Origin of the sequence: Streptomyces sp. NRRL F-4489, assembly GCF_001509485.1 — a bacterium.
In the GTDB taxonomy this organism is placed as follows: Bacteria; Actinomycetota; Actinomycetes; order Streptomycetales; family Streptomycetaceae; genus Streptomyces.
This window is the reverse complement of record NZ_LLZI01000235.1, coordinates 1-50,608: the sequence shown is the minus strand read 5'-3', so window position 1 is coordinate 50,608 and position 50,608 is coordinate 1. Positions and strand designations below refer to the sequence as shown.

At 72.7% G+C, this 50,608-nt stretch carries 41 protein-coding genes; 15 read left to right on the top strand and 26 right to left on the bottom strand.

Annotated elements, in window-relative coordinates:
• Nucleotides 1-214 precede the first annotated feature (214 nt).
• Together ADL22_RS21575 and dapE are read right to left on the bottom strand one after the other, a co-directional pair.
• Complete coding sequence (locus tag ADL22_RS21575; RefSeq protein WP_066982133.1) at nt 215-967, bottom strand: TIGR00730 family Rossman fold protein; 753 nt, start codon at nt 965-967, stop codon at nt 215-217.
• Nucleotides 968-1,104: 137 nt separating this feature from the next.
• Nucleotides 1,105-2,205 carry a succinyl-diaminopimelate desuccinylase gene (dapE, locus tag ADL22_RS21570; RefSeq protein ID WP_066982130.1) on the bottom strand — a complete coding sequence of 367 codons (1,101 nt, stop codon included), beginning with the start codon at nt 2,203-2,205 and terminating at the stop codon, nt 1,105-1,107.
• 41 nt (nt 2,206-2,246) lie between these two features.
• On the opposite strand from dapE, the gene ADL22_RS21565 reads away from it, so the two are divergent.
• Nucleotides 2,247-3,242 carry a heavy metal transporter gene (locus ADL22_RS21565; protein WP_079064318.1) on the top strand — a complete coding sequence of 332 codons (996 nt, stop codon included), beginning with the start codon at nt 2,247-2,249 and terminating at the stop codon, nt 3,240-3,242.
• Nucleotides 3,243-3,574: 332 nt separating this feature from the next.
• A complete protein-coding gene (locus ADL22_RS21560; protein ID WP_066982127.1) occupies nt 3,575-4,057 on the top strand; it encodes an ATP-binding protein in 483 nt (160 codons plus the stop codon).
• Between the two features lie 99 nt (nt 4,058-4,156).
• Here the strand turns inward: ADL22_RS21560 and dapC are convergent, their stop codons facing one another.
• Nucleotides 4,157-5,284: a succinyldiaminopimelate transaminase gene (dapC, locus tag ADL22_RS21555; protein WP_066982124.1), complete on the bottom strand. Its 1,128-nt coding sequence runs from the start codon at nt 5,282-5,284 to the stop codon at nt 4,157-4,159.
• A gap of 268 nt (nt 5,285-5,552) precedes the next feature.
• Nucleotides 5,553-5,879, bottom strand: a complete 327-nt coding sequence (fdxA, locus tag ADL22_RS21550) for a ferredoxin (protein WP_016573354.1) — start codon at nt 5,877-5,879, stop codon at nt 5,553-5,555.
• A gap of 142 nt (nt 5,880-6,021) precedes the next feature.
• Here fdxA and ADL22_RS21545 point away from each other — a divergent pair, with 142 nt between their 5' ends.
• Both ADL22_RS21545 and ADL22_RS21540 read left to right on the top strand, forming a co-directional pair.
• Entirely contained in the window at nt 6,022-7,038 is a 1,017-nt protein-coding gene (locus tag ADL22_RS21545; RefSeq protein ID WP_079064317.1) for a GNAT family N-acetyltransferase, read from the top strand.
• Between the two features lie 103 nt (nt 7,039-7,141).
• The gene (locus tag ADL22_RS21540; protein WP_066982122.1) at nt 7,142-8,020 is read left to right on the top strand and encodes a transglutaminase-like domain-containing protein; all 879 of its coding nucleotides are present in this window, start codon (nt 7,142-7,144) and stop codon (nt 8,018-8,020) included.
• A 105-nt stretch (nt 8,021-8,125) separates the two neighbouring features.
• Here ADL22_RS21540 and ADL22_RS21535 read toward each other — a convergent pair whose 3' ends face one another.
• From ADL22_RS21535 to ADL22_RS21495, 9 genes are all read right to left on the bottom strand, one after another.
• Nucleotides 8,126-9,325, bottom strand: coding sequence for a PP2C family protein-serine/threonine phosphatase (locus ADL22_RS21535; RefSeq protein WP_079064316.1), 1,200 nt, complete (start codon nt 9,323-9,325; stop codon nt 8,126-8,128).
• A 70-nt stretch (nt 9,326-9,395) separates the two neighbouring features.
• The gene (locus ADL22_RS21530; protein WP_066982119.1) at nt 9,396-10,001 is read right to left on the bottom strand and encodes a response regulator transcription factor; all 606 of its coding nucleotides are present in this window, start codon (nt 9,999-10,001) and stop codon (nt 9,396-9,398) included.
• A gap of 242 nt (nt 10,002-10,243) precedes the next feature.
• On the bottom strand, nt 10,244-11,494 hold the full coding sequence (locus ADL22_RS21525; protein WP_066982117.1) for a sensor histidine kinase: 1,251 nt from the start codon (nt 11,492-11,494) through the stop codon (nt 10,244-10,246).
• A 4-nt stretch (nt 11,495-11,498) separates the two neighbouring features.
• Nucleotides 11,499-12,236 carry an ABC transporter permease gene (locus tag ADL22_RS21520; protein ID WP_066982114.1) on the bottom strand — a complete coding sequence of 246 codons (738 nt, stop codon included), beginning with the start codon at nt 12,234-12,236 and terminating at the stop codon, nt 11,499-11,501.
• The gene (locus ADL22_RS21515) at nt 12,233-13,192 is read right to left on the bottom strand and encodes an ABC transporter ATP-binding protein (protein WP_066982111.1); all 960 of its coding nucleotides are present in this window, start codon (nt 13,190-13,192) and stop codon (nt 12,233-12,235) included. Before ADL22_RS21515 ends, ADL22_RS21520 begins: the two co-directional genes overlap by 4 nt.
• A gap of 176 nt (nt 13,193-13,368) precedes the next feature.
• Entirely contained in the window at nt 13,369-15,648 is a 2,280-nt protein-coding gene (locus ADL22_RS21510; RefSeq protein WP_079064315.1) for a hypothetical protein, read from the bottom strand.
• A gap of 218 nt (nt 15,649-15,866) precedes the next feature.
• The gene (locus ADL22_RS21505; RefSeq protein WP_066982105.1) at nt 15,867-16,505 is read right to left on the bottom strand and encodes a DUF6113 family protein; all 639 of its coding nucleotides are present in this window, start codon (nt 16,503-16,505) and stop codon (nt 15,867-15,869) included.
• Nucleotides 16,502-17,500 (bottom strand): N-acetyl-1-D-myo-inositol-2-amino-2-deoxy-alpha-D-glucopyranoside deacetylase, encoded by a 999-nt coding sequence (gene mshB, locus ADL22_RS21500; protein ID WP_079064314.1) that lies wholly within the window; start codon nt 17,498-17,500, stop codon nt 16,502-16,504. The genes ADL22_RS21505 and mshB overlap by 4 nt, the downstream gene beginning before the upstream one ends.
• A gap of 176 nt (nt 17,501-17,676) precedes the next feature.
• On the bottom strand, nt 17,677-17,871 hold the full coding sequence (locus ADL22_RS21495) for a hypothetical protein (RefSeq protein WP_066982103.1): 195 nt from the start codon (nt 17,869-17,871) through the stop codon (nt 17,677-17,679).
• A gap of 233 nt (nt 17,872-18,104) precedes the next feature.
• Here ADL22_RS21495 and ADL22_RS21490 point away from each other — a divergent pair, with 233 nt between their 5' ends.
• The 6 genes from ADL22_RS21490 to ADL22_RS21465 all read left to right on the top strand — a co-directional run bounded on the left by ADL22_RS21490 (nt 18,105) and on the right by ADL22_RS21465 (nt 27,078).
• A complete protein-coding gene (locus ADL22_RS21490) occupies nt 18,105-20,276 on the top strand; it encodes a S9 family peptidase (RefSeq protein WP_066982101.1) in 2,172 nt (723 codons plus the stop codon).
• Nucleotides 20,277-20,811: 535 nt separating this feature from the next.
• Nucleotides 20,812-21,846: an ABC transporter permease gene (locus tag ADL22_RS21485; RefSeq protein WP_066982098.1), complete on the top strand. Its 1,035-nt coding sequence runs from the start codon at nt 20,812-20,814 to the stop codon at nt 21,844-21,846.
• A 107-nt stretch (nt 21,847-21,953) separates the two neighbouring features.
• Complete coding sequence (locus tag ADL22_RS21480; RefSeq protein WP_066982095.1) at nt 21,954-23,753, top strand: ABC transporter substrate-binding protein; 1,800 nt, start codon at nt 21,954-21,956, stop codon at nt 23,751-23,753.
• 122 nt (nt 23,754-23,875) lie between these two features.
• On the top strand, nt 23,876-24,847 hold the full coding sequence (locus ADL22_RS21475) for an ABC transporter permease (protein WP_066982092.1): 972 nt from the start codon (nt 23,876-23,878) through the stop codon (nt 24,845-24,847).
• Between the two features lie 11 nt (nt 24,848-24,858).
• The gene (locus tag ADL22_RS21470; protein ID WP_066982090.1) at nt 24,859-25,926 is read left to right on the top strand and encodes an ABC transporter ATP-binding protein; all 1,068 of its coding nucleotides are present in this window, start codon (nt 24,859-24,861) and stop codon (nt 25,924-25,926) included.
• Nucleotides 25,927-25,938: 12 nt separating this feature from the next.
• Nucleotides 25,939-27,078: an ABC transporter ATP-binding protein gene (locus ADL22_RS21465; RefSeq protein ID WP_066982087.1), complete on the top strand. Its 1,140-nt coding sequence runs from the start codon at nt 25,939-25,941 to the stop codon at nt 27,076-27,078.
• 77 nt (nt 27,079-27,155) lie between these two features.
• Here ADL22_RS21465 and ADL22_RS21460 read toward each other — a convergent pair whose 3' ends face one another.
• The 7 genes from ADL22_RS21460 to ADL22_RS21430 all read right to left on the bottom strand — a co-directional run bounded on the left by ADL22_RS21460 (nt 27,156) and on the right by ADL22_RS21430 (nt 37,451).
• A complete protein-coding gene (locus ADL22_RS21460; RefSeq protein ID WP_066982084.1) occupies nt 27,156-28,193 on the bottom strand; it encodes an ABC transporter ATP-binding protein in 1,038 nt (345 codons plus the stop codon).
• A complete protein-coding gene (locus ADL22_RS21455; RefSeq protein WP_066982081.1) occupies nt 28,180-29,190 on the bottom strand; it encodes an ABC transporter ATP-binding protein in 1,011 nt (336 codons plus the stop codon). The genes ADL22_RS21460 and ADL22_RS21455 overlap by 14 nt, the downstream gene beginning before the upstream one ends.
• An 11-nt stretch (nt 29,191-29,201) precedes the next feature.
• The gene (locus ADL22_RS21450) at nt 29,202-30,185 is read right to left on the bottom strand and encodes an ABC transporter permease (protein WP_066982077.1); all 984 of its coding nucleotides are present in this window, start codon (nt 30,183-30,185) and stop codon (nt 29,202-29,204) included.
• Nucleotides 30,178-31,101, bottom strand: coding sequence for an ABC transporter permease (locus ADL22_RS21445; RefSeq protein WP_066982073.1), 924 nt, complete (start codon nt 31,099-31,101; stop codon nt 30,178-30,180). The genes ADL22_RS21450 and ADL22_RS21445 overlap by 8 nt, the downstream gene beginning before the upstream one ends.
• A gap of 20 nt (nt 31,102-31,121) precedes the next feature.
• A complete protein-coding gene (locus ADL22_RS21440; protein WP_066982070.1) occupies nt 31,122-32,747 on the bottom strand; it encodes a peptide ABC transporter substrate-binding protein in 1,626 nt (541 codons plus the stop codon).
• A 243-nt stretch (nt 32,748-32,990) separates the two neighbouring features.
• Entirely contained in the window at nt 32,991-34,907 is a 1,917-nt protein-coding gene (gene typA, locus ADL22_RS21435; protein ID WP_066982067.1) for a translational GTPase TypA, read from the bottom strand.
• Nucleotides 34,908-35,093: 186 nt separating this feature from the next.
• Complete coding sequence (locus tag ADL22_RS21430; protein WP_066982064.1) at nt 35,094-37,451, bottom strand: ABC transporter family substrate-binding protein; 2,358 nt, start codon at nt 37,449-37,451, stop codon at nt 35,094-35,096.
• 348 nt (nt 37,452-37,799) lie between these two features.
• Here ADL22_RS21430 and ADL22_RS21425 point away from each other — a divergent pair, with 348 nt between their 5' ends.
• The 5 genes from ADL22_RS21425 to ADL22_RS21405 all read left to right on the top strand — a co-directional run bounded on the left by ADL22_RS21425 (nt 37,800) and on the right by ADL22_RS21405 (nt 43,234).
• On the top strand, nt 37,800-38,099 hold the full coding sequence (locus ADL22_RS21425; protein WP_066982061.1) for a hypothetical protein: 300 nt from the start codon (nt 37,800-37,802) through the stop codon (nt 38,097-38,099).
• 17 nt (nt 38,100-38,116) lie between these two features.
• Nucleotides 38,117-38,944, top strand: a complete 828-nt coding sequence (locus ADL22_RS21420; RefSeq protein ID WP_066982059.1) for a hypothetical protein — start codon at nt 38,117-38,119, stop codon at nt 38,942-38,944.
• Nucleotides 38,945-38,996: 52 nt separating this feature from the next.
• A complete protein-coding gene (locus ADL22_RS21415) occupies nt 38,997-40,919 on the top strand; it encodes a fumarate reductase/succinate dehydrogenase flavoprotein subunit (protein WP_066982056.1) in 1,923 nt (640 codons plus the stop codon).
• The gene (locus tag ADL22_RS21410; RefSeq protein WP_066982053.1) at nt 40,916-41,716 is read left to right on the top strand and encodes a succinate dehydrogenase/fumarate reductase iron-sulfur subunit; all 801 of its coding nucleotides are present in this window, start codon (nt 40,916-40,918) and stop codon (nt 41,714-41,716) included. The genes ADL22_RS21415 and ADL22_RS21410 overlap by 4 nt, the downstream gene beginning before the upstream one ends.
• A gap of 120 nt (nt 41,717-41,836) precedes the next feature.
• Nucleotides 41,837-43,234, top strand: a complete 1,398-nt coding sequence (locus ADL22_RS21405; protein WP_234430793.1) for an amidohydrolase family protein — start codon at nt 41,837-41,839, stop codon at nt 43,232-43,234.
• A gap of 82 nt (nt 43,235-43,316) precedes the next feature.
• On the opposite strand, the gene ADL22_RS21400 is transcribed toward ADL22_RS21405, so the two are convergent.
• The 6 genes from ADL22_RS21400 to ADL22_RS21375 all read right to left on the bottom strand — a co-directional run bounded on the left by ADL22_RS21400 (nt 43,317) and on the right by ADL22_RS21375 (nt 50,453).
• Nucleotides 43,317-45,986, bottom strand: coding sequence for a SpoIIE family protein phosphatase (locus tag ADL22_RS21400; RefSeq protein ID WP_420711585.1), 2,670 nt, complete (start codon nt 45,984-45,986; stop codon nt 43,317-43,319).
• Between the two features lie 162 nt (nt 45,987-46,148).
• On the bottom strand, nt 46,149-46,613 hold the full coding sequence (locus ADL22_RS21395) for an ATP-binding protein (RefSeq protein ID WP_066982049.1): 465 nt from the start codon (nt 46,611-46,613) through the stop codon (nt 46,149-46,151).
• Nucleotides 46,614-46,857: 244 nt separating this feature from the next.
• On the bottom strand, nt 46,858-47,286 hold the full coding sequence (locus ADL22_RS21390; RefSeq protein WP_066982047.1) for a (deoxy)nucleoside triphosphate pyrophosphohydrolase: 429 nt from the start codon (nt 47,284-47,286) through the stop codon (nt 46,858-46,860).
• Between the two features lie 52 nt (nt 47,287-47,338).
• Entirely contained in the window at nt 47,339-47,518 is a 180-nt protein-coding gene (locus ADL22_RS21385; RefSeq protein ID WP_066982044.1) for an SPOR domain-containing protein, read from the bottom strand.
• A 247-nt stretch (nt 47,519-47,765) separates the two neighbouring features.
• Nucleotides 47,766-49,445, bottom strand: a complete 1,680-nt coding sequence (locus ADL22_RS21380; protein WP_066982042.1) for an APC family permease — start codon at nt 49,443-49,445, stop codon at nt 47,766-47,768.
• Nucleotides 49,446-49,703: 258 nt separating this feature from the next.
• Nucleotides 49,704-50,453, bottom strand: coding sequence for a GntR family transcriptional regulator (locus ADL22_RS21375; protein ID WP_066982039.1), 750 nt, complete (start codon nt 50,451-50,453; stop codon nt 49,704-49,706).
• Nucleotides 50,454-50,608 lie beyond the last annotated feature (155 nt).

The following is a 50,608-nucleotide window of genomic DNA, read 5'->3' as shown; positions in this document are numbered from 1 at the left end:
CTCGCCGGACAAGCGCGGACGGACGGCACCCGAACGGGACCGAGGCCGAGGGCGTTCCCGATCGGGCCTGGGCGGGATGGGCGGGACGGACGGGACCGCCCAGGAAGGACGGGACTGGACGGACGAGGCGGGACGGACAGGACTGGAAGGGGCCGGGGGCGCCCCCCGCCCCCGGCCCCCGGCCCCCGCGCCCCCGGTGGCCGACCGACGCCCCCTAGATCCCCACCTCCTTCGTCACCAGTGCGATGGCCTCGTCCACGTCGTCGCTGAGGTGGAAGAGTTCGAGGTCGTGGGGGGATGCCTTGCCCTCGGCGACGAGGGTTTCGCGCAGCCAGGAGACCAGGCCGCGCCAGTAGTCGGAGCCGAACAGCACGATCGGGAAGCGGGTGACCTTGCGGGTCTGGACGAGGGTCAGCGCCTCGAAGAGCTCGTCGAGGGTGCCGAGTCCGCCGGGGAGGACGACGAACCCGCGCGCGTACTTCACGAAACAGGTCTTCCGGACGAAGAAGTAGCGGAAGTCGACGCCGAGGTTGACGTACTCGTTCATGCCCTGTTCGAAGGGCAGCTCGATACCCAGGCCCACGGAGGTGCCGCCGGCCTCGAAGGCGCCCTTGTTGGCGGCCTCCATCGCCCCGGGGCCGCCGCCGGTGATCACCGAGAAGCCGGCCTTGACCAGCGCCGCCCCGATCCGCACCCCGGCGTCGTACTCCGCCGTGCCCCGGGGCGTGCGGGCCGAGCCGAAGACGCTGACCGCCGGGCCCAGCTCGGCCAGCGCGCCGAAGCCCTCGACGAACTCCGCCTGGATCCGCATCACGCGCCAGGGATCGGTGTGCACCCACTCGGAGGGGCCCTCGGAGTCCAGCAGCCGCTGGTCCGTCGTCGTACCGCCCTGCGCCTGGTCGTGGCGGCGCAGGACGGGACCCAGCCGCTTCTCCTCGGGACCGTACGCCCCCTCGGGGTTGGCCATGACGTGCTCCCTCCGCTGGCAGATCGTTTGCCACTTCAGCGTAGATCCGGCGGAGTGAAGCGGAGGGGAATTCGGCTGGTCCCCGGGCCGGCGGGGGGGGACGGGCGGGCGCCGCGCCCCCTGCCGGGGAGCGGCGGTCAGTCCTGGGGCGCGGCGGTCAGCCAGGCGCGCAGCCGCTCCTCGCAGTGCAGGATGCGGTCCACGGCGACCCGCTCGTCCGTCTTGTGGGCGAGCAGCGCCTCCCCGGGGCCGTAGTTGACGGCGGGCACCCCCAGGGCGCTGAAGCGGGAGACGTCGGTCCAGCCGAACTTGGGCTTGGCGGTGCCGCCGACCGCCGCCATGAACGCCTGGGCGGCCGGGTGCGACAGCCCGGGCAGCGCCCCCGGGGAGTGGTCGTCGACGACGAACTCGTCCACGGGGCAGTCCGCGAAGACCTCGCGGACGTGCGCCAGCGCCTCCTCGGGCGTGCGGTCGGGCGCGTAGCGGAAGTTGACGGTGACGGTGCACTCGTCGGGGATGACGTTGCCCGCCACGCCGCCCTCGATCCGGACGGCGTTGAGGCCCTCGCGGTATTCCAGGCCGTCGATGACCGGGCGGCGCGGCTCGTAGGCGGCGAGCTTCGCCAGGACGGTCGCTGCGGCGTGCACGGCGTTGGCGCCCATCCAGCTGCGCGCGGAGTGCGCCCGCTCGCCCCGGGTGCGCAGCAGCACCCGGAGGGTGCCCTGGCAGCCGCCCTCCACCTGGCCGTCGGACGGCTCCAGGAGGACGGCGAAATCGCCCGCCAGCCAGTCGGGGTGCGCCTCGGCGACCTTGCCCAGGCCGTTGAGGTGCGCGGCGACCTCTTCGTTGTCGTAGAAGACGAAGGTCAGGTCCCGGTTGGGCGCGGGGACGGTGGCGGCCACCCGGAGCTGGACGGCGACGCCGGACTTCATGTCGCAGGTGCCGCAGCCCCACAGGACGCCGTGCTCGTCCAGCCGGGACGGGACGTTGCCGGCGATCGGCACGGTGTCGAGGTGGCCGGCGAGCACCACCCGCTCGGCGCGGCCGAGGTCCGTGCGGGCCACGACGTTGTTGCCGAGCCGGTCGACGGTGAGGTGCGGCAGGGCGCGCAGGGCCTCCTCGACGGCGTCGGCGAGCGCTTTCTCGTCGCCGCTCTCGGACGGGAGGTCGACGAGCCGGGCGGTCAGCGCGGCGGCGTCCAGCGACAGGTCAAGGCGGGGATGAGTGGAGCGCTCCATGGGGCCGACCCTATCGGCAGCCCTCGGGTACGTTGTGCTGCGTGTCCGCCCAGCCCGTTCCCCCTGCCCGCCGCGCCCGCCTGTGGCGTACCGCCGCGGCCGTCGCCGTCCTGCTCGGGGTGGCCGCGTACCTGTTGGTGCAGTACGTCAACAGCGGCCCCGGGGCGCCGCGCTGCACGGTGCGTGTCCAGGGGGGCGGGGACCCGTACGAACTCACCCCGGAGCAGGCCGCGAACGCCGCGACGATCTCCGCGGTGGCGGCCTCCCGGGGGCTGCCGGAGCGGGCGGTGACGATCGCGCTGGCGACCGCGATGCAGGAGTCGGGGCTGCGCAACATCGATTTCGGCGACCGGGATTCGGTGGGGCTTTTCCAGCAGCGGCCATCGCAGGACTGGGGCACCGTGAAACAGATCATGGACCCGGTCTATTCGTCCGGGGAGTTCTACCGGCATCTGGTGAAAGTGCCGGGCTATTCGCGGCTGCCGCTGACGGTCGCCGCGCAGCGGGTGCAGCGCAGCGGCTATCCGCAGGCGTACGCCAAACACGAGGCGAATGCCGCGCTGCTGACCGGTGCGCTGACCGGCCGCAGCGGGGACGCGCTGAGCTGCACGGTCAGCCACCCGGTGGACGGCGCCGGGCCGGACGGCGCGGCGAAGGTGCGCGAGAAGCTGGTGCGGGAGTTCGGCGCCGCCGTGCTGCCGCGGACCGCGGCCACCGGCGGGACGGACGCGGCGGCGGACCGCAGTGTGACGGTGCCGGTGCGGCCGGACGGGGTGGCCGCGGCGGCGCCGGGCGAGGCCGGTCAGCGCGGCTGGCAGCTGGCGAACTGGGCGCTGGCGCACGCCGCCGACCTGCACATCGAGCGGATCTCGTACGCCGGGCGGACGTGGACGGCGGCGGATTCGGACGAGGGGTGGCAGCGCCCGGCGGCCGGGGACGCGGCCGGCGCGGGGCAGACGGCGGGCACCGGGGACGCCGCGGGAACCGGGGATTCCGGGGATTCCGGGGACGCCGTGCGGATCGTCACCGCGCGGTAGCAGCGCGCGGGCCACGCGGGATGGGCCGCGCCGGTAGGCGGGCCGGCCCGGGCGCTCGCAATACCCTTTCCCACCCCCGAATTTCACCTGGTTGCGGCCGTATCCTCACTCAATTCCCTTGCGTTTAAGGGTCTGTGACGTTTCCGCACGGCTCCGGCGCGCGCGCATATCGCCCTTCTTTATCGCGGGCCGATTATGTGACACGTTGCCAATTCTTTACCGGAGTTCACCGCAACCTTCGGGCATCTGGCGCGGTAGTCAGGGCGTCCGTCCGCCCGGCGGACATGGCACATCTGTCAGAAGTACGAGTCCTTCTCCGTAAAAGGAGCACCATGTCCCTCCCCGTTACGCGTCGGATCGCCCGAGCCGCCCTGCTGGTCGCAGCGGGCGCCGCTCCCGTGGTCGCTGCGGCCGGATCCGCGAGCGCCGTGGACCTGCCTCCCAAGGGCAACGAGCTGGGCGGACTGACCGCGCTGGACTCCGCGAACACCAGCAAGACCCTGGACCGCACCGCCCGGACCGGCGTCGGCCTGGTCAACGAGACCGGCACGCAGGCCGCGCACACCCTCGCGCCCGCGCTGGTCAAGACGCTCGGCCCGGTCGTGGAGAAGGCCCACCCGCTCACCCAGGAGACCGCGGACCGCGCCGAGGGCGTCGTCCGGCCGGTCGCCAAGCGGGGCATCTCCACCAACACGCTGGCCACCGACGCCCTCAAGGGCCTGGTCGGTTCGCCCGAGGGACTGCTCAAGCCCGCCACCGGGCTGCTGGGCCCCGCCACCGGCCTGCTCGGCGGTCTGCCGCTCGGCGGCAGCTGATCTTCCGTACGCGGTACGGCTGATCTTCCGTACGCGGTACGGCGCGGGGCCCGGGGAGACGTATCCCCGGGCCCCGCGCGTGTGCTCAGCGGCGGCGGCTCACCCGGCCAGGCGGCGCACCGCGGCCGCCACCCGCTCGTCGGTGGCGGTGAAGGCGATCCGGACGTGCCGCTCCCCCGCGGTGCCGTAGAAGTCGCCGGGCGCCACGAGGATGCCGCGCTTGGCCAGGTCGCCGACGGTGTCCCAGCAGGGCTCGTCGCGGGTCGCCCAGAGGTACAGCGACGCCTCGCTGTGCTCGATGCGGAACCCGGCGGCCTCGAAGGCGGTGCGCAGCGCGGTGCGGCGGCGGGCGTAGCGGTCGCGCTGCTCGGCGACGTGGGCGGTGTCGCCGAGCGCCGCGACGGTGGCGGCCTGGACCGGCGCGGCCAGCATCATCCCGCCGTGCTTGCGGATCTCCAGCAGTTCGCCGAGGACCGCGGCGTCGCCCAGCAGGAACGCGGAGCGGTAGCCGGCGAGGTTGGAGCGCTTGGAGAGCGAGTGGACGGCGACCAGGCCCTCGTGGGAGCCGCCGCAGACGTCGGGGTGGAGGACCGAGACCGGTTCGACCTCCCAGCCCAGTTCGAGGTAGCACTCGTCGCTGAAGACCAGGACGCCGTGCTCGCGGGCCCAGGCGACGGTGCGGCGCAGCTCGCCGGCGGTCAGCACCCGGCCGGTGGGGTTGGAGGGTGAGTTGAGCCAGAGCAGCTTCAGCCCGGCCGGGTCGAGGTCCCAGGGGTCGTCGTAGACGACGGGTTCGGCGCCGGCCAGGCGGGCGCCGACCTCGTAGGTGGGGTAGGCCAGCCGGGGGTAGGCGACCTTGTCCCCGGGGCCGAGGCCCAGCTGGGTGGGCAGCCAGGCGACGAGTTCCTTGGAGCCGACCACCGGGAGGACGTTGCGGTGGGTGAGCCCCGGGGCGCCGAGGCGGTCGGCGGCCCAGCCGGTGAGCGCGTCCCGCAGCGCCGGGGTGCCCCACACCGTGGGATAGCCGGGGCTGTCCGCCGCCGCGACGAGCGCTTCCCGGACCAGCGCGGGCACCGGGTCGACCGGGGTGCCGACGGAGAGGTCGACGATGCCGTCGGCGTGCCCGGCGGCGGTCGCCTTGTAGGGCTCCAGGCGGTCCCAGGGGAAGGCCGGGAGCCGGTCGCGGAGCGAGTCCCTGGCGGGGTGGCGGGTGGAGTCGGCGCCCACGGTGCTCTCTTTCTCGTACGGGGTGGCGCGGGGGGCGGCGGCGCGGGGAGGGCGGCGCGTGACGGCGGGTGCGCGCTTGCGGTGCGCGGTTACGCCTCGGTGTGCGCGGCGGCGCCTCCGGCGCGCGAAAACGCCTCGGTCCCGTACGGCGGGCTGGCCGTACGGGACCGGGCGGCGCCGTGCGGCCTTCCCCAGCTCAGGCCGGGGCTGCTCCCCAGCGGTCCGGGGGACGGGGAGCGGGCGGCTCCCGGACGTCCCTCCGGGGGTGTCAGTGGTCCTGGTTCTGCGGCGGCAGCGCGGCGATGAACGGGTGGTCGCGCTCGATCAGGCCGAGCTTGCTGGCACCACCCGGGGAACCGAGCTCGTCGAAGAACTCCACGTTCGCCTTGTAGTAGTCCTTCCACTCCTCCGGGGTGTCGTCCTCGTAGAAGATCGCCTCAACCGGGCAGACCGGCTCACAGGCACCACAGTCGACGCATTCGTCCGGGTGGATGTACAAGGACCGGGAGCCCTCGTAGATGCAGTCGACGGGGCACTCCTCGATGCATGCCTTGTCCTTGACGTCGACACAAGGCTGCGCGATGACGTAGGTCACGCTGTCGTTCCTCCTCGGTAGGGCCGGCGGACCGATCGGCGGTACCGCCGCTGGGCGCGCGGGAGCGCGGCGTCGTCGATGCCCGCCACCTAGTATCTCCGTTCCCGGGCACGAGACGAACAAGAGGGGCGGGTACAGAGCGATGGAATTCCTCGCCGGCGGTCGGGCGGAAGTCCGCATCACCCATGCTGACGTGGGCAAAAGGGTATCCGTCCGGCGTCTGACCGGGGGTGGTGCCGGGGAGCCCGCGTTCACGGACGCGGTCGGCGTTCTCACATCCTGGGACGAGGGTGTGCTGAGCATCACACGGCGCGGCGGGGAGTGCGTCCGGATCCCGGAGTCTTCGCTGGTCGCGGCCAAGGTCGTCCCGGCGGCACCGGCCCGCAGAAGGGGTCCGGCGGCCACGATGCGGGAGCTGGAGGAGGTCGCGGCCCGGGGATGGCCAGCACTTGAGACGGAACGTCTCGGAGAGTGGACGCTACGGGCCTCCGAGGGCTTCACCCGGCGGGCGAACTCGGCCCTGGCGCTCGGCGACCCCGGAATCCCGCTGCCCGAGGCGCTGGACCGCGTCGAAGGGTGGTATGCGGCGCGCGGGCTCCCGGTGCTGCTCACCGTCCCCACCGGGGACAGCGCCGGCGAGCGGCTGGCCGCGGAGCTGGCCGCCCGGGGCTGGCCGGCCGAGGCGCACACGACCGTGCGGACCGCGCCGCTGGCGCCGCTGGCCGACGCCGCCGGGGACCGCGCGCGGGTCCTGCTCTCCCGGGAGCCGGACGACGGCTGGCTGGGGCTGTACCACCGCGCCGGCGCGGACCGGCCGGCGGCGGCGCGGGCGGTGCTGACCGGCGGGCCCTCGGTGTGGTTCGCGCGGGTGCCGGCGCCGAACAACGGCACCGCGGCGATCGGACGGCTGGTGGTGGATGGCCGGTGGGCGGGCTTCTCGGCGATAGAGACCGATCCCGCGTGGCGGCGCGGCGGACTGGCGACACTGGTGATGGCGGCGCTCGCCGAGCGGGCCCTGGCGGAGGGCGCCTCGGCGGCGTACCTCCAGGTCGAGGCGGACAACGCGCCCGCCCTGGCGCTGTACGGGCGGCTCGGGTTCACGGAGCACCATGGGTACCACTACCGGCGGGGAGTGGCGTCTTCGGCGGGGGGCGCGTGAGCGGGGGCGCGCCGGGGTGTCCTTCGGCCGCTGTGTGAGCGTCGGCGCGGCCCGGGGCCCGGTCCGGCTGACGGGGTGACTGACTGAGGGGTATGCGTCGGGTATGGGTGAGCGAGCGGAGCGCGGCGGGGAGCCGTCGCCGGAGCGGGACGCGGCGCGGGCGGAGCGGCGGCGGCAGTTCGCCGCGGCGGCCCGCGAGGAGCGGCCGGACCTGGCGCTGCTCTGCCTGCTGATCGGCGCCGAGGCCGATCCGGAGCTGGACCAGGCGGGCATCGACGCGGCGCAGATCGAGCTCGACCGGCTGGCCGGCCTGCTGCCGTACGCCCCGGCCGGCGGCCCCGGCGCCTGGGCCCGCAACCTCGCCGAGCTGCTGGGCACCCGGCTCGGCTTCCGGGGTTCGCCGGGCGACTACCGGCGGCTGGAGTCGTCGCTGCTGCACCAGGTGCTGCGGCGGCGGCACGGGCTGCCGATCCTGCTGTCGGTGGTGTGGATGGAGGTCGCCCGGCGGGCCGGGGCGCCGGTGTACGGGGTGGCGCTGCCCGGTCACTTCGTCATCGGGCTGGGCGATCCGGGCGGGCGGCATGTACTGGCCGATCCGTTCGCGGGCGGGCGGCCGCTCACCGGCCAGGACGCGGCGACGCTGGTCGCCGGGGCGACCGGGGAGGCGCTGGCCCCGGAGATGCTGGCCCCGGCCGGCCCGCTGGAGATCGTCCAGCGGATCCTGAACAACATCCGGGCCTGGGCGCAGGCCCGCCCGGAGCACAGCGCGGTCCAGCTCTGGGCCCTGGACCTGTCGCTGCTGCTGCCCAGCCACCCCGCCCGGCTGCGCCACGAACGGGCCCAACTCCTCGTCCAGCGCGGCGAGTTCCTGGCCGGCGCGGCCGAGCTGGAGGAGTACGCGCGCGTCCTGGAGCCGATCCGGCCGACCGCCGCCACGGCCTTGCGCCAGGAGGCGGTGGCGGCCAGGGCGCGGCTGAACTGAGGGGGCGGGGCAGGGCCCGATCATGTCGCCGTCTTGATCATGGCGCCGTTCCGGTCATGGCGGCGTTCCGGTCGTGGCGCCGTTCCGGTCGTGGCGGCGTCCTGTTCATGTGGCCGCGGGGCGGTCCGGGTCCTGGTCGGAGCCAGGGGCGGCAGACCGGTCGGCGCCAGGGGCCGTGCCTGGGTGCGAGTGCGCGCCCGGGTGCGAGTTCGGGTCCGGCTCCGGGCCCGGGACGCGGCGGACGACGAGGAGCGTGGCGTCGTCGCGCAGGCGGCCGCCGGTGAAGTGCTCCAGGTCCGAGCGGAGGGCGTGGGCCAGGTCGGCCGGTTCGCGGCCGGTCCAGGCGGCCAGCCGCTCGGCCAGCGGGTAGAAGCGGCCGTCGCCGCCGCGGGCCTCGGTGACGCCGTCCGTGCACAGCACCGCCCAGTCGCCCGGGCGCGGCTGGACCGGAACGCCGTGCCGGGGCTCGCGGCTGAGCTGCCCCAGCCCCAGCGGCAGCCCGCCCTCACCGTCCGACCGCTCCTCCACCCGGCCGTCCCGGATCAGGTAGTACGGGATGTGGCCGCAGGACAGGACGCGGGCCCGGCCCGGCGCCCGGACCTCCAGCAGCAGCGCGGTCACGAACCGCTCGGCGGTGCCCTCCTCCACGGACCGGGCGTTGTAACGGGTCAGCGCCTGCTCCATCCGGTCGGCCACACCCTCCAGCGACTCCTGGTACTGCGCCGCCTCGCGGAACGACGCGAGCACCTCCAGGCCCGCGCCGATCGCCGGCATGCCCTTGCCCTGCACGTCGCCGATCATCAGCCGGAGTCCGTGCGGGGTGTCCACGGCCTCGTAGATGTCGCCGCCGACCCGGGCGCCCTCCTGGGCGGAGACGTAGAAGCCGTACGCCTCCAGGGGGCCGGCGCGCAGCGGCAGCTCGCGCAGCATGGCCCGCTGCACGGTGTCGGCGACGAGCGAGGTGCGGGCGTGCAGGGCCTCGCGTTCGAGCCGGGTGCGGCACAGCACGAGGGCGAAGACGCCCACCAGGAACGCCCCGAAGACGCCGACGACCCGGCTGGCCGGGGCCCAGTCGGGCACCGTCAGCAGATCGACGTAGGTCAGGCAGACGACGTAGACCAGGGCCACCAGCAGCGTGCGGTGGTACGAGCAGCGCAGCGCGGCGACCAGCGGGGCGATCCCGAGGAACGCGGAGATGTGCAGCTCGGGGCCGGTCGTGGCGTCCACCGCCGCGACGGCCACGATGGCGAGGATCAGCAGCGCGGGGGCGAGGACGCCGCCGTCGGCGGAACGAGGGGCAGGCATGACACTTCAAGCCTGCGGGACGTCGCCCGCGCCCGCACAGGGGCGGGGCGGCGGGCTCTCGGGCGGGTGGCTAGAGCCAGCCCTTGTCGCGGGCGGCGCGGAACGCCTCGGCGCGGTTGCGGGCGCCGGTCTTCTGGATGGCGAGGGAGAGGTAGTTGCGGACCGTGCCCTGGGAGAGGTGCAGCCGTCCGGCGATCTCGGCGTTGGTGGAACCGTCCGCGGCGGACCGCAGCACCTCCCGCTCGCGGTCGGTGAGCGGATTGGCGCCCTCGGCCAGCGCGGCGGCCGCCAGCACCGGGTCGATGACCCGTTCGCCGCGCAGCACCCGGCGCACCGCGTCCGCGAGCTGGGCCGCCGGGGCGTCCTTGACCAGGAACGCGTCCGCGCCCGCCTCCATCGCCCGGCGCAGATAGCCCGGGCGGCCGAAGGTGGTGAGGATGACGACCTTCACGCCGGGCAGCTCGGCCCGCAGCCGGGCCGCGGCGTCCAGTCCGCTCAGGCCGGGCATCTCGATGTCCAGCAGCGCGACATCGACCTGCTGCGCCCGCGCCGCGCCGACCACCTCGTCGCCGCGCGCCGCCTGCGCGACGACCTCCAGGTCGTCCTCCAGGGACAGCAGCGCCGCCAGCGCCTCCCGGACCATCGACTGATCCTCCGCCAGCAGCAGTCTGATCATGCGCCCAGCTTACGGTCTCCCGCGCCACCGCCCGGCCGGCCGAGCCCGCCCGGGAGGGCGGCGGGAGGGGGCGGGCGGCGGCCCCGGGCAACGGCCGCGCCGAGCGCCGGCCATGGCCGGGACGGGTACGGTCCCCGGGCCAGCCACAGGGGGTGCGATCAGGGCCGCAGGGGGTGCGGTCAGGGCCGCAGGGGTTGCGGTCAGATCGGACCCGCGATCGGCGCTGGGCGTGCGGCCCTCCCCTACCCCGCCTCGTTCGCGCCCTCCCGGGGGCAGTCCGGGAGGGATATGGGCTCGGGCGAGGCTGGGGTCGTTATGGGGACGTACGCACGGAGGGTGAAGCCGTGGGTGGGGGTGGCGGGGGCCGTTTCCAGGCGGCCGTTGGTGAGGGTGAGGCGTTCGCGGAGGCCGGTGAGGCCGTTGCCGTCGTAGCGGGAGCGGGGCGGGCCGTCGCCGTCGTCGGTCACGGTGAGGCAGAGGGAGCGGCGCTCGCCGGTCTCCCGCTCCTCGGTGAGGAGCAGCTCGCAGCGGCGGGCGCGGCTGTGCCGGACGACGTTGGTGACCGCCTCCCGCAGCGCCCAGGCCAGCGCGCCCTCGGTGTCGTCGGTCAGACCGGGGTGGCCGCTCTCGAAGGCCGGGTCGGCGGTGAGCGCGATCCCGGCGGTGCGCAGTGCGGCGCGGGCGCCGGCCAGCTCGACGGCGAGGCGGGGGCGGCGGTAGCCGGTGACCGCCTCGCGGACGTCGACCAGGGCCTGGCGGCTGACCCGCTCGATGTCGGCGACCTGCTTGGCGGCCTCCTCGGGGCTGCCCGGCAGCATCCGCCCGGCCAGCTCGCTCTTGAGCGTTATCAGCGAGAGGGAGTGGCCCAGCAGGTCGTGCAGATCGCGGGCGAGGCGGAGCCGTTCTTCGTTGGCGGCGAGGCGGGCGACCTCCTCCCGGGCGGCGCGGAGTTCCTTGGTGGTGCGGATGAGGTTCTGCACGCCGATCATGACGTAGCCGCTGCCGAGGGCGGGCAGGGCGTAGGCGAAGAGGTAGTAGGCGCGTATCTCGGGGAAGCGGGCGCCGACGGCGATCAGCACGGCGGTGGTCACCGGGATCGCCCAGCGGGAGCGCTGCCAGGGCAGGACCACCGCGGAGGCCACGCTGGTGAAGATGAAGAGCACCAGCCAGGTGGAGCCGAGCGTCCACGACAGGGCGATGGACAGCGCGAGCATCAGGACCAGCGGGGCGTACCGCAGCAGGACGGGCGGGCGCCACCAGACATGGCGGAAGATCAGCACCGTGTAGGCGAGGACGAAGAGCGCCAGGCCGACCGCGCCCCAGACCCGCTGCCCGATGGAGTACCGGGGGCCGGCCAGCTCACCCACCGGACCGGCGAGGTAGAGCAGCCAGACGCCGATCGACAGGGTCTTGGTCACGGCCTGGCGGCGGCTGCGCGGCCGCTGGCCGATCAGGACCGGGTTGCGGTCGTCGGATGCGCTCTTCGTCTTCACGGTCTCATGCCTTCCGGGTGTCCTTGCGGTAGAGCCAGGCGGCGCCACCCGCGAAGAGGAGGAGGTAGCCCAGCAGGATGGCCATGTCCTTGGCGTGCGGTGCGCCGCCGCCCTCGACGGCGGTGCCCAGGGCCGTGTAGGCGTGTGTGGGGAGCCATTCGGCGATGTTCTGCACCCACTGGGGCAGCAGGGTCATCGGCATCCACAGGCCGCCGAGGAAGGCCAGTCCGAAGTAGACCAGCATCGAGATCGGGCGGACCGCGTCGCCGGTGGCCAGATAGCCGATGGCGACGCCCAGGGCGGCGAAGACGAAGCTGCCGAGCCAGGTGCCGGCGGCGATGGCGCCCCACTGCCAGGGCTCCAGGCGGACGCCCTTGACCAGCGCGGCGGCGCCCAGGACGACCAGGATGGAGGGCAGGCTGACCGTCGCCGCGGCGGCTATCTTGGCGGCCACGTAGCCGCGGCCGGGCAGCGCGGTCAGCCGCAGCTGGCGCACCCAGCCGGCCTGGCGCTCCTTGGCGATGCGCTCGCTGTTGCCCAGCAGGACGGCGGTCATGGCGCCGAACGCGGCCATGGAGACCATGTAGTACAGGCCCGTGCTCAGGTGCGTGCCGGGGATCGGCTTGCCGTCCGCGGCGCCGGCGACGATGAGGTAGAGCGCCGGGGGGTAGATCACCGAGAAGAACATGAACTTCTTGTTCCGCAGCGTGCGGAGGATCTCCAGCTTGATCAGCGTGGTCATCGGGCCGCCTCCTCGGCGGTGGTCAGGGCGAGGAACGCCTGCTCCAGGCCGAGGCCGGAGACTTCCAGATTGCGCGGGTAGAGGCCGAGGCCGTAGACGGCGTGGACGGTGGCGTCGGCGTCGTGGGACCGGATGCGGACCGTGTGCCCGGAGCCGCTGCCGGAGACCGTCAGGGAGGTCAGGTGCGGCAGGGCCTCCAGCGCGGCGCGGTCGGCCGGGCCGTCGAGGTCGAAGGTGATCCGGCGGGCGCCGGCCCGGGCCTTGATCTCGGCGGCGGTGCCGTCGGCCAGCACCCGGCCGCGGTGCAGCACGATCACCCGGTCGGCGATCTCGTCGGCCTCCTCCAGATAGTGGGTGGCGAAGAGGACCGTGCGGCCCTCCTCGGCCTGGCGGCGCATCGCGCCCCAGAAGGTCTGCCGGGACGAGACGTCCATGCCGGTGGTGGGCTCGTCCAGCACGATCAGATCGCTTGCGCCGGCGGTGGCGAGGGCGAAGCGGACGCGCTGCTCCTGGCCGCCGGAGAGCTTGCCGACCATCCGGTCGGCGATGTCCGTGATCCCGGCGGCGGCGAGGATGTGCTCGACGGTGTGGCCGCGCGGGTGCAGATCGCGGGCCAGCCTGACCAGCTCCCGGACCTTGACGCCCTCCATCAGGCCGCCGCTCTGGAGCATCGCGCCGACCCTGCCCTGCGCTATCGCGCGCTGCGGGGTGGTGCCGAAGAGGGACACCGTGCCGGTGTCGGGGGCGCGCAGGCCGAGGAGGAGGTCGAGGGTGGAGGACTTGCCCGCGCCGTTGGGGCCGAGGAGGGCCACGGTCTCGCCGGGGTGCAGCTCCAGGCGCAGATCGGCCACCGCGCGCACCGCGCCGTAGCTCTTGCTGACCCCCTGGAAGCTGACCACGGGGACCGCCGCCGCGTCCCGCGCGGTGGGGGCCGGAGTGGTCGCTGTCGTCGTCATGGCATCAAGCTTCGGTGATCCGCGCGGCGCCCGGCAGTGTCAGGTGTCCGCAGACCGGCATGACAGATGTCATGGGGGAGGCCCCCTAGGGGGAATCCCGGAGGATCCGCCCCAGAGGGCCTCTGACCTGCTACTTCGCTAGGCGGCGGCGCGCCGCGGGTGAGCGGGTGCGGCCGTCAGCTGCCGTCCGTGGCGATGGTCTGCACGCGCTCGGCGGGGGTCTTGCCGACCAGCGCCCGGCCCACCGCGCCGGCCACCTCCTCGACGCTGACCGGGTGCTTGCTGCCGTCGCCCTTGGTCACCATGACGCCGTCGAAGGTGTTGCCGTAGAGCTCCTTGAGCGCCGGCCGGTCGTAGTACGGCACCAGCTGGCCGTCCACGATCTTGAACGACAGGAACTTCGGGATGGACTTCTGCGGGCTGAAGGAGACCCGGTGCAGCGCGTCCGTGCGGACGGTGATCATCCCGGACATGGCCGGCTCGGCGAACTCCTTGAGCGCCTTGTCCACCGCGGCCTTGCTGACCCGGGGCTGCTGGGTGGTGGCGGCGAGCACCACGGGGGCGTCGCTGCCGGTGGTGACGCGGTTGAGGTACGCCTCAGTGATCTTGCTCTCGGAGGCCGCGGGGTCGATGGCCTTGTGCGGCGCCCCGTAGTGCGGCACCGCCTTGCCGTCCTCGAAGGTGATCCCGCCGTCCGCGTCGGCGCCCCCGGGCCCGGCGACGTTCCGCAGCGCGACCGCCAGCTTCTCCTTGTCGGTGATCACCGCGGGCTGGGCGGTGCGCTTGACGCCGAAGAGGGAGCCGATGACGGAGACCGGGTTGTAGTCCCGGCCGGCGGCGTTGCGGACGGTCGCCTGGAGGTCGATGTCCAGCCCGGCCCGGGACGGCAGCAGGGTCTCGGCCTTGCCGTCGACGGTGAGCTTCAGCGGCGCGGTGCGGCGGTCCTTCAGGGCCGCCTCCAGCTTCTTGACCGCCTCGTCCTTGGACGTGCCGCCGATCTCCACGCCGAGCGCGGTGGTGTTGTTGGGCACGTCGGCGTGGTCGAGCAGCAGCCCGGCGCCGTACGCGACGCCCGCCAGCACCACGACCGCGACACCGGCCAGGACCAGCTTGCTGCGGCCCTTCTTGGGCGGGTTGATCGGCTCGGGGATCTTGGGGCGCGGCTTGGGGGCGGCGCTCTCGGTGCCGCCGCCGGACGCGCCGGCGAACGGGTCGACCGCCGCCGGGCCGTCCTTACCGGGCACCTTGGGGATGCCGCTGACCAGGGTGTCGCCGGAGACCCCGGCACCGGGACGGCCGCTCTTCGGGCCGCCCTTGGGGCCGGACCCGCCGGACCCGAAGGGCGAGCCGGCCTTCCCGGCCTTGCCCTGACGGGCGCCCGTACCGCCGGTGATCCCGCCGGTGACGCCGGGGCCGGCCGGCGGCGCCGGGGGCTGCGGAGTCAGTTCGGCGGTGTCGTCGCTGAGCCGCGCGGTGCTCTTGCCCGCGCCGGGGTCGCTGAAGCCGGGCGGGAGGTCGAGCGCCGAGTCGCCGCGCGCCGGACCGGCCGTGGGGCCGCTGGGCGCCGCGCCGCCGCCCGCCGGGGCGTCGAACGGGCTGTGGTCGCGGGCGGGCCGCGCCGGGCCGTCGAACGGCGAGCCGCCGTGCGGACCGCCGTCGAAGGGCGACCCGGCGCCCCGCGCCCCGCCGTCGAACGGGGACGGGCCGGAGAGCGGGTCACCGGACAGCGGGTCGCCGCCCAGGGGAGCGCCGCCCAAGGGGTCGCCGCCGAGCGGGTCGCTGCCGGAGGGCGCGCCGTGGCCCCGGGGGCCGTCGAACGGTGTGGCGGCCCCGGAGGAGGACGCCGGGGCGTCCGAGAAATACGGGAGGTCCGGGCGGCTCCCCGAGGTGCCGCCGACCGGTCCGGACGCACCGGACGCCGGGCGGGTCGCCGAGGCGCCACCGGTCACCCCGGCCGCCCCCGCCGCACCGGTTGCCGGACGGCTCCCGGCGGCCGGGGTCTTCCCGCCCGCCTGGCCCTGCGGCTTGCGCGGGGCGAACCAGTCGCTGGTCGTCTTCTCCTTGGGTGCGGCGGGCTCGTCCGCCGCCTGCGGCCGCGGCGTGTCCGCCGTCCGCTCGGCGGCCCGCTCACCGCCCGCCGGGCCGGAGGACGCCCCCCGGGAACCGGACGGGCCGGCCGAACCGCCGGATGCAGCCGATGCGTTCATGCCGGACTCCTCACCGACGGGCTTGCGCACGACGACCGGCGGGATGGGGCGGGACCCCGGAATGTTGATCTTGATCCGCGTCGTCAGCGTGGTCTCGGTTCTGGGCTCCTCGGGCCGCTCCCCGGCTCCGGGCGCCGACGTCTCGCCGGCGTCTCCCCTGGGCGAGCCGTAGGGCGGTGTCCCCGAGGGGTACACGGCTCCGCCACGGCCCCCAGGGCCGGAGGACGAACTGTCAGATTCACGACTCAAAGCAGGTTCTCCCGGTTGGCTCCGCCGCTCGTCAGAGATGATCCCCGGCCTCGTCAGGCCGGGAGGTGCCCCCAGGGCGGCGCGGCGGCGCGCACCACCATACTGTCCGCCGCCGGGCGGTACCCCGGGTGCGCGGGAACCCCGCCCGCCCGGCCGGCGGTCCGGAAAACCCGCCGGTCACCCGGAACGGCGCGGCATCCGTCCCTGTATGGGCCACGTCATCCGCCGACTCGGCCCGGGGGCGGGGCGACGGCGCGCAGCCTGGTCCCGGTGGCGCAGATCACAGCGATCACCATGCCGCCCAGCAGGAAGGCGTACGACCCGAGCCCCGGCCCGAAGAGGAAGTCGCCCTCCGGCCGGACGTCGCTGATCAGCAGGAAGACCGTCACCAGCCAGGCGGCGCCGGGGACGAGGACCCCGCCGGCGGTGCCGGTGGCCCGCCCGCCGCCGTGGAAGAGACCGGCCAGGCCGGCCAGCGCCAGCAGCAACCCGCCCGGGGACCAGGCCCCTTGCAGCAGCGAGCCGGCGATCGCCAGCAGCACGCCCGCGACCAGCAGCAGGACGTAGAGGCCCACCCGGCCCGGAGTGAGCGGCGCACCGGCCGCCGGGCGGCCCGCGGGCGCCGCGGCGCCGCCACCGCGCCCGGCCACCGGGCCACCACCGCGCGCCGCGGCCGGCCCGCTGCCGGACGCCCGCGTCCGCTGCCCCTTGGAGGCACCGCCCTTGGGAGCACCGCCCGGGGAAGCCCCCTTGGAGGCACCGCCCTTCGAGGCGCCCCCCTGGGAAGCGCCGCTCCGGTCCGCGCCCTTGGGAGCACCGCCCCGGTCCGCGTCCCCGCCGTCCTTGCCCGTGCTCATTCCGCCGCCTCCTCACCCCGGGCACTGTTCCGCATACCCGTCGAATCGGTCGATTCCCCAATTCCCGCGAAGAGATCGTCCTCGCGCTCCCCGGCGGCCGCGCCGTGCGTGCCGTGCACCAGCCGGTAGTGCTCGGTGGTGACGAGCGGCTGGCCCAGGTCGTTCGAGAGCGCGAAGTACCCGCCCTCGACCACGATCTGCGTGGCGTGCGCCCGCATCGCCGCGGCCTTCGCGTCCGCACAGCGGCCGGCGCCCGCCACCGACGCGGTGACCGCCTCGTCCGGGACCACCCCGGGGATGTCGTCCACCGCCGCGACCCCGGAGAAGCCGTGCCGGGTGGCGCGCAGTGCGGCCAGGCCCGCCTCGACCTCCGAGCGGGGGTTGCAGTTCCAGTAAATCTTTTCGATCGCATACGCGCTGCCGAGGTCCGGGCGGAAATCGGCCCGCGCGGCCAGCTCGGCGCCCCGCATGGCGACGCGGTGGGCCTGGATGTGGTCGGGGTGGCCGTATCCGCCGTTCGGGTCATAGGTGACCAGCACCTGGGGGCGGACCTCGCGGATCACGGCGACGAGATGGGCGGCCGCCTCGTCCACCGGCGCGCGCCAGAAGGAGCCGGGCCGGTCGTTCTGCGGCGCCCCGTACATCCCGGAGTCGCGGTAGCGGCCGGGCCCGCCGAGGAAGCGGTGGTCGGCGACCCCGAGGGCGGCCATCGCCTCGGCCAGCTCGCGGACGCGGTACGGGCCCAGGGTGTCGTCGCGGTCGGGCGCCAGGTGGGCGAGCGCGGGCGGGATGACCTCGCCCTCCTCGCCGCGGGTGCAGGTCACCAGGGTGACGTGCGCGCCGTCGGCGGCGTACCGGGCCATGGTGGCGCCGTTGTTGATCGACTCGTCGTCCGGGTGCGCGTGCACCAGGAGGAGGCGGCGGGCGGGGGCGGGCGCGCCGCGGTGCGCGGCGTCCGCTCCGGGGGCGGCGGTGGGCGACGGGTGGGACGTCATGCGGACAGCCTACGAGGCGCCCGCCGGCCCACCCGAGGCCGACCGGGGCACCCCCTGGCCCGCCCACCCGCGGCCACCGGGACGGCCGCCCGGCCACCGCGCGCGGACACGGGACGTCGCGCGCGGCACAGGCCGGGACCGGCCCGCCGGGGCCGACCGGGACCGCCCCGCCCCGCTCAGAACCTGATGCCGCCCAGCATCCCCGCGACGTTGGTCGTCAGGCTCTTGATCGTCGGGGCGATGGAGGAGCTGGCCAGATAGAAGCCGAGCAGCATGCAGACAAAGGCATGCACCGCCTTCAGTCCGGACTTCTTGATCAACAAGAAGACGACGATCGCCAGCAGCACCACCGCCGAAATCGAGAGTGCCACGGCGGCCCACCTCCAAGTACACACGGTCCGGACAGAGTTGACGGTACGTGAGCGACCGGGGCGGCGCCACGCACCCGGGTGCGCCAAGGGCTCCTTACCCCGCACCCGCTACGCGCATGGGATCATAACTTTCCGTCCGCGCGCATAAGTCGGTGCACCGGAGCACGGCGGGGGCGCACGCCGATTCCGCGGGTACGGCCCCTCCGGACGGCCTCCGCCGTAGGCTCGGCGCCATGACCGGACAGCTGCCCTTCCCCCGGCACGCGGCGCGCACCCAGCGCTTCACGCTCGGCGCGCCGCGCGACATCTCCCTGGCCCCCGACGGCACCCGCGTGGTCTTCCTGCGCTCCCCCTCCGGCACCGACCGCTCCCACTGCCTCCAGGTCCTCGACCCCGGCAGCGGCAAGGAGTTCACCGCGGCCGATCCGCGGGCCCTGCTGGCCGGCGCGGAGGAGGAACTGCCCCCGGAGGAGCGGGCGCGCCGCGAGCGCACCCGCGAGGGGTCCGGGGGCATCGTCGGCTACGCGGTCGACGCCGCCGTGGAGTTGGCCGCGTTCACGCTCTCGGGCCGGCTCTTCGTCTCGGAGCTGCGCGCCGGCACCACCCGCGAACTCCCCGCCACCGGGCCGGTGGTGGACCCGCGCCCCTCCCCGGACGGCCGCCACATCGCCTACGTGGCGGGCGGCGCCCTACGGGTCATCGCAGCGGACGGCGCCCCGGCTGACGGCGCCAACGCCCCCGCCCCCCAGGACCGCCCCCTGGCCGAGCCCGACGCGCCCCACGTCACCTGGGGCCTGGCCGAGTTCATCGCCGCCGAGGAGATGAGCCGCTACCGCGGCTTCTGGTGGTCCCCGGAGAGCGACCGGCTGCTGGCCGCCAGGGTGGACGACAGCCCCGTGGCCCGGTGGTGGATCGCCGACCCCGCGCACCCGGACCGGGAGCCCGCGCGGGTCGCGTACCCGGCGGCCGGGACCGCCAACGCCGAGGTCACCCTGGCGCTGTTCGGCCTGGACGGCTCCCGGACGGACGTCATCTGGGACACCGCCCGCTATCCGTATCTGGCCCGCGTCCACTGGTCGGCGGCCGGCCCGCCGCTGCTGCTGGTGCAGACCCGCGACCAGCGCGCCCAGCGCTATCTGGCGGTCGACACCGCCACCGGTGCCACCACCCTGGTGCACGAGGACGAGGACCCGGTCTGGGTCGAGCCGTATCCGGGGGTGCCGGCCTGGACGCCGGACGGGCGGCTGGTGCGGATCGCCGACGAGGGCGGGGTGCGGAAGCTGTTCGCCGGCGACCGGCCGCTGACCGGCGCGCCGCTGCACGTCCGGGCGGTGCTGGACATCGGCGAGGAGGACATCCTCTTCTCGGCCAGCGGGCCGGAGACCCACGACATCGGGGTCTACCGGGCCTGGTTCCGCGGCAGCGGCGACCAGGGCGGCTGGCAGCGGGTCGGCGGGCGGCCGTCTCCGACCGTGACCTCGGCGGTGCGCTCCGGCGGGCTGGCGGTGCTGACGCAGGCGTCGCTGGAGTGGCCGGGCACCCGCACGGAGGTGGTGCGGCCGGGCCCGGACGGCGAGGCGGAGGTGGTCGCCGTCCTCGGCTCGTATGCCGAGACACCGGGTCTCACCCCCCGGCCGCGGCTGGTGCGCGCCGGCGAGCGGGAGATCCCGTGCGCGGTGCTGCTGCCGGCCGGCTACACCGAGGGCGACGGCCCGCTGCCGGTGCTGATGGACCCGTACGGCGGTCCGCACGGCCAGCGGGTGGTGGCCGCCCGCAACGCCCATCTGACCTCGCAGTGGTTCGCCGACCAGGGCTTCGCGGTGGTGGTGGCGGACGGCCGGGGCACCCCGGGCCGCTCCCCCGGCTGGGAGAAGGCGGTCTCCCGGCGGCTGGGGCCGGTGGCTCTGGAGGACCAGGTGGCCGCGCTCCACGCGCTGGCCGAATCCTTCCCGCTGGACCTGAGCCGGGTGGCGATCCGCGGCTGGTCGTTCGGCGGCTATCTGGCGGCGCTGGCCGCGCTGCGCCGCCCGGACGTCTTCCACGCGGCGGTGGTCGGCGCCCCGGTGACGGACCTGCGGCTGTACGACACCCACTACCAGGAGCGCTATCTCGGCCACCCGGAGGAGGAGCCGGCGGTCTACGCCCTGAACTCCCTGGTCACCGACGAGGGGTTGTCCGGGGCCGCGGAGCCGCACCGGCCGATGCTGATCGTGCACGGGCTGGCGGACGACAACGTGGTGGTGGCGCACTCCCTGCGGCTCTCCTCGGCGCTGCTGGCGGCGGGCCGGCCGCACGAGGTGCTGCCGCTGTCGGGCGTGACGCATATGGCGTCGCAGGAGCAGGTGGCCGAAAACCTCCTGCTGCTCCAAGCGGACTTCCTCAAGCGGTCCTTGGGCCTGGCCTGAAACGGCCCGGCCGGTGCCGGCGCCGGCCGGGCTGCCCGCAGTGTGGACACTCCGCGCCGGGCGCCCGGCGGCGTTCCCGCACGTCCACGCCATCGACGCAATCGTGAAGACACCACCACAGGTCTACACCAATCTCGGTCCGCGGACAACGGACACGGCGGGACCAGTAGGCGGAACGGGCACAAAAGGAGAGCCGGCCGGGGCGCCGATGGCGTCCCGGCCGGTCTACGGCACCCGCACGGCCGTACGGTGTTCATCATGGCGCGTCCGTATATCGGTGATGCGACGGGCAAGTTGCCGCTGTGTTAAAGCGTTTGGTGCCGATATGTCCGTCATGCCGTACATGGCGGCCACGTGTCAAGCACGCCCGGGCGTCGATCTGCGCAATGTTCGCTCAAGAAGCGAACGACCTGTGCACAAGCACACCTCATACCCTTGACTCCGCCGTAAATCACTTGCGAAAGTCGCGCTCATCCAGCGGTGCGACCGGTGCCGCTTCACGTTCCAAGAGAACTCGGCGCGGGGGCACTTCGCGATGACCAGTCCATCCCAGACCGCGGTAAGCACGTCCGAAACCCCGGGGCGCGCGTCCAAAGGTCTGAAGAAGGAAAAGAAAGGCCCGGGCGGTGAACTGGTAGGCCGTTCCCCCGGGCAGTTGATGTGGACGCGTTTCAAACGCGACCGCACCGGCGTGATCTGCGGGATCGTCGTGCTGGCGTTCTTCGTCGTCTCGGCGCTGGCACCGGTGATCGCTTCGCTCTACGGCAAGAATCCGTACACGCTCTACGGGAGCGAAGACCCGACCCTGCTGGACGAGTTCAGTTATCCGGCCGCCCCCAACGGCGGAATCTCGGGCGATTTCTGGTTCGGTATCGAACCCGGACTCGGCCGCGACCTGTTCACCAACCTGCTGTACGGCATGCGGACCTCGCTGGGCATCTCGGTGGCGGTGACCATCCTGGTGGTCATCACCGGCACCATCCTCGGCGTGACCGCCGGATACCTCGGCGGCAAGACCGACTACTGGCTCGGCCGGGTCATCGACTTCCTGCTCGCCTTCCCCAGCCAGCTGACGTTCGTGGCGTTCATGCCCGTGGTGGTGGCGCTGTTCGTGGCGCCGGGCGACGAGACGCCCACCTACATCCGCGTCATCGCGCTGATCATCGTGCAGTGGGCGCTGGGCTGGATGGGTCTGGCACGACTGCTGCGCGGCCAGGTGATGTCCCTGCGGGAGCGGGACTTCGTCGAGGCGGCGAGGATCACCGGCGCCTCGCCCTGGCGGATCATCACCAAGGAGCTGCTGCCCAATGTGGTCACTCCGATCCTGGTGCAGAGCACCTACATGCTCCCGCTGTTCGTGACGGCGGAGGCGGGCCTGTCCTACCTCGGCGTCGGCATCATGGAGCCGACCCCCGACTGGGGACGGCTGTTCCACACGGCCGGCCAGGTCTACGAGAACGACCCGACCTTCCTGCTCTTCCCCGGCGGGGCGATGGTGATCTTCGTGCTCTGCTTCAACCTGCTCGGGGACTCGGTCCGGGACGCCTTCGACCCCAAGTCCGGCCGCTGACAGCCCACTTGACGGGGGGCGGCTGTCACCCCCGCGCCGGTTCCGTCCACCGGATGCGTCCGACAGCACATCGGGACAACGACTGACAGGCAGGTGCTTGGTTCCTCATGAAAACACTCTCCACGCGTAGAGCCCGCGCGGCGATCGTGGCCCTGGCGGCCGGTTCGCTCGCGCTGACCGGGTGCAGCGGCGGCAGCAGCTCGGGCAAGGACAGTGCGCAGACCGACAAGGACGCGGCGGCCCAGTCGAAGGTGGTGCCGCTGGGCACCGCCGCCCAGTCCAGCGGCCCCGCCAAGGCCGTCCCCGGCGCGCAGAACGGCGGCACCATCACCGTCTACCAGCGCGACAGCTTCAACCACCTCGACCCGGCGCAGATCTACGTCAGCGACCAGGGCGACCTGGCCAAGCTGATCTTCCGCGGGCTGACCACGTACACCCAGACCGACAAGGGCGAGAAGACGCTGGTCGGTGACCTCGCCACGGACGCCGGCCAGATGTCGGACGGCGGCAAGACCTGGAAGTACACGCTCAAGGACGGCATCAAGTTCGAGGACGGGACGCCGATCACGTCCAAGGACATCCGGCACACCATCGAGCGGACGTACGCGCCGTTCGTCACCGAGGGCCCGACCTACATCCAGCAGTGGCTCTCGGGTGACGGCACGGCCTACCGCAAGGCGCTGCCGGACGGCCCGTACAAGGGCGACCACCTGCCCAAGTCGGTCCTGGACACGCCGGACGACAAGACCGTCATCTTCCACTTCAAGGCCCCGCAGACCCAGCTGCCCTACGCGCTGGCCATGGCGGGCTACAGCGCCGTCCCGGACAGCGCCAAGGACACCAAGGACAGCTACGACGTCGCCCCGGTCTGCGCCGGCCCGTACAAGATCGCGTCGTTCAAGTCCGGCAAGTCCATGGAGCTGGTGCGCAACACCAACTGGGACCCCAAGACCGACCCGGCGCGCCACCAGTACGTCGACGGTTACAAGATCTCGTTCAACCACCAGTTCTCCGACTCCACCAAGCGGCTCAAGGCCGACCAGGGCGACGACAAGACCGCGATCAGCTTCACCAACTCCGTCGACCCGACGCTCACCAAGGACGTGCTGTCCGACGCGAGCGCCAGCAAGCGCCTGGTCCAGGGCTACCAGCCCTACGTGTGGCAGATGAACATGAACATGGACCGCATCAAGGACAAGCGGATCCGTGACGCCATCACCTACGCGATGCCGAGCCAGCAGGTCGTCCGCATCGAGGGCGGCAGCTACGGCGGCGAGATCGCCGGCGGTCTGCTCTCCCCGACCGTCGCGGGCTACGAGAAGGGCTACGACCCGTACGGCAAGCTGAAGAAGCCGAACGGCGACCCGGAGAAGGCCAAGCAGCTGCTGAAGGAAGCCGGCAAGGTGGGCATGAAGCTCGTCTACGCCTACGCCAACACCGAGATCCGGCAGCGGGAAGCGGTCGCCATCGCCGACGGACTGGCCAAGGCCGGCTTCGACGTGCAGAAGAAGGAGGTCGACTCCTCCTCCTGGTACCAGCAGATGGGCAAGGTCGACAACGGCTTCGACATCTACATGACCGGCTGGGGCCAGGACTGGTCGGACGCCTCGACCGTCATCCCGCCGTCCTACGACGGCACGACGATCGCCGACGGCGGCACCAACTACTCGCACATCCGCGACCAGCACGTCACCGACGAGATCAAGCGCATCAAGCAGATCCCGGACACCAAGCAGCAGACCGAGGAGTGGCAGAAGCTGCACCACTACATCGTGGAGAAGGTCAACCCGGCCGTGCCGGTCTTCTACACCAAGGTGCTCCAGCTGTACGGCTCCAAGATCGGCGGCATCCGCTACAACTCGGACACCAACTACCTCGACGTGAACACCCTGTTCATCAAGAAGTAGGCCGCACCGCACCTGATGCCGAAGGCACTCCGGAGTGCGCGCGCAAGGCGGGGCGCGCACTCCGGGCCTTCCCGCCACCCCTCACCCCACTGCAGCCGCCGTCCTGAGAGCAGCGAACTGTCATGCTTCCCTTCCTCCTTCGCCGGACGATCGGCGCGGTCGTCATCCTCCTTCTGCTGAGCGCCTTCACCTTCTTCGTCTTCTTCTCCGTAGGCGATCCCGCGATGATGGCCTGCGGTAAGAACTGCACGGCCGACAACGTCGCGCTGATCCACAAGAATCTGGGCCTGGACCAGCCCGTGCCGGTCCAGTACTGGCACTTCCTGGTCGGGATCTTCGCAGGCCGCGACTTCACCCTCGGCCACTGCAGCGCCCCGTGCTTCGGCTACTCCTTCGCCACCAAGCAGGACGTCTGGTCCACGATGATGGACCGGCTCCCGCTCACCGCGTCGCTGGCCATCGGCGGCATCGTGGCCTTCCTGGTGATCGGCCTGGGCGCCGGCCTGCTCGCGGCCTGGAAGCGCGGTTCGCTGCTGGACAAGACCGTCACCGGCATCTCGATGGTCCTCAGCTCGGTGCAGATCTACATCCTCGGGCCCGTGGTGCTGGGCATCTTCGTCTACAGCGGCATCATGGCCGCGCCGCAGTACGTGAACCTCACCAGCGACCCGGTCGGGTGGTTCATGGGCCTGCTGATCCCGTGGCTGGTGATGGCGACGATCTTCACCGCGCAGTACACCCGTATGGCGCGCTCGACGATGATCGAGCAGCTCCAGGAGGAGCACGTCCGCACCGCCAAGGCCAAGGGCATGCCGGCGCGCTACGTCTTCCTGCGGTACGCCTGGCGCGGTTCGCTGATCCCGATCATCACCATCCTCGGTGTGGACCTCGGCTCGCTGTTCGGCGGCGCGATGATCACCGAGTTCACCTTCCAGCTGGCGGGGATCGGCCGGCTGGCGGTCGAGTCGGTCGTCACCCTCGACCTGCCGATGGTGATGGGCGTGATGATCTTCAGCGCCGCCCTGATCCTCATCTTCAACATCATTGTGGATGCGGCCTACGCGTTCATCGACCCGCGCGTGCGCCTGTCCTAGGAGAGCCAGACGTGACCACACCCACCAAGACCGAGGAGACGCCGGTCCCGAACGGATCCGGTGCCGCTTCCTTCCTCTCCGTCCGCGACCTGCATGTCCGCTTCTCCACCGAGGACGGCATCGTCAAGGCGGTCGACGGCCTCTCCTTCGACCTCGAGCGCGGCAAGACCCTGGGCATCGTCGGCGAGTCCGGCTCCGGCAAGTCCGTCACCAACCTCGCGGTGCTGGGGCTGCACAACCCCAAGTCCACCGAGATCACCGGCGAGATCCACCTGGACGGCCAGGAGCTGACCGGCGCCCGGGAGAAGACCCTGGAGAGGCTCCGGGGCAACAAGATGGCGATGATCTTCCAGGACGCGCTGACCGCCCTGTCGCCGTACTACACCGTCGGCCGGCAGATCGCCGAGCCGTTCATCAAGCACACCGGCGCCAGCAAGCGCGAGGGCCGGCAGCGCGCCATCGAGATGCTGACCAAGGTCGGCATCCCGCAGCCGAACCTGCGGGTGGACGACTACCCGCACCAGTTCTCCGGCGGTATGCGGCAGCGCGCGATGATCGCCATGGCGCTGGTCTGCAATCCGCAGCTGCTGATCGCGGACGAGCCGACCACCGCGCTGGACGTCACCGTGCAGGCGCAGATCCTGGACCTGCTCAAGGACCTCCAGCAGGAGTTCGGCTCCGCGATCATCCTGATCACCCACGACCTCGGCGTGGTCGCCAACACCGCCGACGACCTGCTGGTGATGTACGCGGGCCGGGCCGTGGAGCGCGGCACGGTCAAGGAGATCCTCAACGAGCCCCGGCACCCGTACACCTGGGGCCTGCTCAGCTCGATGCCGCGCCTGACCTCGGACGTGAGCGAGTCGCTGCACCCGATCCCGGGCTCCCCGCCGAGCCTGCTCAACCCGCCGTCCGGCTGCCCGTTCCACCCGCGGTGCGCGTTCACCGCGGAGGTCGACGGCGACCGGTGCTCCGGGGAGCGGCCGCCGCTGGCGCCGGGCCGGGCCGCCGCCTGCCACCTCACCGCCGAGCAGAAGCAGACCTTCTTCACCGAGCAGATCAAGCCCCGGCTGGGCTAGGGAGCTACCACGATGGCCAAGAACGACACCCTCCCGGCACCCCGGGCCGCCGCGCCCGCCGAGGGCGAGCCGCTGCTCGTCGCGGAGGGGCTCACCAAGCACTTCCCGATCCACGGCGGCTTCCCGTTCAAGCGGAAGGTCGGGGCCGTCCAGGCGGTCGACGGGGTGGACCTGACCGTCCACGCCGGTGAGAGCTTCGGCCTGGTCGGCGAGTCCGGCTGCGGCAAGTCGACCACCGGGCGGCTGCTGACCCGGCTGATGGAGCCCACCTCCGGGAAGATCACCTACGCGGGCCACGAGATCACGCACGCCAACCGCAAGCAGCTGGCGCCGATCCGCTCCGAGATCCAGATGATCTTCCAGGACCCGTACGCCTCGCTGAACCCGCGGCAGACGGTCGGCACGATCATCAGCGGCCCGATGGAGATCAACGGCATCAACCCGCCCGGCGGCCGCGAGAAGCGGGTCCGGGAGCTGCTGGAGACGGTCGGCCTCAACCCCGAGCACTACAACCGCTTCCCGCACGAGTTCTCCGGCGGCCAGCGGCAGCGCATCGGGGTGGCCCGGGCGCTGGCCCTGAACCCGAAGCTGATCGTCGCCGACGAGCCGGTCTCCGCGCTCGACGTCTCGATCCAGGCGCAGGTGGTCAACCTCCTCCAGGACCTCCAGCGCGAGCTGGGCATCGCGTTCGTCTTCATCGCCCACGACCTGGCCGTGGTGCGGCACTTCAGCGAGCGGGTCGCGGTGATGTACCTCGGCAAGATCGTCGAGGTGGGCACCCGCGACGAGATCTACCAGCGGCCGCGCCACCCGTACACCCACGCCCTGCTGTCGGCGGTGCCCGAGCCCAAGCTGACCGAGGGCGAGGAGGAGCGGGAGCGGATCCGGCTCGCCGGGGACGTGCCGTCGCCGGTCAACCCGCCGTCCGGCTGCCGCTTCCGCACCCGGTGCTGGAAGGCGCAGGAGAAGTGCGCGACGGAGGAGCCGCCGCTTGTCCAGCTGTCCGGCAACGACGCCGGGCACCTGACGGCCTGCCACTTCCCGGAGGAGCCCACCACCGCCGCGCGCGGTGAGGACATCATCCTGGACCCGGCGCTGGCCGCGATCGAGGAGGCGGCCGCCGGCGACGGCCCGTCCGCCGCGCAGGACTGACGCCCGCCCCCGCGCGCCGGAGCCCGCTTCCCTCCCGGGAGGCGGGCTCCGGCGCGTCCAGGGGTTCTCCAAGGGCCTTACGGGCCCTGGGGCACCACCCGCCGCTCCTCCGCGAAGTGGCAGGCGGAGGCGTGCCGGGCCGGGCCGGTGGCGTCCGCCAGCACGGCCGGGACGGCCAGCGGCGGCTCGACCCGGGCGCACAGCTCGCGCGCCTTCCAGCAGCGGGTGCGGAAGCGGCAGCCGGACGGCGGATCGGCCGGCGAGGGCACGTCCCCGCTGAGCAGGATGCGCTCCCGGTGGGCGCGCGCCTCCGGGTCCGGCACCGGGACGGCGGAGAGCAGGGCCTGGGTGTACGGGTGGGTGGGGTGGTCGTAGATCTCCTCGCCGGTACCGGTCTCGACGATCTTGCCGAGGTACATCACCGCGACCCGGTCGGAGAGGTGGCGGACGACGGACAGGTCGTGCGCGATGAAGACGTAGGAGAGCCCGAACTCGCCCTGGAGCCGGGCCAGGAGGTTGACCACCTGCGCCTGGACGGAGACGTCGAGGGCGGACACCGGCTCATCCGCGACGATGATCTCCGGGCGGAGCGCCAGACCGCGGGCGATGCCGATCCGCTGGCGCTGGCCGCCGGAGAACTGGTGCGGATAGCGGTTGATGAACTCCGGGTTGAGGCCGACGACCTCCAGGAGTTCCTGGACCCGGCGCCGCCGCTCGCCCTTGGGGGCCGCCTCGGGGTGGATCTCGTAGGGCTCGCCGACGATGTCGCCGACCGTCATCCGGGGGTTGAGGGAGGTGTACGGGTCCTGGAAGACCATCTGGATGTTGCGGCGGACGGCCTTCAGGGCGCGGCCGGACAGGCGGGTGATGTCCTGGCCGCGGTAGCGGATCGCGCCCGCCGTGGGCCGCTCCAGGCCGACCAGCATCCGGGCGACGGTGGACTTGCCGCACCCGGATTCCCCGACGATGCCGAGCGTCTCCCCCTGGCGCAGGGTGAACGCGATCCCGTCGACGGCCTTGACCGCGCCGACCTGCTTGCGGACCAGCACGCCCTGGGTCAGCGGGAAGTGCTTGACCAGGTCGGCCACCTCCAGCAGCGGTTCACCGGGCGCCATCGAGGGTCTCCTTCCAGAAGTGGCAGGCGCTGGCGCGGTCCGGCCCGGCGTCGTAGAGCGGCGGCCGGTCGGTGCGGCAGATGTCGCGGGCCAGCGGGCAGCGGGGGTGGAAGGCGCAGCCCGGCGGGATGGCGGTGAGGCTGGGCGGCAGGCCCTTGATGGCGTGCAGCGGGCGGTCCTTGGGGCCGAGGCGGGGGACGGACTCCAGCAGGCCGCGGGTGTACGGGTGGGCGGGGGCCTTGTAGAGCTGGTGGACGGGGGCGGTCTCGACGACCCGGCCGGCGTACATCACGGCGATGGTGTCGGCGACGTCGGCGACCACGCCGAGGTCGTGGGTGATCAGGATCAGGCCCATCCGGTACTCCCGGCGCAACTCCGCGAGCAGGTCCATGACCTGGGCCTGGACGGTGACGTCGAGGGCGGTGGTCGGCTCGTCGGCGATGATCAGGGCGGGTTCCAGGGCCAGCGCCATGGCGATCATGATGCGCTGGCGCATCCCGCCGGAGAACTGGTGCGGGTAGTCCCCCACCCGCTGCCGGGCCGCCGGGATGCCGACCCGCTCCATCAGCGCGACGGCCTTGGCCCGGGCCTCCTTGCGGGAGGCGCCGCTGTGCACCCGGAACATCTCGCCGAGCTGGGTGCCGACGGTGAGCACGGGGTTCAGCGCGGAGAGCGCGTCCTGGAAGATCATCGCGAGCTGGGCGCCGCGGACCCGGCGGCGCTCCTCCCGGCCCAGGGTGAGCAGATCGCGGCCCCGGAAGAGGATCCGGCCGCCGGTGACGTAGCCGGGCGGGGAGTCCAGGATGCCCATCACGGCCTGCGCGGTGACGGACTTTCCGGAGCCGGACTCGCCGAGCACCGCGAGGGTCTGCCCGGCCGCGACAGTGTAGCTGACGCCGTTGACGGCCTTGGCCACGCCGTCCCGGGTGCGGAACTCCACCTTCAGGTCCTGGACGTCGAGCAGGGGTTCCGCGGGGGGCGCGCCGCCGTGGGTCATGTCCCGCCTCCTCAGCGCAGTTTGGGGTCGAGGGCGTCGCGGACCGCGTCGCCGAGCATGATGAACGCCAGCACCGTCAGGCTCAGCGCGCCGGCCGGCCAGAGCAGCATGTGCGGCGCGTTGCGGATGTGGGTGGAGGCGGCGGAGATGTCGATGCCCCAGGAGACGGTGGGCGGCTTCAGGCCCGCGCCGAGGTAGGACAGCGTCGCCTCCAGGGAGATGTACGTACCGAGCGCGATGGTGGCGACGACGATGACGGGCGCGACGGCGTTGGGCGCGATATGGCGCAGCAGCATCCGGCCGTTGCCGGCGCCCAGGGCCCGCGCGGCCTGGACGTAGTCGTGCTGTTTGGCGGTGACGACCGAGCCGCGGGCGATCCGGGCGATCTGCGGCCAGCCGAGCAGCACGATGAAGCCGATGACGGGCCAGACGGTGGTGCTGGTGACGACGGAGAGGAAGACCAGCCCGCCGAGCAGGACGGGGATGCCGAAGAAGATGTCGGCGAGCCGGGAGAGCAGGGCGTCCCACCAGCCGCCGAAGAAGCCGGCCAGCCCGCCGAGCAGGCTGCCCAGGAGGGCGGCGCCGGCGGTGGCGCAGGTGCCGACGGTGATGGAGGCGCGGGCGCCGTAGACGACCCGGGTGTAGACGTCGCGGCCCTGGAGGTCGTAGCCGAAGGGGTGGCCCGGCGCGGGGCCGTGCTGGGCCTTGGCGAGGTCGGCGCGGTAGGGGTTGCCGGTGGCGATCAGCTGCGGCCAGATGGCGATCACCACGAGGAAGACGATGACCAGCGCGGACAGCACGAAGACCGGGTTGCGGCGCAGGTCGTGCCAGGCGTCGCTCCACAGGCTGCGGGGCCGGCCGGCGGGTTCGCCGCCGGGCGGCGGGGGGCCGGCGGCCCCGGCGCGGTCCAGCGATTCGGCCTCACCGATGGCCAGGGCGGCGGTGCCGCCGTCGCCGTGGCCGATGGCTTCCTTGGGGACGTGCGGCTCAGGCATAGCGGATCCTCGGGTCGAGGACGGCGTACAGCAGGTCGACCAGCAGATTGGCGATCAGGAAGACCAGCACCAGGATCGTCACGAAACCCACCACGGTCGGTGAGTTCTGCCGGAGGATGCCCTGGTAGAGCTGGAATCCCACACCGTGGATATTGAAGATGCGCTCGGTGACGATGGCGCCGCCCATCAGCGCGCCGATATCGGTGCCGATGAAGGTGACGACGGGGATGAGCGAATTCCGCAGCAGATGGCGGGTGATGACGCGGTGCCGGGGCAGTCCTTTGGCGACCGCGGTGCGGATGTAGTCGGCGCGGGCGTTCTCCGCGATGGAGGTCCGGGTGAGCCGGGTGACATAGGCGAGCGAGACCAGCGCGAGGACGAGTCCGGGCAGCAGCATTTCGCCCAGCGGCGTCTCGAACGCCACGGTCGGCGCGGCCCATTCCAGTTTCACCCCGAAGACGAACTGCAGCAGATATCCGCTGACGAAGGTCGGTACGGACACCACGACGAGGGTGAGGACGAGGACGGTGGTGTCGACGCCCCGGCCGCGCCGCAGTCCGCTGAAGACGCCCAGCGCGATACCGATGAGCGTTTCGAAGACGACGGCGATCAGGGTGAGCCGGAGGGTGACCGGAAAGGCGGTGGCCATCAGCTCGGTGACCGGGCGGCCGTTGAACGCGGTCCCGAAATTCCCCTGGAAGATCTGGGACATGTAGTGCGGGTACTGCTTCCACAGCGGCTGGTCGAGATAGAGGTCGTGGCGGATCTGGGCCGCGGTGGCCGGGTCCGGGGCCCGTTCGCCGAACATCGCGGCCACCGGGTCGCCCAGCGCGTAGACCATCAGAAAGATGAGGAAGGTGCTGCCGATGAAGACCGGGATCATCTGGAGCAGCCGCCGGATCACATAACGTCCCATGAGCCCGCCTCACTTCGCGGTCAGCCGACCGTGATCTCGTTGTAGACCGGGACGCTGAAGGGATTGAGCGCCACATTCCGCACCCGCTCGGAATAGCCGCCGCTGCCGTTCTGGTACCACAGCGGAATGGCCGGCATCTGCTGGGCGAGGATCCGCTCGGCGTCCTGGAAGCGCGCCACCGCCTCCCGGGTGTCGGGGGCGGCGTTGGCCTTGTTGACGAGGGTGTCGAAACCCCGGTCGCTGAACTTCCCGTCGTTGGACGAGGCGCCGGTGTAGTAGAGCGGCTGGAGGAAATTCTGGATGAGCGGGTAGTCCATCTGCCAGCCGGCCCGGAAGGGGCCGGACATCTGCCGGGCGGTGATCTTGTTGCGGAAATCCGCGAACGTCCCGACCGGATTCCCCACGCAGGCGCGGTCGTTGCCGAGAGTGTTGTTGATGCTGTTGCAGACCGCGTCGACCCAGTCCTTGTGCGAGCCGGTGTCGGCGTTGTACGTGATCGTCAGCCGGCCGCCGGGGATTCCGCCGCCCTCCTTGATGAGCCGCCGGGCCTTCGCCGGGTCGAAGACGCAGGCGTCCCCGCACACCCCGGCTTTGTAACCGCCCTTCTCCCCCAGGACCGGTGACGTCCAGTCGGTGGCCGGGGTGCGGGTGTTCTGGAAGATCTCCTTGGTGATCTGCCGCCGGTCGATCGCCATGGACAGCCCGCGCCGCACCTTTTCCGAGCCCGGCTTGCTCCACTGCCGGTCGTACATGGGGAAGGTGAGCGTCTGGATGATCCCGGCCGGCTGGTTGATGTACCGCTTCCCCAAATCCATCCGGACGTTCTTCAGCTGGGACGCCGGAATGTCGTCCACCACATCGAGATTCCCGGCCTGGAGATCGGTGTAGGCGGTGTCGGTGTCGGTGTAGACCCGCAGGTCGATTCCGCCGTTGCGGGCCGGATCGGGGCCGGGGTACTTCGTCCATTTCCGCATCCGCAGCACGGTGCCCTTGTCGTACGAGTCCACGCGGTACGGGCCGTTGCCGATGGGCCGGGCCAGCCAGCCGGCGTGGTCGCGGAAGAACGCCCGGGGCAGCGGCATGAACGCCGCGTAGCCCAGCGTGTCCGGCCAGCTGGCGAATTTCTGGTTGAGGGTGACGGTGAAGGTGCGGTCGTCCTTCACCGACAGGCCGGAGAGGGTTGTCGCGGTGGGCGCGCCGCTGTCCGGGTGCACCTTGTCGAAGCCGTCGATGTACTGGAAAAAGGGCGCGTTCTTCTGCTTGTTGGTGAGCAGCGCGCCGTAATTCCAGGCGTCCACGAAGGAGTGCGCGGTGACCGGCTCGCCGTTGCTGAACGTCCAGCCGGGCCGGACCCGGATCGTGTAGTGCCGGGCGTCGCTGGTCTCGATCGTCTCGGCGAGGACGTTCTCCGCGGCGCCGGTGCGCGGGTTGTAGCGCTTGAGGCCGCGCAGCAGCATCTCCAGGACCTTGCCGCCCTGCACCTCGTTGGTGTTGGCCGGCTCCAGCGGGTTCTGCGGGTCGCCCCAGGAGGCGCTGACCACCGCGGAGCCGCCGGTGGCGCCGCGCCCGCCGCCGCACGCCGTCGCCGCGAGGACCAGCGCCCCCGCCAGGCAGACGGCCCGCTGCGCGCGCACGGCGGTCGGCATGGCGCCTCCTTACGGTCCGGACGGGCGGGGCGCGCGGGTCCGCGGGGATGCGCGCGTAGCCCACATCAGAGCCGAAAGCGGGGCATAGCGCACCCCGGCGCCGGGCGCCACTGCTCCGAACCCCCGGGAAACCCCCCGGATGACCGACCCCGGACGCCCGGCCCGCCCGCGCATACGGCGGCGCCCCGCCGGACCGAAGTCCGGCGGGGCGCCGTGGAGAAGCCGTGCGGTGCGGCGGCCGGCTCAGCCGTGCTTGGCGCGGGACGCGGCGCGGGCGCGCTCGCGCTGGTCGAGGTTGACCTTGCGGATGCGGACCGCCTCCGGGGTCACCTCCACGCACTCGTCGTCGCGGCAGAACTCCAGGGACTGCTCCAGGGAGAGCTTGCGCGGCGGCACGATCGACTCGGCCACATCGGCCGTGGACGACCGCATGTTGGTGAGCTTCTTCTCCTTGGTGATGTTCACGTCCATGTCGTCGGCGCGGGAGTTCTCGCCGACGATCATGCCCTCGTACACCTCGGTGCCGGGCTCGACGAAGAGCACCCCGCGCTCCTGGAGGTTGGTCATCGCGAAGGCGGTGACCGTACCGGACCGGTCGGCGACCAGCGAGCCGTTGTTGCGCGTGGTCAGCGTGCCGAACCAGGGCTCGTGGCCCTCGTGGATGGAGTGCGCGATACCGGTGCCGCGGGTCTGGGTCAGGAACTCCGTGCGGAAGCCGATCAGACCGCGGGAGGGGACGACGAACTCCATGCGCACCCAGCCGGAGCCGTGGTTGGACATGTTGTCCATCCGGCCCTTGCGGACGCCCATGAGCTGGGTGACCGCGCCCATGTGCTCCTCGGGCACGTCGATCGTCATCCGCTCGACCGGCTCGTAGGTCTTGCCGTCGACGTCCTTGGTGACGACCTGCGGCTTGCCGACGGTGAGCTCGTAGCCCTCCCGGCGCATGGTCTCGACCAGGATGGCCAGCGCCAGCTCGCCGCGGCCCTGGACCTCCCAGGCGTCCGGGCGCTCGGTCTCCAGCACGCGGAGCGAGACGTTGCCGATCAGCTCGCGGTCCAGGCGGTCCTTGACCTGGCGGGCGGTGACCTTGCGGTCCTTGACCGCGGCCTTGGCGTCCGCGCCCTTGCCGGTGCCGCCGCGGCCGACCAGCGGGGAGGTGTTGGTGCCGATGGTCATCGAGATGGCCGGCTCGTCGACCGTGATCAGCGGCAGCGCGACCGGGTTCTCCGGGTCGGCCAGGGTCTCGCCGATCATGATGTCGGGGATACCGGCGACCGCGCAGATGTCGCCCGGGCCGGCCTTCTCGGCGGGCTTGCGGGTGAGCGCCTCGGTCATCATCAGCTCGGAGATCCGGACGTTCTGCACCGAGCCGTCGCGCTTGATCCAGGCCACGGTCTGGCCCTTGCGCAGCTCGCCCTGCTCGACGCGGAGCAGCGCGATCCGGCCGAGGAAGTTGTCCGCGTCGAGGTTGGTGACGTGCGCCTGGAGCGGGGCCTCCTCGTCGTAGGAGGGGGCCGGGATGGTGTCCAGGATGGTGGAGAAGAACGGCTCCAGGCTGTCCGAGTCGGCGGGGACGGTGCCGTCCTCCGGCTTGGTCAGCGAGGCGATGCCGTCGCGGCCGCAGGCGTAGACGATCGGGAACTCGATCTGGTCCTCGTCGGCGTCGAGGTCCAGGAAGAGGTCGTAGGTCTCGTTGACGACCTCGTCGATCCGGGAGTCCGGGCGGTCGGTCTTGTTGATGCACAGGATGACCGGCATCCGGGCCTGGAGGGCCTTGCGCAGCACGAAGCGGGTCTGCGGCAGCGGACCCTCGGACGCGTCCACGAGGAGGACGACGCCGTCGACCATCGACAGACCGCGCTCGACCTCGCCGCCGAAGTCGGCGTGGCCGGGGGTGTCGATGATGTTGATCGTGATGGGCTCCCCGCCGTCCTTCGGGTGATACTTCACCGCGGTGTTCTTGGCGAGGATCGTGATGCCCTTCTCACGCTCCAGGTCGTTCGAGTCCATGACGCGGTCGTCGACGGAGTCGAGCTGGTGCGCGGCGAAGGCGCCGGCCTGCTTCAGCATGGCGTCGACGATGGTCGTCTTGCCGTGGTCGACGTGGGCGACGATGGCGACGTTGCGGATGTCGTGACGCTCGACGGTACGAGCCATAGTGCGGCGCTTCTCCCGGAATCGTGGATGGCATCGCGTACGGTCCGGTACGCGCGCCCTGCCGGGCTTGAGGACGCCACGGCCTCACCCCATGGTACGGGGCTGCGGCGGCAACGGCCGCCCCAGCCCGTACGCACCACTTCTGACCTGCTGTTTTGTCCCGGAGAAGAAGCTCTGGCAGGGCCCTTACCGGGTGTAGCCGATGTCCTGGAAGCGCGGGGTGGCGAAGCCGAACGCGCCGATGTTGGCGAGTGCCTTCCTCGTCGCCACCAGTTCCGGCCGCTGGTAGAGCGGAATCGATCCGGCGGCCGCCCAGATCCGGGCGTCGGCCTGCTCGACGAGGGTGTGCGCGGCGTCCCCGTCGAGTTCGGAGGCGGCCTGGTCGAAGAGCTGGTCGATGTGGTCGGTGCCGACCCGGGTGTAGTTCTGCTCGACGGTCAGCGAGCCGTCCGGGGCGGGCTGCGGCTTGGCGAAGATGGGCCGGGCGTCGGTCGCCGGGAAGGCGGTGCCGGGCCAGGAGTACAGCGCCAGGTCGTAGTCGCCGGAGGCGATGTGGTCCTGGAAGTAACTGGCGTCCGGGACGCGCTGGATGGCGGTCTGCACGCCGATCCTGTTCAGCATCGCGGCGATCCGCCCGCCCACCGCGCGCAGCTGCTCCGAGCCGGGCCCGTCGGGCAGGACGAAGCGCAGCGCCAGCGGCCGGCCGTCCTTCTTCATCACCGGCACCGCGGCGTGCGCCCGGCCCGCCGCCTCCGGCGAGGACCCGGCGTGCGCGGGGCGGGCGGCCGCGCCGTGACCGGTGCGGAAGGCGGCCGCGTGGCCCGCGGCGGCGCCCGGCAGGTGCGGTGCCTGCCCGGTCTCGATCCGCTCGGCGGCGCCCAGCGCCTGCGCGGCCCGCTGGGTGAAGCGGCGGTAGCGGGCGTACGCCGGGGAGCCGGTGTCGCCCTCGGCCGCGGCCTTCTCGGCGGCGGCGCCGGCCTTGTAGAACGCCGCGCTCTGCCGCAGCAGCGCGGCCTGCTGGACCTCGGAGCCGACCGCGCCGGCAAAGGAGAGCGGGGCCTCGGCGGCGGCCGGGCGGGTGCCGTCGCGGTCGGAGCGGGCCCGGGCGGGCCGGTGGCCGTTGCGGCCGTCGCTGACCGCGTCGCCGGGCTGGTCGGCGGAGGAGCCCTCGCCCGGCTCGTCGGCGCCGGGGCCGCCGTCCTCCGGGCCGTCGTCGCCCGTGCGGTCCGGGGTCATCGCGCGGCCGGCGCCGGCCTGCTCCCCGGCCTGCTCCGGCGCGGCCGGGGCGGCCGGCTTCCAGCCGGCGTCGGCGAGCAGTTTGCGGGCCGCGCCGGCGTCCGCGTCGCCGAGCGCGTCGCTGTGGTCCTCGTAGCCGTGCTGCCCGGCCATCAGCAGGTGGTTGCCGAGCGGCCGGGCGGGCAGGTCGAGGGGTTTGAGGACGGAGTCGGCGAGCGCCTGGCGGTCGATGGCGCGGGCCACCGCGCGGCGCACCCGCTGGTCGGCGAGCGGTCCGGCGCTGCCGTTGAGCGCGAGCTGGGTGTAGGCGGGCTCCAGGGCCTTGCGGATGGTGTAGCCGCGCAGCGCGGAGTGCGGGGCGGCGGCGGGCCCGGCGGCCTTGGCGTCGGCGCCCTGGGCGCTCTTGGCGGCGGCGGGCGCGGCGGCCCGGTCGACCCGTTCGGCGGCCGGCCGGTCCACCGCGGCGACGTCGACGGTCCCGGCGGCCAGCGCCGCGGCCCGCTTGCCGCGCGGCAGGGCGGTCAGCACCAGCCGGTCGAGCTTGGCGCGGTCGCCCCACCAGGCGGGGTTGCGGACGAGGGTGACGGTGCCGCGGTCGGCGTCCCGCGCGCGGACGAGGAACGGGCCGGCGCCGACCGGCAGCTTCTCCCGCGCCCCGTCGTTGAAGGCGTCCGCGTCGCCCATCACGGACTTGGGGTAGAGCGGGGTGAAGAGCGACTGCCAGTCGGCGTACGGCCGGGCGAAGGTGACCTTGACCTCGTGCGGTTTGGCGCCCGGTTCGACCTTGGCGATCCGGTCGTACCCGGCGTTGCGGGCGGTCCAGTAGGCGCTGTCCTTGCCGCGCAGCGCGTTCCACTGGGCGGCGAAGTCGGCGGCGCCGATCGGCCGGCCGTCGCTCCAGCGGGCCTTGGGGTTGAGGCGGTAGGTGACGACCTGCCGGGGCTCGCGGGCGCTGACGGCGGCGTCGGCGAGGTAGTCGGCGTTGCGCTGCGGCCGGCCCTCGGCGTCGAGGGTGAACAGGCTCGGCAGCACCGCCCCGGTGACCCGGGTGGTGCCGGCGTCGGCGTCGCTCTGGAAGGCGTTGAAGGTGCTGGGCAGCGTGTCCAGCGCCCAGCGGACCGTGCCGCCGTTCTTCAGCGCGCCGCGCGGCGCCGGCGCGATGTCCTGCGACCGGGCGACGGAGGGTGCGGTGTCGCCCTGGCCGCAGCCGGCCAGTGCGGGCAGCGGGAGCAGCACCCCTGCCGCGACGATCGCGGCACAGCGGCGCCGCCGGCTCACCGCGCCGCCTGGGCTGACGTGGTCGGTCATGACAGTTACCTCCGGGCTCGCCCGCGCCGCACCGAGCCGCAGCAACACGTCCGGCCGACTTTGCGGCTCATCACATCTTTGGCATCCCTACTGAAGGTGACCGTCCGCTTCCCCGCCTCCCGACACGGCGGCGGCGCGCCCGACACCACCCGCCCGGACCATCCCCGCTGCTCCGGTCGGCGGACGCACAGGGTCACGACAGGGGCGTACGGGCCGCCGCGCACGCCCCCGGGGACGCACCGGATCGCGTCGTACTCGCGCCTGCCCCCTTCCCAAGCCCTACTGTGACGCGCGACACTCTCGGGCGCATGAGATCGCCCACCACCCGTCACGAAGTGAGGGCACCCGATGTCCGTACAGGACGACTTGACGGCGGTTGAACGCAGCCTGGACGCCCTGGTCCAGGCGGTCGGCACGCTCCAGAAGCGGATCGGCGAAGGGCTGGAGGTCCGCCGCATCCGCAGCGACACGGACCATCTGCGGGAGGGGCTGGCGCTGCTGAGGCAGAGCCTGGCCGCCGCCCCGCCGGGCCGCCCGGGCGCGGCCGAGGACGAGATGGTCCCGATCCCCGACACCCCCTACAACTCCGCGCTGTGGACCGACGCCGAGGACGAGGGCCTGGGCGGCAAAGACCGGCACGCCCCCTGACGGACGGAGACGAGACGTTGGCCACCGGCATCGACCCCGCACCGCAATCGGGCCCGACCGGCGTGCGCGATGCCTCGCGCGCCGCCATCCCCGCCCGCCATCTGCGCACCGACCGCTGGTGGCTGGCACCGGCCGGCACCGCCGCCGGGCTCCTGGCGTTCGTCGTCTACTCCACCTGGCGGGCGTTCGCGAACGCCGACTACTACCACGCCCCCTACGTCTCGCCGTTCTACTCGCCGTGTCTGGCGGAGAACTGCCGCACCATGCGGGGCGGCCCCAACTGGGAGATCTTCGGCAGCTGGTGGGGCCTGTCCCCCGCGCTGCTGATCCTGATCTTCCCGCTGGGCTTCCGGCTGACCTGCTACTACTACCGCAAGGCGTACTACCGCGGCTTCTGGGCCTCCCCGCCGGCCTGCGCGGTCGCCGAACCGCACCGGAAGTACACCGGCGAGACCCGCTTCCCGCTGATCCTCCAGAACATCCACCGCTACTTCTTCTACTTCGCGGTGGTGGTCGCCGGGGTGCTGACGTACGACACCGCGCTGACCTTCCGCGACGACCACTACCGCTGGGGCCATATGGGCCTGGGCTCGCTGGTCTTCCTCGCCAACATCGTGCTGATCTGGGCGTACACCCTCTCCTGCCACTCCTGCCGGCATATCGTCGGCGGCCGGCTGCGGCACTTCTCCAAGCACCCGGTGCGGTACCGGCTGTGGGGCTGGGTCAGCAAGCTCAACGCCCGCCACATGCTGCTCGCCTGGTCCTCGCTGATCAGCGTGGCGGTGGCGGACTTCTACGTCTTCCTGCTGGCCAGCGGGGCGTTCGAGGACCCGCGCTTCTTCTGACCCGCCAATCCGCAAGGGAACAAAGGGACTTACGAGGGAAGGTGTGCCGCTGATGGCGCATGTGGACCGGCAGACCTGGGACGTGGTCGTGGTGGGCGCGGGCGGCGCCGGGCTGCGCGCCGCCATCGAGGCCCGCGAGGCGGGCATGCGGACGGCGGTGATCTGCAAGTCCCTGTTCGGCAAGGCCCATACGGTGATGGCCGAGGGCGGGATCGCGGCCAGTATGGGCAACGCCAACGAGCACGACACCTGGCAGGTCCACTTCCGGGACACCATGCGCGGCGGGAAGTTCCTCAACCACTGGCGGATGGCCGAACTGCACGCCCGGGAGGCCCCGGACCGGGTCTGGGAGCTGGAGACCTGGGGCGCGCTCTTCGACCGCACCCCGGACGGCCGGATCTCCCAGCGGAACTTCGGCGGCCACGAGTACCCGCGGCTGGCGCACGTCGGCGACCGCACCGGCCTGGAGCTGATCCGCACCCTCCAGCAGCGGATCGTCGCGCTCCAGCAGGAGGACCAGCGGGTCTCCGGCTCGTACGAGGAGGGGCTGAAGGTCTTCCAGGAGTGCACGGTCACCCGCGTGCTGAAGACCGACGGGAAGGTCTCCGGGGTCTTCTGCTACGACCGGGAGTCCGGCCGCTTCTTCGTGCTGGAGGCGCCGGCCGTGGTGCTGGCCACCGGCGGGATCGGCAAGTCGTTCAAGGTGACCTCCAACTCCTGGGAGTACACCGGCGACGGGCACGCGCTGGCGCTGCTGGCCGGCGCGCCGCTGATCAACATGGAGTTCGTGCAGTTCCACCCGACCGGTATGGTCTGGCCGCCGTCCGTCAAGGGCATCCTCGTCACCGAGTCGGTGCGCGGCGACGGCGGGGTGCTGCGCAACAGCGACGGCAAGCGGTTCATGTTCGACTACATCCCGGACGTCTTCAAGGAGAAGTACGCCGAGACCGAGGCCGAGGGCGACCGCTGGTACGACGACCCCGACCGCAACCGCCGCCCGCCCGAGCTGCTGCCCCGCGACGAGGTGGCCCGGGCCATCAACGCCGAGGTCAAGGCGGGCCGCGGCTCCCCGCACGGCGGCGTCTTCCTGGACGTCTCGACCCGGATGCCGGCCGAGGTCATCCAGCGCCGGCTGCCGTCCATGTACCACCAGTTCAAGGAGCTGGCGGACGTGGACATCACCGCCGAGCCGATGGAGGTCGGCCCGACCTGCCACTACGTCATGGGCGGGGTGGAGGTGGACCCGGACACCGCGGCGGCCACCGGTGTGCCCGGGCTGTTCGCGGCCGGCGAGGTGGCCGGCGGGATGCACGGCTCCAACCGCCTGGGCGGCAACTCCCTCTCCGACCTGCTGGTCTTCGGCCGCCGCGCGGGGCTGTACGCGGCCGAGTACGTCACCGGGCTGCGCGCCCGGCCGCCCGCCGAGCCGCACGACATCGACGCGGCCGAGGCGGAGGCGCTGCGCCCGTTCAGCGCCGAGGAGGCCGGCGGCCCGGCCGAGAACCCGTACACCCTGCACCAGGAGCTCCAGCAGGCGATGAACGACCTGGTCGGCATCATCCGCCGGGAGGGCGAGATGAGCCAGGCGCTGGAGCGGCTGGCGGCGCTGCGGGCGCGCGCCGAGCGGGCCGGCGTGGAGGGCCACCGGCAGTACAACCCGGGCTGGCACCTGGCGCTGGACCTGCGGAACATGCTGCTGGTCAGCGAGTGCGTGGCGCGGGCGGCGCTGACCCGCACGGAGAGCCGGGGCGGGCACACCCGGGACGACTATCCGGAGATGGACCGGCGCTGGCGCAACGTCAATCTGGTCTGCGCGCTCGCGGACGGGCCGGGCGGCGACGGCGACCCGGGCCCGGCGCCGGGCCGGATCCGGCTCACCCGCCGGGAGACCCCGCCGATCCGCCGCGATCTCCTCGAACTCTTCGAGAAGGACGAGCTGGTGAAGTATCTGACGGACGAGGAGCTGAGCCGGTGAGCGAGCGGCAGGCGGAGCAGCGGCCCGACGGGTCCTACCAGGCGCGCTTCCGGATCTGGCGGGGCGACGCGGACGGCGGCGGGCTGCGGGACTTCGAGGTGGAGGTCAACGAGGGCGAGGTGGTGCTGGACATCGTCCACCGCCTCCAGGCGACCCAGGCCCCCGACCTCGCGGTGCGCTGGAACTGCAAGGCGGGCAAATGCGGTTCGTGCAGCGCGGAGATCAACGGGCGGCCGCGGCTGATGTGCATGACCCGGATGTCGGTCTTCTCCCGTACGGAGACCGTCACCCTGACCCCGATGCGGACGTTCCCGGTCGTGCGCGACCTGGTCACCGATGTGTCGTTCAACTACACCAAGGCGCGGGAGATCCCGGCGTTCGTACCGCCGGCGGACCTGGGGCCGGGCGAGTACCGGATGCGGCAGGAGGACGTGAACCGCTCGCAGGAGTTCCGCAAGTGCATCGAGTGCTTCCTGTGCCAGGACACCTGCCACGTGGTCCGCGACCACGAGGAGAACAAGACCGCCTTCGCCGGCCCGCGTTTCCTGATGCGGATCGCCGAACTGGACATGCACCCGCTGGACGCCGCGCCGGCCCTCGGCCTGGACCGCAAGCGCGCCGCCCAGGATGACCACGGGCTCGGCTACTGCAACATCACCAAGTGCTGCACCGAGGTCTGCCCCGAGCAGATCAAGATCACCGACAACGCCCTGATCCCGCTGAAGGAGCGGGCCGCGGACCGGAAATACGACCCTCTGGTCTGGCTCGGGAACAAGATCCGGCGTCGGACGGAATAACCCGCCGTATCGCCAAGTACCCGCTCATGCCGCCTTTCTGACGTAGCATCAGATGGCCGGAAACCGCCTTACGACGTAATCGAACACGCGCGGTATAAGAGCGGAATGAATCTTCCAAAATTGAACCGCCGACGCGTGCTGGCCGGTCTGGGCACCGTGCCGCTGGCCGCCGCGGCCGGCTTCCCCGCCGTCGCCCAGGACCGCCCGGCCCGCGCCGCCGAGGCCCCCGGCCCCCGCCGCACCACCCTGCTGCGCGGCGCCGACCTGGTGCTGACCATGGACCCCAAGCTGGGCACCGGCCCCCTGGGGCAGCTGGAGAACGGCGTCGACATCCTGCTCCGGGACGGCACCGTCGCCGCCGTGGGCCGCGGCCTGACCGCCCCGTCCGGCGCCCGCGTCCTGGACACCCGCGGCAAGATCGTGCTGCCCGGCTTCGTCGATCTGCACAACCACCTGTGGCAGTCCAGCATCCGCGGCGGCTGCTCCGGCGACGACCTCTACGGCTGGCTGAGCGGCTGCAACCGCGCCACGCTCCCCAAGATCGGCCCCCAGGACATGTACCGCTTCGTCCACCTGGCCGCCCTCGACGCCCTCCAGGCCGGCGTCACCACCGTCGTCGACTGGGTCCACCCGATCCCGTACGACACCAGCGCGCGCTACATCCAGGCGCTGGACGACGCCGGTCTGCGCTTCGTCTACGCCTCGACCCAGAGCGCCGCCGACGCCCACCTCATCCCCAAGATCAAGAAGGACTTCCTGGACCCGCTGCCGCTGGCCTCCGTCCAGGTCTCGGCGCACGCCGGGATGGACCAGCTCAAGGAGTTGCGGGCGCTGAACGAGGTCGCCCGCGACCTGAAGGTGATGCTCAACTCGCACGTCCTGGAGAACAAGGGCGACCGCGCGGACGACCAGATCCGCTCGCTGCGCGAGATCGGCGCGTTCGGCCCGGGCCTGCTGATGAACCACGCGATCCACCTCACCGACGAGGAGATCGCGCTCACCGGCGAGCACGACGTGCGGATCGCGCACTGCCCGCTGAGCAATATGCGGCTGGCGTCCGGTATCTGCCCGCTGCCCGCCTACCACCGGCACGGTGTCAAGGCCGGGCTCGGCCACGACGGCGGCACCAACGACACCTCGGACATGTTCAACGTCATGAAGGCGGCGGTCGGCCTCCAGCGCGCCCTCCACCAGGACGCCGAGATCCACCCGACCCTCCCGGCCGTGCTGCGGATGGCCACCCTCGGCGGCGCGGAGGCCATCGGGATGGCCGACCGGGTCGGCTCCCTGACCCCGGGCAAGCGCGCCGATGTCGTGGTCCTGGACCCCGGCACGCTCAACTTCGCCCCGCGCTTCGACTGGACCAGCCAGATCGTCCTCAACGGCCAGCCGCCGAACGTCAGCGAGGTCTTCGTCGACGGCCACCTCCGCAAGGCGGACGGCGAGCTGCTGCACGTCGACACCGCACGCGTCGTCCGCGAGGCGGAACTGGCCGCCACGCACGTCCGCGGCGCCTGACCCACCCGCAGCCCGGGTCCGTCCACCCGGGTCCCCAGGGGCGCCCGTACGCCCGTACCGCCCGTACGCCCGTACCGCGGCCTCAGAACAGGCTCAGCAGTGCCTCCGCCGGATCCGCCGGCGCCGCGTCGCCGTCCGGCAGCGCGAGTTCGAACCACACGGTCTTGCCGCGCGGGGTGCGCCGGCTCCCCCAGCGCTCACTGAGCAGCCCGACGAGCTGAAGACCGCGGCCCCCCTCGTCGGTATCGCGGGCCCGCCGCCGCCGCGGCTGGGCGAGATCCGCGTCCCACACCTCGCACACCAGCGTCCGGTCCAGCAGCAGCCGCAGCCTGATCTCCCCGTGCCCGTGCCGCAGCGCGTTCGTCACCAACTCGCTGACCAGCAGCTCCGTGGTGTCCACCAGCGCCTGAAGACCCCAGTCGGTCAGCTGGTCGCGGGCCAGCTCCCGGGCCCGGGCCACCGACCGCGGCTCCGGCGCCAGGCTCCAGTCGCCCACCGCCTCCTTGGGCAGCCCGTGCACCCGGGCCATCAGCAGCGCGATGTCGTCCTCGCCGTGCGAGGTGTTCAGCTCGCTCAGCACGTGGTCGCAGACGTCCTCCAGCGGCCGCCCGGCGTCCGAGAGCGCCCGGCGGAACGCCTGCAGCCCCGCGTCCAGCGGCTGGTGCCGGGACTCCACCAGGCCGTCGGTGTACAGCGCGAGCAGCGCGCCGTCCGGCACCTCGACCTCGATCTCCTCGAACGGCTCCCCGCCCACGCCCAGCGGCATCCCCGGCGGCACGTCCAGCAGCAGCGCCTCCTCGCCCTCCTCGACCAGCACCGGCGGCAGATGCCCGGCGTTGGCGAAGGTGCAGATCCGGGTGATCGGGTCGTAGACCGCGTAGACGCAGGTGGCGAGGTAGACCTCGGAGAGGTCGGCGGTACGCGCCGAGCGGGCCGGGACCGCGCCGCCGGACGCCGCGCCCGACCGGCTGCGGGCGGTGCGCGCCATGGCGCCGCGGTCGCCGCTGCCGCCCAGCCCCCGGGCGATCTCGTCCAGCGCCCCCAGCACCTCGGCCGGCTCCAGGTCCAGCAGCGCCAACGTCCGTACGGCGGTGCGGAGTTCGCCCATCGCGACCGCGGCGCGCAGGCCCCGGCCCATCACGTCGCCGACGACCAGGGCGGTGCGGTGGCCGGGGAGTTCGATGACGTCGAACCAGTCGCCGCCGACCTCGGTGGCGGTGGTGCCGGGCAGATAGCGGCAGGCGATGTCGAGGCCGGCCGCCTCGGGGTCGCCGGGCGGCAGCAGGCTGCGCTGCAATATCAGCGCCCGCTCGTGCTCGCGGCGGTACAGCCGGGCGTTGTCGATGCAGACCGCGGCGCGCGCGGCCAGCTCCACCGCCAGCGCGGTGTCCCGTTCGCCGAACGGCTCGCTGCCCTTCGTCCGGGAGAACCGCACCAGGCCGACGACGGTGTCCCGGGCGACCATCGGGACGGCGAGGGTGGAGTGCACCACCGCGCCCAGCTCCGGCGCCTCGTCGCTGTCCCGGCCCGGGATGATCTGCGCCTGCGCCGTCCGCAGGGCCGCCGCGCACGGGGAGTTGAACGGATAGCGGTGCACGGCGCCGACCTCGACCGGGGCGTCGTAGGGGGTGCCGGCGGCCAGCGGGGCGTCGGAGACCGCGCTGGCGAAGGCGACCCGGCGCAGCTCCGCGCTGCCGTCGCTCATCCCCGGCCGCTCCTCGTCACCGGCCAGCAGCCCCTGGTAGAGGTCGACCGACGCCAGATCGCAGAACTGCGGGACGGCGACGTCGAGCAGGGTGCGGGCGGTGGTCTCCAGATCCAGGGAGTTGCCTATCCGGGCGCCGGCCTCGTTGAGCAGCGCGAGGTTGCGGCGGGCGTTGGCGGCCTCCCGTTCGGCGCGGCGGCGGCCGGTGACGTCGGAGGCGAGCGCGGCGACGCCGATCGGGCGGCCGCTGGCGCCGTGCAGGCGGTAGAGCGAGACCGACCAGCGGCGGCGGTCCTCCTCGCCGGGGACGCTGCCCACCAGCTGCATCTCGCTGACCGGTTCGCCGGTCTCCAGCACCCGGCGCAGCGCGGCGGTCATCCGCTCGGCCTCGGGGCGGGGCAGGAAGTCGTACGGGGTGCCGCCGCGGTACTTGGCGGCGGGTCCGCCGAAGACGGTGGCGAAGCGCTCGTTGACCCGGAGCAGCTTCAGGTCCGTGCCGAACAGGGTGAAGCCCATGGGGGATTGACCGAAAACGGCCTGCGCGGCGGCGAGGTCGGTCTCGATACCGCGCAGCGCCCGGACGTCGACCACCAGGCAGACCGCGCCGCGTTCACCGTGCTCGTTCTCGGCGGGCATCACATAGATCTCCGCCAGGCCCTCGGGCGCGCGACCGGGCTCCCGGGAGTACGGGACCAGGCCCGTCCACTCGCGGCCGTCCAGGATCTCGGCGACCTTGCGCCGCCCGGTCTCCTGGAACTGGCCGGGTACGAAGGCCGCGACGGGGTCCTTGCCGAGCGCGTGGCGGGCCGGGATGCCGAGCATCCGGGCGGCCCGCTCGCTCCACTGGTCGATGTGCCCGTCGGGGCCGAGCGAGAAGGAGGCGACCTTGATGTAGTCGTAGATCGAGCCGGGCCGGCTGCTCTGCCACACGGCGGGGCCGGGCGGCTCGGGCGCAGGGCGGTGACCGCCGGGTCCCTGCGGACCGTCCGCGCCGTCCCGGCCGTCATGCTGCGCGGGTACCACCCCGCCGGATGACTTCTCGCTCACGAGCCCCGTCCCCTCCAGCTCATCGTGCCCGGACCGGACCTGCCGAGTATTCCAGCACCTCGGCTATCCGGAACACGGTCTTCACGATCACAGCACAGTCTCGATCGCAGGCCATCTACAAAATGTCGATGAAATGGCAACGATCAGGACTCCTCCTGACTCCTAACCAGCCACCGACAGCTCGAACCACACTGTCTTGCCGCTCTTTCCCTGCCGGGTGCCCCACCGCCGGGAGCTGTGCGCGACCAGCTGGAGGCCGCGTCCTCCCTCGTCATCGGGGGCGGCGGTACGGGTCCGCGGCGGATCGGGCAGCGGATCGGAGACCTCGACGAGGAGCGCGCCGGCGCCCAGCAGCACCATGCGGACGCCGATGGGGCCGCGGGTGTACCGCAGGGAGTTGGTGACCAGCTCGCTGACCAGCAGCACCGCGACGTCGGCGGCGCCGTTCAGGCCCCAGTCGTCGAGCACCTGACGGACCATGGTGCGGGCGGTGCGGACCGCGCCGGGGTCGGCGGGGAAGCTCCATTCGGCGCACGGCGCCCCGCCGGCGGCCCGGCCGCGCTTGCGGACATCGGTGGGGCCGGAGTCCGGGACCTCTGCCGCTGCGCTGTCGCTCACGCCGATCACTTCCCAGGCCGAGGGGTCCCCCGTCGAACCCGGCCCCCGCCGAAAGGGGCCAATCAGGACATACCCGATATCGAGCCCCAGGTACCGCCTTGAACCGTGCACTGTGGCACAAATGGCGCATCTCGCGGCGGGCCGCCGGTGCGGTGGGCACCGCGCGCGAGCGGGCGGACGACCGGCCGGGACGACGGCGGGGAACGCGACCCGCGCCCACCGGGGGCGCGCACCCGGCGGCGCCCCCGTGGAGCTACAGGCGCGCGCCCGGAATACCCACCGCGGGCCGCCCGCCCAGCCGGCGCATCACCTCGGCGACGGCCGGGCGGTCCTGGTCGAGCCAGTCCACCTCGCGCTCCTCACCGGGCCGCAGCCAGCGCAGTTCGTCATGGTCCTGGAGCGGCTCCGGCCGCCCGCCGACCAGCCGCGCGGTCCACACCTGGAGGACGTAGCCGGGGCGCAGCACCCACTCGCCGGGGATCCGCTCCACCGGCTCGGCCTCGACGCCCAGCTCCTCGCGCAGCTCGCGCACCAGCGCCTGCTCCGGCGTCTCGCCGTCCTCCACCTTGCCGCCGGGCAGCTCCCAGCGGCCGGCCAGCGCGGGCGGCGCGCTGCGCCGGGCGGCCAGCAGCCGCCCCCGCTCGCACACCGCACCGCCCACCACTACGCGCACCGTCGTCATGCGCGGCAGCCTACGTCCCCCGCCTCATGCGCGCTTCCCCGCCCCGCTCCGCTCACGGCACGCCGTGGCCGACCCGCTCGACCACGTAAAGCCGCTGATTGCCGCGGGTACCGAGGCGGTCGGCGACCCGCTCCGCCTCCGCCCGGGTGGCATAGCGGCCGACCCGATAGCGGTTGCCGCCTTCGTCCTGGCGGATGACGAGCCAGGGCAGCGCGCTCCCGGTGTCGGTCATGGCGCCCCTCCGTCCGCCGTGCGGCGCGCCCGCGCGCGCCCCTCCTGTGCTGATGCCGAAATCGCAATCCGCATATGCCCGAGCCTACGCCCGACCTTCACGCACCGGATATGGAATGGCACAAAGAGAGACCGAACCGGCCACCCGCGGGCCCCTGGGAACCCCAGGTGCGGCCCGCGAGCGGCCGGTGGAAGCCCGGGCAGGCCGGGCGGGTGTCACGAGAAGGAGAGCTGCCGCGGAGGGCCGCTCAGGCGCCGGTACGGGCCTCGTCGCCCTTGGTCTCGCCGGCCGCCTCCGCCGCGGCCAGCTCGGCCTCGACGGCCACCAGCGAGGGGTTGCGCCAGGCGCTGCGCACGCCCCAGAAGTAGAAGGCCAGCGCGATCACCGCGACCACCGCGAGGTCGAGGCCCGGCGGCAGGTAGCCCTTGCCGCCGAACTCCTTGCCGCCCAGGTAGGACACGGCCGCCATGACCAGCAGGTAGATGACCATCCAGGCGCCGGCCTTCAGGTGCGGCATCAGGTCGCGCAGCGGCTTGCGGCCCTGCTTCCACGGCCGGACGATCTCGTACCACGCCCAGACCGGCAGGCCGACCGCCATGATGAAGATGACCTTGCCGGTGAGCGGCCACTTGCCCCAGTACAGGACCAGCGACCCGAAGATCATCGCGACCGGTGCGATGACCGGCATCGCGCGCAGCTGCACCGGCCGCTTCATGTGCGGCGAGAGCCGCCGCAGGCCCATCACGGCGACCGGCCCGGTGATGTACGAGATGACCGTGGCGACCGAGACCACCTCGGCCAGCGAGCCCCAGCCGCGGAAGACCGCCAGGAACAGGAACGCCACGCCGAGGTTGAGCACCAGCGCCGGGCGCGGGATGCCGGTCTTGGCGTCCACCTTGCCGAAGATCCCCGGCAGGTGGCCGTTCTCCTGCACGCCCTGGATCATGCGCGAGGTGGTGGCCGCGTAGATCATGCCCGTACCGGACGGCGAGACGAACGCGTCGGCGTACAGCAGCAGCGCCAGCCAGTTCAGGCCCCAGGCCAGGCCCAGCTCGGCGAGCGGGGAGTGGTAGCTCAGCCCACCCCAGCCCTTGCTCAGGTCCCCGGCCGGCACCGCGAAGAGGAACGCGACCTGGAGCGCGAGGTAGATCACCAGCGCGATGACGATGGAGAAGGCGACGGCCTTGGGCAGCGAGCGGCCCGGGTTGCGCGCCTCGCCGGCGAGGTTGAGCGGCGACTGGAAGCCGTTGTACGCCCAGACGATGCCGGAGAGCGCCACACAGCTGAAGACCGCGCTCCAGCCGTTGGGGGCGAAGCCGCCGGCCCGCTCGATGTTGTGGGTGTCGAAGTGCGCGAGGATCAGCGCGCCCGCGGTGAGGATCGGCACCACGACCTTGAAGACCGTGATCGCGGTATTGGTCTTGGCGAAGAGCGAGACCGCGAACCAGTTCATGAAGAAGTAGAAGACCAGCAGGACGCTGGCCACCGCGACGCCGGAGCCGGTGAGCTCCTTGCCGTCGAAGAGCGCCTTGGCCCAGCCGAAGTCCCACGAGCTCATGTACTGGACGGAGGCGGTCGCCTCACCGGGGATCACCGAGACGATCGCGATCCAGTTCGCCCAGGCCGCGAGGTATCCCGCGAGCGAACCGTGCGAATACTGCCCGTAGCGGACCATCCCGCCCGCCTTCGGGAACATCGAGCCCAGCTCGGTGTACGTGAGGGCGATGGTGAGCGCGACGACCGCGCCGATGACCCAGGCGAGGATCGCGGCCGGACCGGCGATGGCCGCGGCCCGTTCGGCCCCGAACAGCCAGCCGGAACCGATGATGGACCCGAGACCAGTGGCGGTCAGGGCGATGGTCCCGAGGGACCGGCGGTAGTTCGAGTGCGAGCCCTGCTCCGCACTCGTTGGCTTCGTCGTGCTCACGCGTGCTGGTCTCCTGGTCTTCCCCCGTGCCGTGCACAAACTTCGCCATCGTATGAGCGAATCCGAAGATCCGGTTCCCACACCAGGCAAAAAATCCCGCCCAGTTGAGCCTCTGTGAGGTTTCCAACACCGATATCCGGACGACACACCCACCCAATACCGGGCAATCCAGACACCAAACTCGACCGAAATTCATGGTCACCGAACCGGCGTGTGGGGTGCGGATACCGCAGGGGCGGCGGGGGTTGGGGTGGGCCGCTACTTCACAGGGAGGTGGTACGCCACCCGGTGCCGGGCCGCCAACGCCACCACATCGGCCGTCTCCACCGGCCGCCCGCCCGCGAAGTACGTCCGCGAGATCACCAGCACCGCGTGCCCCGGCACCCCGCCCAGCGCCAGCGCCTCCTCGGCCAGTCCGGGCCGGGCGCCGACCTCCTCCACGACGTTGTCCACCACCACGTCGATGGCCGCCATCCGCTCGACCACCCCGCGGCCGGCCAGCGGGCCCTCCTCCGGCAGCATCACCGGCGTCCGCCCGGTGATCTCCAGCGGCTCCCAGGAGGTGGAGAGCATCGACGGCTCCCCCTCCGCCCGGAACACGTACCGCGTCCGCATCACCCGCGCCCCCACCGGGATCCGCAGCCGCGCGGCCACCGCCGAACCGGCCGCCTCCTGCTCGCTGCTGGACTCCCAGGTGCCCCGCACCCGCTCGTCCGACTGCTCCTGCCGGAACGGCGTGCAGCCCCGGCTGTGGAAGCCGCCGCGGGCGATCCGGCGCGGCACCGGCTGCTCCCGCACATACGTCCCCGACCCGGACCGCCCCTCCACCAGCCCCTCGGCCATCAGGACCTTCCGCGCCTCCAGCGCGACGGTGTCCGAGACGCCGTACTCCTCCCGGATCCGCGCCTGGGAAGGAAGCCGGGTGTGCGGGGCCAGCACCCCGTCCACAATCTTCTGACGCAGGTCACCGGCGACGCGGAGGTACGCGGGCTGCTCACCGAAAGGCACGTGCCCTCCCAACAGCTTGACAGTCCGCAACAGCCTGACAACTCACTGTGGCCTCACACAACCCCGGGCCAAACCTTCACGCGGCGCGATAGCCCCAGGTCACCCAGGGCCCGCTGCCCTTCCCCACCATCCCGCTCCCCTGCCCCCTCCCCCGC

Coding starts and splice junctions, on each gene's coding strand:
- ADL22_RS21475 (WP_066982092.1), top strand. CDS start 23,876: ATGCTTCCCTTCCTCCTTCGCCGGACGATCGGCGCGGTCGTCATCCTC.
- ADL22_RS21515 (WP_066982111.1), bottom strand. CDS start 13,192: ATGACGACGACAGCGACCACTCCGGCCCCCACCGCGCGGGACGCGGCG.
- ADL22_RS21575 (WP_066982133.1), bottom strand. CDS start 967: ATGGCCAACCCCGAGGGGGCGTACGGTCCCGAGGAGAAGCGGCTGGGT.
- ADL22_RS21490 (WP_066982101.1), top strand. CDS start 18,105: ATGACCGGACAGCTGCCCTTCCCCCGGCACGCGGCGCGCACCCAGCGC.
- ADL22_RS21390 (WP_066982047.1), bottom strand. CDS start 47,286: ATGACGACGGTGCGCGTAGTGGTGGGCGGTGCGGTGTGCGAGCGGGGG.
- ADL22_RS21480 (WP_066982095.1), top strand. CDS start 21,954: ATGAAAACACTCTCCACGCGTAGAGCCCGCGCGGCGATCGTGGCCCTG.
- ADL22_RS21415 (WP_066982056.1), top strand. CDS start 38,997: ATGGCGCATGTGGACCGGCAGACCTGGGACGTGGTCGTGGTGGGCGCG.
- dapE (WP_066982130.1), bottom strand. CDS start 2,205: ATGGAGCGCTCCACTCATCCCCGCCTTGACCTGTCGCTGGACGCCGCC.
- ADL22_RS21540 (WP_066982122.1), top strand. CDS start 7,142: ATGGGTGAGCGAGCGGAGCGCGGCGGGGAGCCGTCGCCGGAGCGGGAC.
- ADL22_RS21460 (WP_066982084.1), bottom strand. CDS start 28,193: ATGGCGCCCGGTGAACCGCTGCTGGAGGTGGCCGACCTGGTCAAGCAC.
- ADL22_RS21450 (WP_066982077.1), bottom strand. CDS start 30,185: ATGCCTGAGCCGCACGTCCCCAAGGAAGCCATCGGCCACGGCGACGGC.
- ADL22_RS21425 (WP_066982061.1), top strand. CDS start 37,800: ATGTCCGTACAGGACGACTTGACGGCGGTTGAACGCAGCCTGGACGCC.
- ADL22_RS21530 (WP_066982119.1), bottom strand. CDS start 10,001: ATGATCAGACTGCTGCTGGCGGAGGATCAGTCGATGGTCCGGGAGGCG.
- ADL22_RS21560 (WP_066982127.1), top strand. CDS start 3,575: ATGTCCCTCCCCGTTACGCGTCGGATCGCCCGAGCCGCCCTGCTGGTC.
- ADL22_RS21520 (WP_066982114.1), bottom strand. CDS start 12,236: ATGACCACGCTGATCAAGCTGGAGATCCTCCGCACGCTGCGGAACAAG.
- ADL22_RS21465 (WP_066982087.1), top strand. CDS start 25,939: ATGGCCAAGAACGACACCCTCCCGGCACCCCGGGCCGCCGCGCCCGCC.
- typA (WP_066982067.1), bottom strand. CDS start 34,907: ATGGCTCGTACCGTCGAGCGTCACGACATCCGCAACGTCGCCATCGTC.
- ADL22_RS21535 (WP_079064316.1), bottom strand. CDS start 9,325: ATGCCTGCCCCTCGTTCCGCCGACGGCGGCGTCCTCGCCCCCGCGCTG.
- ADL22_RS21445 (WP_066982073.1), bottom strand. CDS start 31,101: ATGGGACGTTATGTGATCCGGCGGCTGCTCCAGATGATCCCGGTCTTC.
- ADL22_RS21455 (WP_066982081.1), bottom strand. CDS start 29,190: ATGACCCACGGCGGCGCGCCCCCCGCGGAACCCCTGCTCGACGTCCAG.
- ADL22_RS21545 (WP_079064317.1), top strand. CDS start 6,022: ATGGAATTCCTCGCCGGCGGTCGGGCGGAAGTCCGCATCACCCATGCT.
- ADL22_RS21385 (WP_066982044.1), bottom strand. CDS start 47,518: ATGACCGACACCGGGAGCGCGCTGCCCTGGCTCGTCATCCGCCAGGAC.
- ADL22_RS21430 (WP_066982064.1), bottom strand. CDS start 37,451: ATGACCGACCACGTCAGCCCAGGCGGCGCGGTGAGCCGGCGGCGCCGC.
- ADL22_RS21440 (WP_066982070.1), bottom strand. CDS start 32,747: ATGCCGACCGCCGTGCGCGCGCAGCGGGCCGTCTGCCTGGCGGGGGCG.
- ADL22_RS21485 (WP_066982098.1), top strand. CDS start 20,812: ATGACCAGTCCATCCCAGACCGCGGTAAGCACGTCCGAAACCCCGGGG.
- ADL22_RS21505 (WP_066982105.1), bottom strand. CDS start 16,505: ATGAGCACGGGCAAGGACGGCGGGGACGCGGACCGGGGCGGTGCTCCC.
- mshB (WP_079064314.1), bottom strand. CDS start 17,500: ATGACGTCCCACCCGTCGCCCACCGCCGCCCCCGGAGCGGACGCCGCG.